This is a genomic window from Brevibacillus sp. 1238 (assembly GCF_029892995.1).
GTDB classification, from domain to species: Bacteria; Bacillota; Bacilli; order Brevibacillales; family Brevibacillaceae; genus Brevibacillus; species Brevibacillus parabrevis.
Map to the genome: position 1 here is coordinate 1 of NZ_JARXWC010000021.1, position 57,671 is coordinate 57,671.

52 protein-coding genes, 1 CRISPR repeat array, 2 riboswitches and 1 other annotated feature (1 of these 56 running past the window's edge) are annotated in these 57,671 nt (G+C 50.1%); of the genes, 29 read left to right on the forward strand and 23 right to left on the reverse strand.

The genetic code is table 11. From position 1 onward, the window contains the following. Nucleotides 1-733: 733 nt before the first annotated feature. The 3 genes from cas12b to M2298_RS27020 all read left to right on the forward strand — a co-directional run bounded on the left by cas12b (nt 734) and on the right by M2298_RS27020 (nt 6,048). Nucleotides 734-4,060, forward strand: a complete 3,327-nt coding sequence (gene cas12b, locus M2298_RS27010; RefSeq protein ID WP_280649316.1) for a type V CRISPR-associated protein Cas12b — start codon at nt 734-736, stop codon at nt 4,058-4,060. Between the two features lie 45 nt (nt 4,061-4,105). Beyond that, complete coding sequence (cas4g/cas1g, locus tag M2298_RS27015; RefSeq protein ID WP_280649326.1) at nt 4,106-5,752, forward strand: CRISPR-associated endonuclease Cas4g/Cas1g; 1,647 nt, start codon at nt 4,106-4,108, stop codon at nt 5,750-5,752. Between the two features lie 71 nt (nt 5,753-5,823). Beyond that, a complete protein-coding gene (locus M2298_RS27020) occupies nt 5,824-6,048 on the forward strand; it encodes a CRISPR-associated endonuclease Cas2 (RefSeq protein WP_233454212.1) in 225 nt (74 codons plus the stop codon). 352 nt (nt 6,049-6,400) lie between these two features. After that, nucleotides 6,401-7,085: a CRISPR direct-repeat array (repeat unit 36 nt; unit sequence GTTCGAAAGCTTAGTGGAAAGCTTCGGGATTAGCAC). 158 nt (nt 7,086-7,243) lie between these two features. Here the strand turns inward: M2298_RS27020 and M2298_RS27025 are convergent. Both M2298_RS27025 and M2298_RS27030 read right to left on the reverse strand, forming a co-directional pair. Next, nucleotides 7,244-7,699: an ABC transporter substrate-binding protein gene (locus tag M2298_RS27025; RefSeq protein WP_254223217.1), complete on the reverse strand. Its 456-nt coding sequence runs from the start codon at nt 7,697-7,699 to the stop codon at nt 7,244-7,246. Next, entirely contained in the window at nt 7,662-8,957 is a 1,296-nt protein-coding gene (locus tag M2298_RS27030) for a helix-turn-helix domain-containing protein (RefSeq protein WP_217021840.1), read from the reverse strand. The genes M2298_RS27025 and M2298_RS27030 overlap by 38 nt, the downstream gene beginning before the upstream one ends. Before the next feature lie 432 nt (nt 8,958-9,389). Between M2298_RS27030 and M2298_RS27035 the strand changes: the two genes are divergently transcribed. Continuing rightward, nucleotides 9,390-10,079, forward strand: a complete 690-nt coding sequence (locus M2298_RS27035; RefSeq protein ID WP_173600155.1) for a response regulator — start codon at nt 9,390-9,392, stop codon at nt 10,077-10,079. 190 nt (nt 10,080-10,269) lie between these two features. On the opposite strand, the gene M2298_RS27040 is transcribed toward M2298_RS27035, so the two are convergent. From M2298_RS27040 to M2298_RS27060, 5 genes are all read right to left on the reverse strand, one after another. Further along, complete coding sequence (locus M2298_RS27040) at nt 10,270-11,466, reverse strand: MFS transporter (protein ID WP_122962686.1); 1,197 nt, start codon at nt 11,464-11,466, stop codon at nt 10,270-10,272. 61 nt (nt 11,467-11,527) lie between these two features. Next, on the reverse strand, nt 11,528-11,983 hold the full coding sequence (locus M2298_RS27045; RefSeq protein WP_173600154.1) for a MarR family winged helix-turn-helix transcriptional regulator: 456 nt from the start codon (nt 11,981-11,983) through the stop codon (nt 11,528-11,530). A gap of 245 nt (nt 11,984-12,228) precedes the next feature. After that, the gene (locus M2298_RS27050) at nt 12,229-13,848 is read right to left on the reverse strand and encodes a sensor domain-containing diguanylate cyclase (RefSeq protein ID WP_173598129.1); all 1,620 of its coding nucleotides are present in this window, start codon (nt 13,846-13,848) and stop codon (nt 12,229-12,231) included. 234 nt (nt 13,849-14,082) lie between these two features. Next, nucleotides 14,083-15,546 carry a methyl-accepting chemotaxis protein gene (locus M2298_RS27055; protein WP_122962689.1) on the reverse strand — a complete coding sequence of 488 codons (1,464 nt, stop codon included), beginning with the start codon at nt 15,544-15,546 and terminating at the stop codon, nt 14,083-14,085. Between the two features lies 1 nt (nt 15,547). Continuing rightward, complete coding sequence (locus M2298_RS27060; protein ID WP_217021972.1) at nt 15,548-16,096, reverse strand: GNAT family N-acetyltransferase; 549 nt, start codon at nt 16,094-16,096, stop codon at nt 15,548-15,550. A gap of 240 nt (nt 16,097-16,336) precedes the next feature. After that, nucleotides 16,337-16,420, reverse strand: a riboswitch (cyclic di-GMP riboswitch). A gap of 194 nt (nt 16,421-16,614) precedes the next feature. On the opposite strand from M2298_RS27060, the gene M2298_RS27065 reads away from it, so the two are divergent. The 11 genes from M2298_RS27065 (at nt 16,615) to M2298_RS27115 (ending at nt 24,427) form a co-directional block, all read left to right on the forward strand. Then, entirely contained in the window at nt 16,615-16,797 is a 183-nt protein-coding gene (locus M2298_RS27065) for a hypothetical protein (protein WP_122962691.1), read from the forward strand. Between the two features lie 105 nt (nt 16,798-16,902). Further along, the gene (locus tag M2298_RS27070; RefSeq protein ID WP_122962692.1) at nt 16,903-17,721 is read left to right on the forward strand and encodes a TrmB family transcriptional regulator; all 819 of its coding nucleotides are present in this window, start codon (nt 16,903-16,905) and stop codon (nt 17,719-17,721) included. An 81-nt stretch (nt 17,722-17,802) separates the two neighbouring features. Next, nucleotides 17,803-18,477, forward strand: coding sequence for an AzlC family ABC transporter permease (locus M2298_RS27075; RefSeq protein WP_173598138.1), 675 nt, complete (start codon nt 17,803-17,805; stop codon nt 18,475-18,477). Further along, on the forward strand, nt 18,468-18,803 hold the full coding sequence (locus tag M2298_RS27080) for an AzlD domain-containing protein (protein WP_122962693.1): 336 nt from the start codon (nt 18,468-18,470) through the stop codon (nt 18,801-18,803). The genes M2298_RS27075 and M2298_RS27080 overlap by 10 nt, the downstream gene beginning before the upstream one ends. 54 nt (nt 18,804-18,857) lie before the next feature. Continuing rightward, nucleotides 18,858-19,565 (forward strand): DNA alkylation repair protein, encoded by a 708-nt coding sequence (locus M2298_RS27085; RefSeq protein ID WP_122962694.1) that lies wholly within the window; start codon nt 18,858-18,860, stop codon nt 19,563-19,565. A 213-nt stretch (nt 19,566-19,778) separates the two neighbouring features. Continuing rightward, a complete protein-coding gene (locus M2298_RS27090) occupies nt 19,779-20,555 on the forward strand; it encodes an amino acid ABC transporter substrate-binding protein (protein ID WP_122962695.1) in 777 nt (258 codons plus the stop codon). Nucleotides 20,556-20,654: 99 nt separating this feature from the next. Continuing rightward, nucleotides 20,655-21,314: an amino acid ABC transporter permease gene (locus tag M2298_RS27095; protein ID WP_173598127.1), complete on the forward strand. Its 660-nt coding sequence runs from the start codon at nt 20,655-20,657 to the stop codon at nt 21,312-21,314. Nucleotides 21,315-21,328: 14 nt separating this feature from the next. Next, nucleotides 21,329-22,075: an amino acid ABC transporter ATP-binding protein gene (locus tag M2298_RS27100; protein WP_274874936.1), complete on the forward strand. Its 747-nt coding sequence runs from the start codon at nt 21,329-21,331 to the stop codon at nt 22,073-22,075. A gap of 245 nt (nt 22,076-22,320) precedes the next feature. Next, nucleotides 22,321-22,926 (forward strand): hypothetical protein, encoded by a 606-nt coding sequence (locus M2298_RS27105; RefSeq protein WP_280649317.1) that lies wholly within the window; start codon nt 22,321-22,323, stop codon nt 22,924-22,926. Between the two features lie 19 nt (nt 22,927-22,945). Next, nucleotides 22,946-23,551, forward strand: a complete 606-nt coding sequence (locus tag M2298_RS27110) for a hypothetical protein (RefSeq protein ID WP_280649318.1) — start codon at nt 22,946-22,948, stop codon at nt 23,549-23,551. A 117-nt stretch (nt 23,552-23,668) separates the two neighbouring features. Then, nucleotides 23,669-24,427 (forward strand): hypothetical protein, encoded by a 759-nt coding sequence (locus tag M2298_RS27115; RefSeq protein ID WP_122962700.1) that lies wholly within the window; start codon nt 23,669-23,671, stop codon nt 24,425-24,427. Between the two features lie 231 nt (nt 24,428-24,658). Here M2298_RS27115 and M2298_RS27120 read toward each other — a convergent pair whose 3' ends face one another. Further along, on the reverse strand, nt 24,659-24,925 hold the full coding sequence (locus M2298_RS27120; RefSeq protein ID WP_063229664.1) for a KTSC domain-containing protein: 267 nt from the start codon (nt 24,923-24,925) through the stop codon (nt 24,659-24,661). 491 nt (nt 24,926-25,416) lie between these two features. Here M2298_RS27120 and M2298_RS27125 point away from each other — a divergent pair, with 491 nt between their 5' ends. From M2298_RS27125 to M2298_RS27135, 3 genes are all read left to right on the forward strand, one after another. After that, nucleotides 25,417-25,743, forward strand: coding sequence for a PadR family transcriptional regulator (locus M2298_RS27125; protein ID WP_122962701.1), 327 nt, complete (start codon nt 25,417-25,419; stop codon nt 25,741-25,743). 4 nt (nt 25,744-25,747) lie between these two features. Further along, nucleotides 25,748-26,503, forward strand: coding sequence for a VanZ family protein (locus M2298_RS27130; protein ID WP_217021841.1), 756 nt, complete (start codon nt 25,748-25,750; stop codon nt 26,501-26,503). Nucleotides 26,504-26,626: 123 nt separating this feature from the next. Next, nucleotides 26,627-28,984 (forward strand): glycoside hydrolase, encoded by a 2,358-nt coding sequence (locus M2298_RS27135; RefSeq protein WP_280649319.1) that lies wholly within the window; start codon nt 26,627-26,629, stop codon nt 28,982-28,984. 87 nt (nt 28,985-29,071) lie between these two features. On the opposite strand, the gene M2298_RS27140 is transcribed toward M2298_RS27135, so the two are convergent. Beyond that, entirely contained in the window at nt 29,072-29,998 is a 927-nt protein-coding gene (locus M2298_RS27140; RefSeq protein WP_173598123.1) for a LysR family transcriptional regulator, read from the reverse strand. A gap of 227 nt (nt 29,999-30,225) precedes the next feature. Here M2298_RS27140 and M2298_RS27145 point away from each other — a divergent pair, with 227 nt between their 5' ends. From M2298_RS27145 to M2298_RS27160, 4 genes are all read left to right on the forward strand, one after another. Next, nucleotides 30,226-30,969, forward strand: coding sequence for an SDR family NAD(P)-dependent oxidoreductase (locus M2298_RS27145; protein ID WP_280649320.1), 744 nt, complete (start codon nt 30,226-30,228; stop codon nt 30,967-30,969). A 159-nt stretch (nt 30,970-31,128) separates the two neighbouring features. After that, nucleotides 31,129-31,422, forward strand: a complete 294-nt coding sequence (locus tag M2298_RS27150; RefSeq protein WP_173598122.1) for a spore germination protein — start codon at nt 31,129-31,131, stop codon at nt 31,420-31,422. 319 nt (nt 31,423-31,741) lie between these two features. After that, complete coding sequence (locus M2298_RS27155; RefSeq protein WP_371736969.1) at nt 31,742-33,856, forward strand: EAL domain-containing protein; 2,115 nt, start codon at nt 31,742-31,744, stop codon at nt 33,854-33,856. A gap of 269 nt (nt 33,857-34,125) precedes the next feature. Continuing rightward, a complete protein-coding gene (locus M2298_RS27160) occupies nt 34,126-34,806 on the forward strand; it encodes a hypothetical protein (RefSeq protein WP_280649321.1) in 681 nt (226 codons plus the stop codon). A gap of 166 nt (nt 34,807-34,972) precedes the next feature. Here the strand turns inward: M2298_RS27160 and nadD are convergent, their stop codons facing one another. The 5 genes from nadD to ppx all read right to left on the reverse strand — a co-directional run bounded on the left by nadD (nt 34,973) and on the right by ppx (nt 40,954). Next, nucleotides 34,973-35,611, reverse strand: a complete 639-nt coding sequence (nadD, locus tag M2298_RS27165) for a nicotinate-nucleotide adenylyltransferase (protein WP_063229672.1) — start codon at nt 35,609-35,611, stop codon at nt 34,973-34,975. Nucleotides 35,612-35,657: 46 nt separating this feature from the next. Next, a complete protein-coding gene (locus M2298_RS27170) occupies nt 35,658-36,203 on the reverse strand; it encodes a cysteine hydrolase family protein (RefSeq protein ID WP_173598120.1) in 546 nt (181 codons plus the stop codon). A 36-nt stretch (nt 36,204-36,239) separates the two neighbouring features. After that, complete coding sequence (locus M2298_RS27175; RefSeq protein WP_122962710.1) at nt 36,240-37,022, reverse strand: NUDIX hydrolase; 783 nt, start codon at nt 37,020-37,022, stop codon at nt 36,240-36,242. Between the two features lie 166 nt (nt 37,023-37,188). After that, nucleotides 37,189-39,339, reverse strand: a complete 2,151-nt coding sequence (locus tag M2298_RS27180) for an RNA degradosome polyphosphate kinase (protein ID WP_481752865.1) — start codon at nt 39,337-39,339, stop codon at nt 37,189-37,191. A gap of 94 nt (nt 39,340-39,433) precedes the next feature. After that, on the reverse strand, nt 39,434-40,954 hold the full coding sequence (gene ppx / locus M2298_RS27185; protein ID WP_280649323.1) for an exopolyphosphatase: 1,521 nt from the start codon (nt 40,952-40,954) through the stop codon (nt 39,434-39,436). 165 nt (nt 40,955-41,119) lie between these two features. Continuing rightward, nucleotides 41,120-41,363 (forward strand) — a binding site (T-box leader). Between the two features lie 76 nt (nt 41,364-41,439). On the opposite strand from ppx, the gene M2298_RS27190 reads away from it, so the two are divergent. Beyond that, entirely contained in the window at nt 41,440-41,940 is a 501-nt protein-coding gene (locus tag M2298_RS27190) for an Lrp/AsnC family transcriptional regulator (RefSeq protein ID WP_122962713.1), read from the forward strand. Next, nucleotides 41,937-43,118: an aminotransferase gene (locus M2298_RS27195; RefSeq protein WP_122962714.1), complete on the forward strand. Its 1,182-nt coding sequence runs from the start codon at nt 41,937-41,939 to the stop codon at nt 43,116-43,118. Before M2298_RS27190 ends, M2298_RS27195 begins: the two co-directional genes overlap by 4 nt. A gap of 84 nt (nt 43,119-43,202) precedes the next feature. Here the strand turns inward: M2298_RS27195 and M2298_RS27200 are convergent, their stop codons facing one another. Both M2298_RS27200 and M2298_RS27205 read right to left on the reverse strand, forming a co-directional pair. Further along, entirely contained in the window at nt 43,203-43,877 is a 675-nt protein-coding gene (locus M2298_RS27200; protein WP_122962715.1) for an LrgB family protein, read from the reverse strand. After that, entirely contained in the window at nt 43,874-44,245 is a 372-nt protein-coding gene (locus tag M2298_RS27205) for a CidA/LrgA family protein (protein ID WP_122962716.1), read from the reverse strand. Before M2298_RS27205 ends, M2298_RS27200 begins: the two co-directional genes overlap by 4 nt. Before the next feature lie 112 nt (nt 44,246-44,357). Here M2298_RS27205 and cidR point away from each other — a divergent pair, with 112 nt between their 5' ends. Continuing rightward, nucleotides 44,358-45,269 (forward strand): cidABC operon transcriptional activator CidR, encoded by a 912-nt coding sequence (gene cidR, locus M2298_RS27210; RefSeq protein ID WP_122962717.1) that lies wholly within the window; start codon nt 44,358-44,360, stop codon nt 45,267-45,269. Between the two features lie 157 nt (nt 45,270-45,426). On the opposite strand, the gene M2298_RS27215 is transcribed toward cidR, so the two are convergent. The 4 genes from M2298_RS27215 to M2298_RS27230 form a co-directional block, all read right to left on the reverse strand. Then, nucleotides 45,427-46,479, reverse strand: coding sequence for a TolC family protein (locus tag M2298_RS27215; protein WP_173600021.1), 1,053 nt, complete (start codon nt 46,477-46,479; stop codon nt 45,427-45,429). Nucleotides 46,480-46,827: 348 nt separating this feature from the next. After that, nucleotides 46,828-47,880 carry a TolC family protein gene (locus tag M2298_RS27220; protein ID WP_173600022.1) on the reverse strand — a complete coding sequence of 351 codons (1,053 nt, stop codon included), beginning with the start codon at nt 47,878-47,880 and terminating at the stop codon, nt 46,828-46,830. Nucleotides 47,881-48,077: 197 nt separating this feature from the next. Then, entirely contained in the window at nt 48,078-49,520 is a 1,443-nt protein-coding gene (locus tag M2298_RS27225; RefSeq protein ID WP_122963244.1) for an amino acid permease, read from the reverse strand. A 113-nt stretch (nt 49,521-49,633) separates the two neighbouring features. Beyond that, nucleotides 49,634-49,820: riboswitch (Lysine riboswitch) on the reverse strand. Between the two features lie 117 nt (nt 49,821-49,937). Continuing rightward, nucleotides 49,938-50,432 (reverse strand): DinB family protein, encoded by a 495-nt coding sequence (locus tag M2298_RS27230; protein WP_173598115.1) that lies wholly within the window; start codon nt 50,430-50,432, stop codon nt 49,938-49,940. 157 nt (nt 50,433-50,589) lie between these two features. On the opposite strand from M2298_RS27230, the gene M2298_RS27235 reads away from it, so the two are divergent. Further along, nucleotides 50,590-51,147: a CGNR zinc finger domain-containing protein gene (locus tag M2298_RS27235; protein ID WP_122962721.1), complete on the forward strand. Its 558-nt coding sequence runs from the start codon at nt 50,590-50,592 to the stop codon at nt 51,145-51,147. 240 nt (nt 51,148-51,387) lie between these two features. After that, entirely contained in the window at nt 51,388-52,182 is a 795-nt protein-coding gene (locus tag M2298_RS27240; protein ID WP_217021847.1) for an alpha/beta fold hydrolase, read from the forward strand. Here the strand turns inward: M2298_RS27240 and M2298_RS27245 are convergent. From M2298_RS27245 to M2298_RS27255, 3 genes are all read right to left on the reverse strand, one after another. After that, the gene (locus tag M2298_RS27245) at nt 52,111-52,515 is read right to left on the reverse strand and encodes a hypothetical protein (RefSeq protein WP_122962723.1); all 405 of its coding nucleotides are present in this window, start codon (nt 52,513-52,515) and stop codon (nt 52,111-52,113) included. The two genes, M2298_RS27240 and M2298_RS27245, sit on opposite strands and share 72 nt — an antisense overlap. A gap of 50 nt (nt 52,516-52,565) precedes the next feature. After that, nucleotides 52,566-53,090: an ImmA/IrrE family metallo-endopeptidase gene (locus M2298_RS27250; RefSeq protein WP_063231495.1), complete on the reverse strand. Its 525-nt coding sequence runs from the start codon at nt 53,088-53,090 to the stop codon at nt 52,566-52,568. Nucleotides 53,091-53,157: 67 nt separating this feature from the next. Then, on the reverse strand, nt 53,158-53,604 hold the full coding sequence (locus M2298_RS27255; protein WP_063231496.1) for a helix-turn-helix domain-containing protein: 447 nt from the start codon (nt 53,602-53,604) through the stop codon (nt 53,158-53,160). A 285-nt stretch (nt 53,605-53,889) separates the two neighbouring features. Here M2298_RS27255 and M2298_RS27260 point away from each other — a divergent pair, with 285 nt between their 5' ends. Together M2298_RS27260 and M2298_RS27265 are read left to right on the forward strand one after the other, a co-directional pair. Continuing rightward, nucleotides 53,890-55,836, forward strand: a complete 1,947-nt coding sequence (locus tag M2298_RS27260) for a hypothetical protein (protein ID WP_280649324.1) — start codon at nt 53,890-53,892, stop codon at nt 55,834-55,836. A gap of 13 nt (nt 55,837-55,849) precedes the next feature. After that, nucleotides 55,850-57,671 carry the 5' portion of an RHS repeat domain-containing protein gene (locus M2298_RS27265; protein WP_280649325.1) on the forward strand. The gene runs 3,671 nt beyond the window's last position, so 1,822 of the gene's 5,493 nt are visible here — the first part of the coding sequence; its start codon is at nt 55,850-55,852; its stop codon lies beyond the right edge, outside the window.

Genomic DNA, 57,671 nt, shown 5'->3' on the forward strand with positions numbered 1-57,671 from the left:
TTTGCCATTTTCATAAAGCTGAATCATCTGCTGTTTGAATTGATCTGTAAATGACCGACGCTCACGTTTCCCCATGACATTCTCTCCGTTCCATGCCGATTTGATTTCAATCTACTAGACCCTAAGAGAATTGTCCAATTCAGTGTAGCCGATCCAGAAAGCTTAGTGGAAAGCTTCGAGGTTAGCACTACTCACTGCCATACACACGGAGCAGGGCAGCCAAGTCACGTTCGAAAGCTTAGTGGAAAGCTTCGAGGTTAGCACTTGGCAATGACGTTACACTCATTCGATATGTTGGGCGTTCGAAAGCTTAGTGGAAAGCTTCGAGGTTAGCACACGCTCAATTATCTCGAATCAACAAGAGAATGCAAAGTTCGAAAGCTTAGTGGAAAGCTTCGAGATTAGCACAGCTTTCGGACTGACCACTCGTCGCCATCGACCATGTTCGAAAGCTCAGTAGAAAGCTTCAAGATTAGCACCACGGGGATGGATGAAGCCAGCACCAAACGGCCAGTCCATTCGAAAATTTTGAAACAAGCACGTGCATATCTAAATACATCTTGCGGCTCTTCGAATCCCCAGTAGAAAACTTCACGGTTCATCAGAACACAAGCCAATTCATCTAGAAACAGTGGAATTGGCTTTTTCCTATTACCCCAAAATATGAAAATGATTTACAATAAATAAAAATCATGCCCAACTCTTTTCAAAATCAAACCGGGAGGCACCAGCCATGGCAATCCGCAGTATAAAACTAAAGCTCAAAACCCGCACAGGCCCGGAAGCCCAAAACCTCCGAAAAGGAATATGGCGAACGCATCGGCTGTTAAACGAAGGCGTCGCTTATTATATGAAAATGCTCTTGCTCTTTCGTCAGGAGAGCACTGGCGGACAGACAAAAAAAGAACTGCAAGAAGAGCTGGTTCGTCATATTCGCGAACAGCAACAAAAAAATCGTGCAGATAAAAATACACAAGCGCTCCCATTGGACAAGGCGCTCGAAGCTCTGCGGCAACTATATGAACTGCTTGTTCCCTCCTCGATTGGGCAAAGTGGCGACGCCCAGATCATTAGCCGAAAATTCCTCAGCCCGCTAGTCGATCCGAACAGCGAAGGCGGCAAAGGTACCTCAAAGGCAGGCGCAAAGCCGACCTGGCAGAAGAAAAAAGAAGCCAACGACCCGACTTGGGAGCAGGATTATGAAAAGTGGAAAAAAAGACGCGAAGAAGATCCGACCGCTTCCGTAATTACCACCTTGGAAGAATACGGAATCAGGCCGATTTTTCCACTGTATACGAACACCGTAGCAGACATCGCATGGCTACCGCTTCAGTCCAATCAGTTTGTGCGCACCTGGGACAGGGACATGCTGCAACAGGCGATTGAAAGACTGCTCAGTTGGGAGAGCTGGAACAAGCGCGTTCAGGAGGAATATTCCAAGCTGCAAGAAAAAATGACCCAATTGAACGAGCAGTTGGAAGGTGGCCAGGAATGGATCAGCTTGCTGGAGCAATACGAAGAACAACGGGAGCAAGAGCTAATAGAAAACATGACCGCTGCTAACGACAAGTATCGGATTACCAAACGGCAAATGAAAGGCTGGAACGAACTGTACGAGCAATGGTCGACAGTTCTCCCCAATGCCAGTCACGAGCAATACAGAGAGGCGCTCAAACGTGTGCAGCAGCGGCTGAGGGGGCGATTTGGCGATGCCCATTTCTTTCAGTACCTGATGAAAGAGGAGCACCACCTGATCTGGAAAGGGAATCCGCAGCGCATCCATTATTTTGTTGCACGCAATGAGCTGAAGAAGCGTTTGGAAGAAGCCAAGCAGAACGCTACTATGACGTTGCCTGATGCCCGGAAGCATCCACTGTGGGTGCGCTTCGATGCGCGGGGAGGGAATTTGCAAGATTATTATTTGACGGCGGAAGCAGACAACCCCAGAAGCAGGCGTTTTGTGACGTTTAGTCAACTGATCTGGCCAAACGAATCCGGATGGATGGAAAAGCAGGACGTCGAGGTCGAGCTGGCTTTGTCCAAGCAGTTTTACCAACAGGTGACGTTGCAGAAAAACGACAAAGGCAAGCAAGAAATCGAGTTTAAGGATAAGGGTTCAGGATCGACGTTTAGCGGACATTTGGGGGGAGCCAAGCTACAGCTGGAAAGAGGCGATTTAGAAAAGGAAGAAAAAGACTTCGAGGGTGGGGAGATTGGCAGTGTCTATCTCAACATTGTCATCGATTTCGAACCTTTGCAAGAAGTGAAAAATGGCCGTTTGCAGTCGCCATATGGACAAGTGTTGCAACTCGTTCGCCGTCCCAATGAGTTTCCAAAGGTCACTACTTACAAGTCAGAGGAGCTTGTTGAATGGATGAAGGCTTCGCAGAACCACTCGTCCGGGGTGGAATCGCTGGAATCCGGGTTCCGTGTGATGAGTATAGACCTTGGGCTGCGAACTGCTGCGGCGACTTCCATTTTTTCTGTAGAAGAGAGCAACGATGCAAATGCGGCTGGTTTTTCCTATTGGATTGAAGGAACCCCGCTCGTTGCTGTCCATAAGCGGAGCTATATGTTGAAACTGCCTGGTGAGCAGGTAGAAAAACAGGTGAGGGAAAAACGGGACGAGAGGCAGGATCAGCAGAGACGAGTGAGGTTTCAGATCAGAATATTGTCCCAAGTCATACGCATGGCGAAGAAACAGAACAGAGAACGAGCGGATGAGCTTGATCATTTGAGTCAAGCGCTTGAGAAGCAAAAGTCGCTGCTCGATCAAACAGACCGGACTTTTTGGAACGGAATCGTCTGCGACCTGACAGATGCTTTACGTGAGAAGGAAGGCGGCTGGGAGCAAGCGGTGGTACAAATACACCGCAAAGCAGAGGAGCATGTAGGAAAAGTCGTTCAGGCATGGCGCAAACGCTTTGATGCTGACGAGCGAAAAGGCATCGCAGGTCTGAGCATGTGGAGCATAGAAGAATTGGACAGTCTGCGCAAGCTGTTGATTTCTTGGAGCCGCAGGACGAGAAATCCGCAGGAAATCAACAGCTTTGAACAAGGACATACCAGCCACCAGCGCCTGTTGACGCATATCCAAAATGTAAAAGAGGATCGGTTGAAGCAGTTAAGTCACGCCATCGTCATGACTGCTTTGGGATATGTATACGACGAAAAGAAATTGGAGTGGTTCGCCAAGTATCCGGCTTGTCAGGTCATCCTGTTTGAAAACCTGAGCCAGTACCGTTCAAACATGGATCGTTCGACAAAAGAAAACTCCACCTTGATGAAATGGGCACACCGCAGCATCCCCAAATACGTTCATATGCAGGCAGAGCCATATGGGATTCAAGTTGGCGATGTCCGTGCGGAATATTCCTCTCGTTTTCACGCCAAGACAGGAACGCCGGGCATTCGGTGCAAAATGGTGAGTGGCCATGATTTACAGGGCAGACGCTTTGAGAACTTACAGAAAAGATTAATCAGCGAGCAGTTTTTGACGGAAGAGCAAGTGAAACAGTTAAGACCTGGCGACATTGTTCCGGATGACAGTGGAGAATGGTTCGTGACCTTGACAAACGGAAGCGGAGACAAAGAGGTAGTATTACTCCAGGCAGATATCAATGCGGCGCAGAATCTGCAAAAGCGTTTTTGGCAGCGATACAATGAGCTGTTCAAGGTAAGCTGCCGTGTTCTCATCCGAGGCGAGGAAGAGTATCTCATTCCCAAGGCCAAATCGGTGCAAGCGAAGCTGGGAAAAGGTCTTTTTGTGAAAAAAACGGATACAGTCATGAAAGACGTATACGTTTGGGATAGCCAGGCCAAGCTGAAAGGTAAAACAACCTTTACAGAAGAGTCTGAGTCGCCCGAACAACTGGAAGACTTCCAGGAAATCATCGAGGAAGCGGAAGAGGCGAAAGGCACATACCGTACATTGTTCCGCGATCCTAGCGGAGTCTTTTTTCCTGAATTTGTCTGGAATACCCAAAAAGATTTTTGGAGTGAGGTAAAAAGACGTCTGTACGGAAAATTGCGGGAGAGGTTTTTGATGAAGACTCGGTAAAGGTGTTCAAGGAGAGTGTGTGGCTTGTCCTGGATACCTGTACGCATGTTAAATGAAATTCAGTATTGTGAGCGACTTTACCATATCATGCATGTGCAAGGACTGTTTGAAGAAAGCGTAGACACGATCGAAGGAGCTGCACAGCACAGGCGTGCGGAGACAAATTTGCGCAAAAACAAAATGGCTCCCGAAGAGTTGTGGGGAGAGGCACCATCCAGTCTGAATCTAGGCGATCCGGTGCTCGGCATTACCGGAAAGCTGGATGCAGTATGCGTCGAACAAGGCAACCAGTGGATTCCTGTTGAAGGCAAGCACTCGTCGGCACCAGATGGCGGGCATACGTTCTCTGTAGGTGAATATGAATTGGATGGCTCTGCCTGGCCCAATGACCAGATTCAATTATGTGCCCAAGGCTTGTTGCTGCGCTCAAATGGCTATGAATCGGACTATGGCTATTTGTACTATCGTGGGAACAAAAAGAAAGTGCAGATTGAATTTTCCCAGGACTTGATCAGCGTTACCCGACGTTTTATTGAAAAGGCGCAAGCACTTAAAGATGCAGACATGCCGCCGCCCTTGCAAGATTCGAAAAAATGCTTCCGCTGCTCGCTAAACTACGTTTGCATGCCTGATGAGACGAATTACTTGACAGGGGTCAGTGCAAATATCAGAAAAATTGTTCCCAGTCGTCCAGACGGTGGAATGTTGTATGTTGCAGAGCCAGGGGCTACGTTGGGAAGGTCCGGCGAGTGTCTGACGATTACGTTAAAAGGGGAAAAGCTTGACGAAATCCCGAGCAAGGATTTGGTACACGTGAGCTTGATGGGAAACGTCCAGTGTTCCACGCAACTTCTACACACCTTAATGAATTGTGGCATCCATGTCAGTTATTTGACGACACATGGTACATTAGCTGGAATTACTTCTCCGCCGCTCACCAAAAATATTCGGACGAGGGTCAAACAGTTCGGTGCTTTTCAAGAGCCGCCAGTTGCACTTGCACTTACCAGGCGAGTGATCTACGCCAAGATTTCCAATCAACGAACCATGTTAAGGCGAAACGGCAGTCCGGAAAAATCAGTTTTAAAAGAATTGAAAGAGCTGCGGGAGCGGGTGCTTGGCGCCGAATCGCTTGACATGGCGAGAGGAATTGAAGGACGAGCGGCGCAGTTGTATATGCAGTCTTTTCCCACGATGCTTGCGGAGCCAATGGTTGATGGCATCGCCATGATGAATGGACGCAATCGGCGTCCGCCGAAAGACCCGGTTAACGCTCTTTTGTCGCTAGGCTATACATTGCTCTCAAGAGATGTCTATACGGCTTGTGTCAATGTAGGACTCGATCCGCTGTTTGGTTTTTTCCATGCAATGGAAGCGGGGAGGCCAGCTTTGGCGCTTGATCTGATGGAACCGTATCGGGCATTGATCGCTGATAGCGTAGCGATTCGCGCCTTGAATACAAAAGAACTCACTCCGGATGATTTTTACTGGGGAAAAGATAGCTGTTACTTGAAAAAGGGCGGTCGCCAGAAATATTTTTCCGCTTACGAAAGACGGCTAAATAAAGCAATGACACATCCACAGTTCGGTTACAAGTTAAGCTATCGGAGGATGCTTGAGCTGGAAGCAAGATTTTTGGCCAGATACCTTGATGGCGAGTTGGCTGAATATACGCCGCTCATGACGAGGTAAAAATGAGACATTTTGTACTGGTGAGCTACGATATTTCAGATCAGAAGCGATGGCGAAAGGTTTTCAAGTTGATGAAAGGACAGGGGGAACATGTGCAATATTCCGTGTTCTTATGTCAGTTGACAGAGATTCAGCAAGTCAAATTGAAGGTCAGTCTGGCTGAGCTGATTCATCATGCAGAAGATCAGGTCATGTTTGTAAAAATCGGCCCGGTGACCAAGGACCAATTGGATAAGCGAATTGCCACGGTCGGAAGAGAGTTCCTCCCGCGAGACTTAACTAAATTTATCTACTAGGAAAGTGGATGTGTGTTGTTGAGGCAAGGCGAAAACAGTACAATGATGATAGTCGACGGTTAGAGGCCGTATGTCGATTTGCTTTAATTTCGTGCGTGTGCATTGTCGTCCTGCATTACAGGGCGGCTACCACGAATAGTCACGAAGTTCCACTGAGTATGTGCGTTTGATTTTCGAGCATCCCCGCAGCTCAAAAATCACTGGAGATGCTCGAAATCCTTGTGAGAGTAAGCTTTTTTGAACGATTGTGCATTGGAAATGAGTGCATAGACGGGGAAAGGGATACTGAAATTCCTGGCGCTCGAAAAAGCCCTGTTCAAGCCTTGTTGTTGTAGGTTTCGGCAAGGAAGGAGTTCGAAAGCTTAGTGGAAAGCTTCGGGATTAGCACACGGGCTCCCTGATAGGGGTCTATTTTTATTCCTCGTTCGAAAGCTTAGTGGAAAGCTTCGGGATTAGCACAAGCTCCTGCTCGTATTTAACCGCGACAATGGCTAAGGTTCGAAAGCTTAGTGGAAAGCTTCGGGATTAGCACAGGAAATTAATCCAGGTTACAATTGACGACACACAGTTCGAAAGCTTAGTGGAAAGCTTCGGGATTAGCACTTTCAAAAGGCTACTTGGTTCTTGCAGAACGAATCGTTCGAAAGCTTAGTGGAAAGCTTCGGGATTAGCACAAGGCATCCGCATGACTGCCACCATGATTGCAAAGCGTGTTCGAAAGCTTAGTGGAAAGCTTCGGGATTAGCACTTGATTGAAGACCCAGAAAGCGTTGCGGTAATTATGGTTCGAAAGCTTAGTGGAAAGCTTCGGGATTAGCACTAACAAACCCGTTAATAGGTAATCACCGACTGGAGTTGTTCGAAAGCTTAGTGGAAAGCTTCGGGATTAGCACGCTGGAGTGTCATTTGCACGCTTTTAAAGCAAGCCCCGTTCGAAAGCTTAGTGGAAAGCTTCGGGGTTAACACTCAATTACCGCAGCTTTTGAGCTTCACCGTTTTGCGTTCGAAAGCTTTGTGAAAAGCTTCAAGATCAGCACAACGTCACTGTTCCATTGACGTTATACTTGTTTTTGCCTGTCGAAAACTCAGTAAAAAATTCAATCCCCGCATAACAAACAATGCCCCTACTTCAACGTTAGGGGCATCTTTCTGTTCTTCAAGCCTACGGCAAAACTCCGAAACCTGCAAAACCACACTATCCCCGCTTAACACTAGCCCTTTCCCTCTCCTCCATCATATCGGCAATATCCTCTAGTTGCCCCATCACAGAAATCGGATCAGAGAAATAGAAGCGGTAACCGTCAATTTCGTACAGATGGTTTTGTTTGACGGCATCCAAGGTGTTCCAGATTGGATCATTCGCGTAATCAAATGACTCGGCTTTGGCATCGACAGCCATGAAAATATAATCGCTGGCGTATTTTCCAATGACTTCACTGGAAATTTGCAGCCAGCCTACTTTCGGGTCGATGTCGCGTTTTACATTTTCGTTCATTGGCAGACCCAACTCGCCATGGATTGTTCGTCCGGTAAAGGCGTTGCCGTAAAGGATAAGCGTTTTAACAGCGCCGCCGTCAAAAACAGTAACGGTCTTGTCTTTTCCTACAATGTGGTCAATACGCTTCTTGGTTGATTCGACTTGTTTGTCCAAGTCTTGCACCAATGAGTCCGCCTTGGCTTCTTTGTTCAGCATAATGCCCAACATCTGTTACGACCCGCTCCGGATGGGCTGGGATTTCCACATCGCCCATCGATGTGGAGACGATGCGGGTTGCAGGCTTGGTATCGTTCTCTGCTGTTGCAGCGGGTTGTGAAGCTGCCGTTGCGCTGCCGCCTTTGTTGCCAGTTGCCGACTCGGTCGGATTGCTGCCGCATGCGCCGAGCAGCAGACCAAATGCTAACAATAAGCTGGCGGGCACCATCATTTTGTTTATAAACATGTGACTTGACCCTCCGTCGTTATTTTGATAATAATTATCATTATCAAAATAACATGTCCCATCTGGAGCAACAATGTGATTTCTTCCTGCTGCGGATGTAAGATTTTCATTTGCAGCAAGCTGTTTTCGCAGCAGGCTGGGAGGCAAACCGAAATGTTTTTTGAAAGCATGGCTGAAATAGTACACATCCTGATAACCGACTGCCGTAGCAACCGTCTTTAGCGATATAGCGGTTTCTGCCAGCAGTTTGCGAGCTTTTTCCATCCGCAAGCGGATCAGGCAATCAATCGGGCCGCGGTTCAATACTTGCTTGAAGCGATTGGACAAATGCCCCTGGCTGCAATTCAACGCGGAAGCCAACGATTCGAGCGTCAATGGCTCGGCGTAATGGTCCAGCATGTATTCGAGAGCTTCTGTCACCAGTTCGACCGGGCTCGTCGTCCGGGGCGCAGGCGATTGTGAGTGGTATTGCTTCACGACCTGATAAATCCATTGATAAAATTGCGCTTTTAGTTGAAACTGTGCCATCGCATGCTGTTGGCGCGACAAGTCATGCATCTGTTCCAAGATGTCATACAACAGAGTCGGCTGGGCAGGAGTGAAGGAATAGGGCATGTGGAATGAATGCTTACGAGAATGTACAGGCGCTTCGAATTTGGCAGGAGCAGCACGGCTAACACTAGCTTCGTACAGCACCAGGCTGAAGTCCAGGCCATCTTTGCCAGCGTTCAGTTCAACCCAGCTTTTGGCGGCTGCATGAAACACCTGCATGCCATGTGCGGAGTAAATCTGGTTGTCGAAAAGCATCAGGGCGCTTCCTATGCTTGTGCAGAGAAAGCCGTTTGAGGGAAAAGAGAATGAAAAGGCTTTGGCGCCTGCCGCCAGTGTATGCCTTTGGATCGAAACCATTTGAATATCGGCATGTTGCCATAGTTGAATATGTTCATCCTGGTGCAAATCAAGAGGCAAGGGTTGTCACCTCATTTATAAACGGATTTATTGCGTGCCCATTATACAATTAGTTGGTTTCGCGGCGCAAAGAGAAATTGGGACGCGTCCTTTGAAAAGGGTGAGGAAAGCTAGTAGAGGTCGGCACATCGGATCAGAGCAGGAGCGAGGGCGACAAAAAACAGCGGAGCACACGCAATCCCCCTTTTTCGGTTTGGCCCTGCACGTAGCGGCATCAACCGGGACAGGTGCATCAGCAAGGGCACATTCAGGCAAATTCGCGAGAGGCATGAAGCTGTTGTTGGCTTTTATGTGAAGCTGCTGTTCGCTCTTTGTGAACTTTTTGCCATGGAATTGTCATCGCTTCTTAACGAAATATGACCCGATTGGGGCATTTCGGAGCAGTTCCGACAGGAGTAGGATTAAGAAAAAGCGGAGTGTGGTGAAACTAACATGACAGAGATGATTACGGTATTGATTGCAGACCACAACCGGGAGGCAAGAGAGCAGTTGCGGCGACTGCTTCAGTTGGATAGCGGGTTTCAGGTCGTGGCTGAAACCGATACGGCTGCGGAAGCGGCAGTGCTGGCCAACAAGTTTGCGCCAAAAGCAGTGCTGATTGATTTGAATTTGCAGGATCAGGATGAATGGCAGGCGATTGCGCGAATCAAGGAACAAAATCCTGGCAGCAAAGTTATCGTCCAGTCCGATTCGACGGATGTGCAATGCTTTTTTGAAGCGTTGAAATACGGTGCCCAAGGGTACTTGCTGAAGACGTTGCATCCCGCATCGCGGCACGAATATTTGCGCTCTGTGCTGATAGATGATGCGCCGATGCCGCGTGAGCTGGGTTATCATATTTTGCAGGAATTTATGGCAGACAAGCCGTGCCACTTCAACCGCCCTGGCTTGAATCCGACGGAGATGGCGCTGCTCGGCTGCCTGTGCAAAGGGTATAAAAACAGTGAGATTGCGGAAGAGTTGCTGCTTTCCGAGAACGAGGTCAGGAAGCAGTTCAAGGAGCTTTTGTTCAAGCTGCGGTTGAAAAATCGGACGCAGCTTGTTCGGTATGCTTACGAAAGAGGACTCTTTACGCCAAGCCTCCGACCGGGGAGACGAAAAAAGCAGGGGGCGAAGGAGTAGCGCCTGTAGCAGCGAGTGGGAGATCAGTTCTCAGCGAAAAGAAAAAACACCGCTGGAAACGAGCGGTGCCGTGTCTAGAAACAAGCAGTTCCATGTCCAGTAGTAACAAAGCGACAGCATGTTAAAACCAAGCCGTGCAATAACCGAGATAGCCCGACATCCGCTCGCTTCCGCAGCTGCGCAAGTGTTTTTACCCGTGCGCTGGCGCTCGCAGCTTGTTTTTCCAATAAACAAACAGCGCAAAGGCAGCGCAGAGCACGACAGCGGCGAACATGTACGGGAAGTTGATGTTCCAGTCGAACAAAATGCCACCGACTGCGGGACCAACAATAATTCCGAGGCTTGTATAGGTGGAGTTCATCCCGGCGACAAAGCCCTGGTCCTCGTCGGCCATCTTCGAAAGCAGCGTGGTTACAGCAGGGCGCAGCAAGTCGCAGGCAAAAAACACGATGCTGCTGACGACCATGATTCCCCAATAGCTGTTGATGAAGACCGTCGCAAAAATAAACAGCGCGGCTGTCACGAGCGTCGTTTGAATCATGTTTTTCTCGCCAAACTTGTCCACCAGCTTCTCAAAGAAAGCGATCTGGGCAACTACGCCGAAAACGGAGCCGACGGTAATGATGACGGCGATATCTTTGGCAGTGAAGCCGAATTTGGCATCAACAAACAGGCTGAACATCATCTCGTATGCGGCAAGGCCGAAAGAGAGCACAAACACAATCAACAGGGGCACAAAATAGATCGAGCGGAACGATTTTTTGATCTCACCGATGAAGCTGACGCTCACTTTTTGCGCTTTATTTTTTGCCATTTGTTCTTTCGTCAGCGACTCTTCCAGGACAAACAGCGAGATAACGGCGGCGATGCCGGCAAATCCGGCTGCGAAAAAGAATGGAGCGCGTATCCCCAGCTCTGCGATGAATCCGCCCAGTCCGGGACCGATGATGAAACCGCCGCTGATGGCGGCAGCCTGATAGCCCAGCACGCGAGCGCGGTCTTCCAGCGAAGTGCGATCGGCAATGTAAGAGATGACAGCTGGCATAATGAAAGCGTCGCTGATTCCGCCTAAAACTCGCGACAAAAACAAAATCCAGACCTGGTTGCCCAATCCGAACATAAGCTCCGAGAATGCGAACAAGAACAGGCCGAAGACAATCATTTTCTTTCTGCCAAACGTATCGACCCAGACGCCCGTAATCGGCGAGGCGAGAAGCTGGGCGAAGGCAAAGGCGGAAATCAAGTAGCCCACGACTTCTCCGCTCAGGTTCAACTCATGGGCAAAGGACGGCATGACCGGAACGACCAGGCCAATTCCGACGTACGCAATAAATAAATTAAACAAGACTAAACCTAAAGACCAGTTTTGGTTGTTGTTCCTTTTCATGGTTTTCCCCACTAACTCTCCAATGAATTTACAATCCGCTCACAGCCGTGGCTGCTTGCTTTTACCGGCTTTCTGTATCTGCTGATTCTTTTATGGCCCGGTTGACCTTTTTGATCGTTTCCAGCATTTGTTCGAGCACGCTCATGTCGATTTGGGAAAAGTATTGTTTCACAAACGCTTCGTCTGCTTCATCCATCAACTCCGCGTATGTTTGCCCCGCTTCTCCCAGCAGGATAAACGACTCCCGGCGATCTTCCGGATTGCTTTCCCGCCTGATAAACGTCCTGGATTCCAGATGAGACAACACTTGGCTGACTGCGCTTTTCGTAATGGAAAAAAAGGCGGCGATCTCGTTGACGGTCACCCGTTCATTGCGAATGATGTACTGCAACAAGTTTTCCTGCTGAAGCGTCAACTGAAACTCATCCAGCTTTTTCGCGACTTTATTGTAGTACATGTAATACTCGTAAAAGGCATCGTTCAACTCATGGACGATTTTTCGATATTCGGCAAGCATGGATTTCCTCCTCGTGAACAATAGTATTTGCGCGAAGTCCGAACAAAATGAGCCGGGAGAAGACAGAAGACAAGATCAGAAAGCTCTTGCAAAGTAATTTAGTTTAGTTAACTTAACTATAGTAACTATATATCCCGATGCTTATATTGTCAACGGGCGCATAAAAAAATCGCCTGAACGTCGAGGCGTCCAAGGCGATCTCTGCTATTCGCGAGTGACAGACAGGGGTTCACTCGCGCAAGTTTTTACGAATCAAGCCTGTTTTTTGGTTGCGCGGTTTGGGCTACTACCACCCGATTTCTGCCGGACTGCTTGGCCTGATACAACGCTTGGTCAGCAAGCTCAATCAAAGCGGGAACAGAGTGAAGCTGACGTGTGCTGCTGACGATCCCGATGGAAACCGTGATCGTCTGGCCAGTTGGTGTGACACTGTTTTCCATGCTGCATCTGATTTTCTCAGCGATGGAAAAGGCATCTTCGCTGGAGGCGCCGCCGAGCAGGGCAATAAATTCCTCTCCGCCAAACCGCCCGCAAACATCGCTTTTGCGGACAGAGGTTGTCATGATCTGGGCAAACAGCTTCAACACTTCGTCTCCCACAGGATGGCCGAAGGTGTCGTTTACATGCTTGAAGCGATCAATATCCAACAGCAGGATGGAAAAGCTTTTGTTCTCCCGCAACCATTGTTGCAGCAAATTTTCGACGGAGCGGCGGTTGGCAAGTCCCGTAAGCGCGTCGGTCGTTGCTTCATGCGTTAGCCGGTCTGTTTTCCGCTTGATTTTTTTGGCAGCATTGCGAAAAGCTTTGGTCAACAAATCCGCTTCCCGGTTCCAGTGATGCCGATTTTGGGGTAGCTCTACTTTTTCCGAGCCCATCTTGCTCATCAGGTCGGCAAGTTGAACAAAAGGTCTGGCAAGCGTGTGGGCCAGCTTGATGACAATCAGGAGCAAAAGCAGGGAAGGGGGCAGCAAATAAACCAGCATCAGTCTCACCTGACTATGCAGCTCGTTGTAGACAAACTCGATGGGAGAGGTGACCATGACGCCCCAGCCGTTTTCGGCAACGGGGGCATAGCCGGCCAGCAACTGCCCGCCCTGTATGCTCGCCATTTGTTCATGACCGCTTCGCCCAGCCATCAGCTTCCTTACGACAGGATTGGATTTGAGATCTTTTCCGATCAACTGTTCATCCGGATGGAACAGCAACTGCCCGTTGGAGCCGACGATGGAAAAAGAAGATCCGGTCGTATCCGTTGCCGCGCTGCCGAAAATCATGTTCATGATGTTGTGCTCCTGGAGGTAGATGGTTCCGCCGATGAAGCCGCGATATTTGCCCTCTTTGTCGTAGATCGGCTCGCTCATGAACAAAATATGGCGGTTGCTTCTCGCAGATATGTAGGGCAAGGAAATGTAGGGCTTTTTCAGTTCCAAGGCATAGTTGCCTTCCTTGGTGATAATGTGTTGGCCGACTGTGCCGATGGACGCCGGAGAAACGGTGCGGATAATCCCGTTTTCATCCACGACAGTTAGCGAATTGAAATAGTTGCTGCTTTTGCGAAGGATATCCAGATGTTCGTCGGCTTCTTTTTGCGTCTGCGAGGGGTGGTCGATTACGACTGAGGCGGAATAACGCAAGCTGCTTCGCATGGAGATGAACAAGGAATTGATCATTTGACTCATTTTGCTTGCGCTTGAATAGTTCAAAGTAAGCGTGGTATCGATCAGTGACTTCTTCTTGGACTGATAAGATGCGATGAGCAAAATTGTCACCGTCAACACGATGGACAAGGAAACCAGACCCGTCAGAAGGGCAGTCAGACCGATCTTTTTCCCCGGGCTCAGCTTGAAACGATGTATAACAGGCATATGGCTATGGCCTCTCTTTGCGTTGGATCGATCCATGATGGAAGGAAAGCAAACGGAAAAAATTCATGTGTATTATAAGCGATACCAGGAGGACATGCTATGCAGAAAAAATAATTTGATGGAAAAAAGTTGAGGTTCGTTCACAGTTGTAACAATTAGGTAACATTATTGCCATAAATGCAAAAAACTGCCCTCAAAAGAGGACAGTTTCAGTGGAATTTTTGCCAATGGTTTTTACGTGTTCAAGCCGCGAATTTGTTGCTCGATCTTTTCGAAGCCGCCAGATACTTTGACGATCTCTTCTTTTTGGTCAGAGACGAGCACGAGAACTTCTTCGAGGCTTTCCTTGTTCTTGTCGGTAATGTCTGCGTTGACTTCGACTTTTGCATTGACTTCCTGGATCATGCTGTGCACGTGGACGATGAACTCTTGCAGATTTTTGGTTTTTTCCGCGAAGTTGTGCATGTAGTTGTCCACGTTTGTAAACATTTCTTGGACCTCCATAATGCCTTCGCTGTTCTTTTCAAAAGACACCTGGGACTCGGAGATCATGTCGGAAACGAGCTTCATTTTTTCGCGAATCGTCATCAATAAGGTCGAGATCGATTCGGAGGATACTTTGGAAGACTCGGCCAGCTTGCGCACTTCATCCGCTACGACGGCAAAGCCACGGCCATGCTCACCGGCTCTGGACGCCTCGATGGTGGCATTGAGTGCGAGCAGGTTGGTCTGTGCCGAAATATCGGAGATCGTTTGGATGATTTTTTCAATCGATTCCGTTTCTTTGTTCAGCTCTTGAATCAGTCGGTTCGTATCCTGGATGTCCTTGATGAAGCGTTCAAAGTCGCTGCCGATGTTATTGATGCGCTTGCCGCTTTCATTGGTCGCTTCTTTCGTCGATTCTACGTAATCGTGCATCTCTGTGACAGAACGAGTCATGTCTTCTACCTGGAGATTGGTCGTGCCCATCTCGCGGCGCAGCTCGTTTGTGTTGTCGGTTTGCACAGAGAAGGAGCGCATGATTTCCTGAAGGGAAGCGACGGTTTCAACTGCCCGGACATTCACGCCATCCGTCACCTTGTTCAGATTCTCCTGGTATTCCTGCACAGAGCTGAGCGATTCGTTGATCTGATCCAAAATGCGTTGCAGCGATTCTTTGGAAGCGATCGCCTGTTGCTTCTGTTCTTCGCTTTCCTGTTGCAGTCTGTTGTTGAATATCGCGTGCATCATGCTTGTTGCCGATACGAAGCAGAAGGTAAGCAGGTAGTACATCAAATGAACCGGATTGGAGGTATAAAAAATCGCCTCGCCATTTGTCAGGAAGTAGTACGTGACGATCCCGAGCGCTGCCACGATCGTCAAAATGTTGATCAGCCTGTCCTGATAAATCCCCATGACGGCTACGAAGAACATGATGGTCATAATATTGACCAGCCAAGGATCAAGCCCGGTAATTATGAACATGAAGATGCCGATTACCGCGAAGTTGAAAAACTTCATGAATGGAGCCATTTTGTCGCGCCACGCCGGACGATTGGACAAATACGCGAACGGCGCCAGCACTCCGTACAAAATACCGAGCACAGTCAAGACGAAGGAAATCGGCACTCCCATGATGAGATTCACGATTTGCACCACGGTAATGATGCTTGCAAAAACAATGACGACCCAATTATTTCTTCTTTGTAAAAGTTCCATGTCAGCTAACCTCAACTTTTATTTGTTTGCAAAGCGTTTGATACCAGGAAAATGCGGGATGGTCCTTGCTTGTATAGGCTTCCTGCAGGTGAAAAATGGTCGGGATGGCGTTCGCCCCTTTGTAATAGACCATATCCTTCACTTGTGTCGCTTTGACGTTGTATTTTGTATTAATCAACTGAAAAAAAGCCGGGTCTGCTAAACCGACTGCATGCGTATAACCGTGTTTTTCAGCATAATCGATCATGAGGGCAACGCCCCAACGTCCCAGTTTTCCACGGTATTTCGGCAAGACAGCGAAACTGTCTACTTCCACCACTTTCATATCGGCGCTCAACACGTCCTGAAACAAATTGCGGAGAAAAGCAGAAGATTTTTCATGTGGCGTAAATTCAAAAGTACCGCCTGCTTCGTCATCTTCTGACAATAGCAAATAAGCATCGGAACCATTTTTGACGTATTCCATTTCAAAGCCCATGGAGGTCCAAACGCTCTCCTTGATTTGGTGAAAACTCGCCAAAGACTCTACTGAATCAACCAGTTTGTACATAATACTCCACTCCATTTTTATCTCTCTTTTGTTTTTTCATGTACAAGTTTACTGTTGATAGATGGACTGGCGCCTCCTTTCTATGAGATTGCACACAAAACGGCCATGACCGTTTTGTTGACCGCAAGCGGCCACATCCAATTTCTTGAAAAACGTCGAGACGTTTTTCACACAAAAAAGGCCATTCCACACACGGGAACAGCTTTCAGTCACCATCATCGCACAATTACGCACATGATGTATGGCAACCCGGCTGTCATGGTCGAAGACTTTAGACCCGTGGTTTTGCGTCGCCACCTTTCGATGACTTTGCCTTTGTCATTCAGTTTGCGAAAAATGTATAGTCATGTCGAATCATGCAAAATATAATCCAAAAGAAACAGTCTTGTCAAGTTTTGGTAGGGTAAAAATAACCAATTCTTTATAAAAATAGTCAGAATTAAGGTAACGGTAAGAGTAGCGTAACAAAATTTTACCATCCATCCGATAAAGATAGAGAGAAGAGGAGGGATGAGAGGATGGCAGAGACGAAAACAATCGAATTTCACTTTTCAGGGGGAGAAGTGATCCGCATTGAGACGACAGAACCGGAAGAGATCATCCAGATGGTCGCCAACCAGAAAGATGGATGGCTCCAGTACGACGATATCGTCATCAATGTGCGAAACGTTTCTTATATTAAAGTGAAAGAAATCGCTTAACAGCATGTGTGAAAAAAGCTCTCGAATGCCGAGGGCTTTTTTTGTTGCATGTTTGGCGGGAGAGGTATTATAGTGAGTATAAGACTAACGACTAAAGAGGACGATATGGACGACATTTACAAAGAGTTGCAAAAGCTCGGTTTTTCCCAATACGAGTGCAAGGCTTACATTGGCTTGTTGAAGCATTCTCCGATTACCGGATACGAAATCAGCAAGCGCTCCGGCGTACCGCGCTCGATGATTTACGAGGTCATAGGCAAGCTGCTGGAAAAAGGGGCGGTCTATACGGTGCCTTCAGAGCCTGTGACTTACGCGCCGCTTGCGGCCAGAGAGTTGATTCGCAGATTGCGTGGACAGTTCGAGCAGTCCTTCGACTATTTGGAAAAAAGCTTGTCCGCTTTGGAGTCTGAGCAAGAAGTCGATGTGATTCGCCGAATCAGCGGCGACGAACTGGTGCTGACGGAGATGCGGCAAATGATCAAGCAGGCGACAGGAGAAGTATGGCTGTCGATCTGGGAGCCGCAGGTGCCGGCTATCCAGGAAAGTGTAGATGCGTGCACAGAGGCAGGCATTTCTGTTTTTACCGTGCTGTTTGGGCAAGCACAGACGCGGGTGGGAACGACGTATCACCATGACTACATGGCGCCAGATGTCGCAGAAGAGCGCATGGGCGGGCATCTCACGATCGTGGCGCGAGATTTGGAGGAAGTCCTGATCGCCAATTTTGCGCCAAATACGGCTGCCTGGGCCGTCAAAACGAAGGACCCGGCTCTCGTTTTGGTGGCTGTCGAGTACATTCGCCACGACATTATGTTTGCAGAAGTGACAAAGGTGCTAGGACCGGAAAAAGTCGAGACGCTTTGGCGAAACAAACCGGATCTTTACCAGGTGGTTACGGGAAAAAGCTTTCTTAACCAGCAGTGAAAAAGAGAGAGAGGGAGAACAGTGGGGCGAGAGCAACTGCACGTAGAAACGTTGTCGAACGCAAGAGATCAGGGAAGCTTCATGCAGGGGGTCAAAGATTGCATTCCGACCTTGCTCGGTTATTTGAGCATCGGATTTGCGGCAGGTGTCCTGGAAAAGACGGCTGGGCTGAGCATCATGGAAATTGTTTTGATGAGCATTTTGCTGTACGCAGGCTCTGCACAGTTCATCGCGGCAGGCATGATCGCGGCGGGCAGCTCGGCTACGGGAATTATCATTACGATTTTGTTTGTGAATTTGCGCCATATTTTGCTGAGTGCGGCTCTCTCTCCTTATTTTCGCCATTTGTCAGCGTTCAAGAACATGCTGGTAGGCTCGCTGTTGACGGACGAAACATTCGGGGTTGCCATTAACGAAGCGGCGAAGAAAAAACAGATCGACGAAAAATGGATGCACGGTTTGAATGTGACGGCTTATTTGAACTGGATCGTCGCCAACCTGGCAGGCGCCTATTTTGGGCAATGGATTGCCAATCCGGAAGGGCTGGGGCTTGATTTCGCCTTGCCAGCCATGTTCATCGGGCTTTTGGTTCTGGCGATGATGAGCCGCTTGCAGATCAGGCGGGACGTTCTCGTGGCTGTGTGCGCCGTCGTGATCGCAGTCGGGGTATCAGTCGTGTATCCGGGCAACCTTGGCGTCATCGTTGCCACGCTTTGCGCATCGACAATCGGGATGGTGATCGAACGATGGAAGTGAGATGGGACGTCTTTCTTATCATTGCTGGCTGTGCCTTGGTCACGTTTTTGCCGCGGGTACTGCCGTTGATGGTGCTGTCTCGCATGCAGCTTCCCGAATGGGGTGTCCGCTGGCTGCATTATGTGCCGATTTCCGTCATGGCCGCGCTGGTCGGACAGGAGCTGTTTTTGCACGAAGGCAAGCTGGCTCCGCTGTTGACCAATGTCGAGCTGATGGCAGCAATCCCGACTTTTCTCGTGGCGATCTGGACGCGCAGCTTGCTGGGAACGGTGGTCGTGGGGATGGCTTCGATCATGGTCCTGCGCTACCTTTTTTCTATTCTATAAGGGCAAAAGCAATGCAGAAGTGGTTATGCTAGAGAAAAAGGGAGGGCGAAAGACATGACTGTGGAAGAAGTCTTGCAAAAGCTTGAAGCGCTGGGGAGCGAGCAGACAAAAAAGACCTTTTTGCGCCATGGCGCCAGAGAGCCGTTCTTCGGCGTGCGCATTGGCGATATGAAAAAGCTGGTGAAAGAGGTCAAGCGCGATCAAAAGCTGGTGCAGGCTCTGTACGAGACGGGCAATCATGATGCGATGTATTTGGCAGGGCTGGCCATCAATCCAAAAACGGTGACGAAGGAGCAGCTGCAAGGCTGGGTCAGACAGGCGTACTGGTATATGCTCGCGGAGTATACGGTAGCGGGAGTGGCGGCAGAAAGCCCTTTCGCACTGGAATTGGCCCGCGAGTGGATAGAAGCGGAAGAAGAAATGATCGCCGCATGCGGCTGGAGCACGTACGCGAACTACTTGTCAATCGCTCCTGACGAGCAGTTGGACTTGCCGGAGATCAGGGCATTGCTTGCGCGAGTCCAACAGACCGTGCACGAGGAGCGAAACCGGGTGCGGTACACGATGAATCATTTTGTCATCGCGGCAGGCGCCTATGTTCCTGCTCTGCATGCCGAAGCGGTGGAAGTTGCCGAGGCTATCGGGAAAGTACACGTCGACGTCGGCAATACGGCGTGCAAGGTGCCGCTTGCGACTGCGTATATCGAAAAAATCGTAGCGCGCGGAGCCATCGGCAAGAAGCGCAAGACGTGCATCTGCTAATTCGCATCCCGTGATTGAGCGGGAGAATCCGCATACAAACAAGCGCACGCTGGGAGAAATCCCGGCGTTATTTATTTGGAATCTTTTTCATATTCGCCTTTCTTTGCTAAAGTATCGACTCTTTTCTGATGATGTGCTATCATGATACCTTGTTAACGTATTACCACTTTATCAGAGTAAAATATAGAGATAGTCGGACTAGGGGGAATCATCATGAAAAAATTTGCTTTGCTATCCTTGCTGGTAGGAGCCGTATTTTCATTGGTAGTCGGCTGCGGCAGTCAAAAAACAGGCGCTGACGCGAACAAGCTGATCATCGGGATTGACGACAAGTTCGCGCCAATGGGTTTTCGCGATGAAAAAAATGAGCTGGTCGGTTTCGATATCGATTACGCCCGGGCTGCTGGCGAAAAAATGGGCAAGCAGGTGGAGTTTCAGCCAATCGACTGGGGTTCCAAAGAATCCGAATTGAACAGCGGCCGCATCGATTTGATCTGGAACGGATATACCATTACGGATGAGCGAAAAGAAAAAGTGCTGTTCACCAAGCCGTATTTGCAGAACGCACAAGTCGTCGTAACGCTGGCGAACTCGGACATGAAAAAGCTGGCGGATCTGAACGGCAAAGTGGTAGGGCTGCAAAAGATGTCGTCGGCAGCTGACGCGCTGAATGCAAGCGAATGGAAAGATCAAATCAAAACGATCACCGAGTTTCCTGACAACGTGCTGGCTCTCAGTGACTTGAAAATCGGCCGCATCGATGCCGTCGTGATTGACCAGGTGGTAGCGGACTATTACATGACCAAGGATCAAGGAACCTTCAAGTTCCTGGAGGAATCGCTGTCTCCCGAAGAGTACGGCGTCGGAGTCAAAAAAGGCAACGAAGCACTGCTGAACGAGCTGCAAAAGGCGCTTGACGCCATGAATCAGGATGGATCTGCCGCGAAAATCTCGGAAAAATGGTTTGGTGAGAATCGCGTCTTGAAATAGGAAAGAAACGTGGCTTCGCCAGGCAGATGGGCGAAGCCACGCTTTTGTCGCGATGAACAAGAGCAAACGCCTACCTTTTTCAAAATAGGAGCATGCACTATGAGTCTAGAATATATCGTTTCGATTACAAAGCCGATGCTGGAAGGGGCGCAAATGACGGTCCTGCTGTTTTTGATCGCGATTGTGCTGTCTATTCCGCTCGGTTTTCTCCTAACGTTGCTGGCCAAAAGCAACGTCAGACCGCTGGCTTGGCTGGCACACACGTACATTTACGTCATGCGCGGGACGCCTTTGCTGTTGCAGTTGTTGTTCATCTGCTTTGGGCTGCCGCTTTTGCCCGGGATTGGCGAATATTTGGTAATGGATCGCTTTGTCGCTGCCTGCTTGGGTTTTGTCCTGAATTACGCGGCTTACTTTGCGGAAATTTTCCGCGGCGGGCTGCTGTCCATCGATCGCGGACAGTATGAAGCGGCGCAAGTTCTCGGCTTCAGCAAATGGCAGACGACAGTCAAAATCATTTTGCCGCAAATGTTTCGCGTGGCGCTTCCGGCTGTCTCCAACGAGTCGATTACGCTGGTAAAAGATACGGCTTTGCTCTACGCTGTCGCTGTACCTGAGCTGCTGCATTTTGCCCAAACTGCCGTAAACAGGGATTTTACGATCGTTCCCTTTTTCATCGCAGGCATCATCTATTTGTTGATGACGCTCCTGTTGACGCTGTTTTTTAAATGGCTGGAGAGAAGATTCAAATTCGAATAAAGGACTGGCGTGAAATGGCAATCATTCAAGTAACCAATCTGAAAAAATCGTTTGGCGAGCTGGCCGTCTTGAAGGATGTCTCGTTTGAGATCAACAAGAATGATGTTGTCGCCGTGATCGGCCCGTCCGGTTCTGGAAAAAGCACGATGCTGCGCAGTCTGGTCTATCTGGAGCAAGTGAACGGCGGGAGCATCCGTGTGACGGACGACTTTTTGGTGCAGGACGGCGTCTATAGCCCCCAGCAGCAAATCAAGCGCATCACGGCGAAAATGGGGATGGTCTTCCAGCATTTCAATCTGTTTCCGCATCTGACTGTGCAAGAAAACTTGGAGATCGCCCCTAAGGTGGTCAAGGGAGAGGCAGACAGCGCCATTCGCGCACGCAGCGCGGAGCTGCTGGAGAAGGTCGGACTGGCGGACAAGGCGAAGGTGTACCCCGCCAAGCTGTCAGGCGGACAAAAGCAGCGTGTCGCCATCGCCAGGGCGCTGATGATGAACCCGGATATTTTGCTGTTCGACGAACCGACGTCAGCGCTCGATCCCGAGCTGACTGGCGAGGTACTTCAAGTCATCAAGCAGCTCGCTTCCGAGCATATGACGATGATGGTCGTCACGCACGAGATGGGGTTTGCCAGAGAAGTGGCGAATCGGATCATGTTTATGGACAACGGGGAAGTCGTAGAGTCGGGAACGCCGGAAGAGCTGTTCACGAATGCGCAATACGAGCGCACACGCGCCTTTTTGCAGCGTGCGCTAAAATAATAGCCTATGAAGATGATGACGCATAAAGCCCTCTGGAATGTATCCGGAGGGCTTTTTACAGTCCAGTTATCGCGCTTCTACATAACCTGGTAGTGCAAATAACGATGACTGATGAAGGCATGAAAATGATCAGTGAACGAATCAGCACTACATTTCGCTTAGATGTAACCCTTTTTTGTAGCAGATATTTTATATGCAAAATTTTCCTTATATGATTTAATTATCCTTGTAAAGGAGGGTGTATTATGAATAAAAGGAAAAATATAACTGCGTTGATGATTGCATTATCTATATCGTTGTGTTCTGTTGTCTCTGCATCGGGTCCGCTCACTGGAGCAAAAGCATTCTACTCTGGCGGGGGATTTAAAAATTTGTCAGTTACTCAAAATTTAAGATATATGATAGCCCCTAGCGCTAAAAGTTTGTTTTCAGAGGAGATCGATTGGGCGATTTCCGAATATTCCTCTATAGACGATGTTAATTTCGGCTTTGAAAAGGTGTCCTGGATCAGTGACCGTCCAGACTTGATGATTTTTAATTCAGATGACAATCCTCATCTAGGAGATTTGCCTGGGATTATGTTACCTTGCAACTACAATAGTAACGGTGCTTGCAAAGACACAAGCTATAACAGTCGGTGGGACGCATCGGTGGTGCTTTTATCTTATGATAATATGAAAGACCAAGATTTTAGCCCTACCAATCGAAAAAAGACAGTAATACATGAATTTGGGCACGTATATGCATTGGAGCATCAGCCTGCTAATACAGACTCAATAATGGTAGGCGGAAAAGGGACTCTTACTAGCCCTACAGATTTGGATGTCAGCAATCTACAATGGAAATATTAAGGGGTGTAAATCGAATATCATGAAAAAATGGATAATGACGGGATCGGTTGCTCTAGCCGCTGGGTTAGTACTATGGACATCGAATTTTTTAACTGTCGATGCGAGAAAAAGCGAAAAAATCATTTCTTATCATGGGCAAGTTATGCCGTTCAGTAATTTGAGTGAGCTGGAAGAAGATGCACCGATAATCGTTCACGCCACGTTTACTGGAGAGCGAGAAACGATACCTTCTAACTTAGTCGAAGGCAAAGTATTTCGTTCAGATTCCGTTGTAGAAATTAAAAAGGTATTCGAAGGAGATCTCCAGAAAAACGACAATATTATCGTATACGAACCTGCTATCGTGGATGAAAACGGCGCCTATTTTACTATTAATGGGTATAGTCTTATGGTCGAAAACGAAACATACACCTTGTTTTTAAAACCGGTAAAAAATAAAAAAGGCTATGCAATTGCTGGTTTGTATCAAGGTAAATATAATAACAGAATCCATGAGAATGGAAAAAACATACGAAAAAACTTTGAATATAATGATTTGAGCGAAGTTGATTATTTTGGAGATCAGATTGAACATTATAACCAGTTAAAAGAACAGGTAGTCAAAAAATACAAGTTAGTTGAGTAATAACATTAGATCCGATTGGAGAACATCCATTCGGATTTTTAATACATCGCGGAAATACGTAACAAATTGGTAATGGATGCGTCTTGGAATTTAGATCAAGGTAATGGAGGGCGTGCAATGAATCTTGCGTTAATCCCCCTGACGATAATGCTTTTGTTGAATGACACGACACATCTTCCCAGTAATCTCATGTCCACGCAAAAACCCATGATCAATAGCGATCAGCCGACTACGCAAAAATGCAAGATCATAGTCGATGAATATGATGCCCTTTTAATGTGGAACGACCTAAAGTATCTCCGCAATTACGAATCTGATACAAAAGGTTTGGAACGCGGCAAGAAAGTAGGCGAAGTTTCTTTCAAGGTAAACGGAAATGTTTGCTTGGGCTATCGCATAAAAAATGGGGACGCAACCTGGGCCGAAATTGGAACACCGATTTATCAAGTCAAAGGATACTCAGAAAAGTTCCGGCTGTTTGTGGGGAATGAACTCTATGAGGCAAAAGAAAATCCAGATGCGAAAAAAATAGGGGATCTTTTCGATATCTCAGGGAAAGTGAAGAAAGTCACCTTGGAATACATTGACAAAAACGATAAGGTGTATTCAGTTGATTTATCAGATGAGGATACTTCCCAATTTGCCGCCGAATTTTTATCACTGGATCATGTCCCATTCAAAAAAATTTACAAGCGTCTGCCACCCAAGCCCCAAGAATACACGGTAATCATCTATCTCCATGATGGCTCCAGTTTTCGCATTTTGTACTGGCCTAAAGAAAATGCGTTTACACGTGGTTACGGAAATGACAAGATTAAAAAAATCATTGTGGATTATGTCGATCAATTAGCGAAAAAAGCACAAAGTCATAAATGAACAGTCCAGATATTGCGCTCCGTTAAAGAACGGTGAGTTGCAAGCAGCACTCTGGACATCCTCTCTCTGCGTTGTTCTTTCGGAACTATCATCTGGTTGTAGAGCACAGAGAAATTTTGCAAATGAATCTGTAGGCTATGCAAACCGCTGTACAAAATAGTCTATAGATGACGCGCGCAAAGCCCTCTGGAATGTATCCGGAGGGCTTTTTACAGTCCAGTTATCGCGCTTCTACATAACCTGGTAGTGCAAATAACGATGACTGATGAAGGCATGAAAATGATCAGTGAACGAATCAGCATTCAGGAAGGCATTATAGGCATACGGGGAGACCTTGCAGTAGACAAATTCGCGGCCATCGTGAAACTGGATGTAGAGGTGATTGGCTTCCAGATCGTAGCGGGCTGCTTTGATCAAGTCAGAATCCAGCTGCTTGTACTTGGGCTCTTCTTCGGTCTTTGTTTGTCGGGAAAACATTTGGCGAAAAAATGATTTCACTGCGGTGCAAACTCCTTTTGCTTTTGCTTCTCTTGCTTCTCATATTGCATCTATGGCTTCTATTCCTTAGAGGCTTTTATTTTACTCAAAAACTTGTATTCGGCATATAGAAATAGCACACCGATAATAAAATGAGCCAAGAGAACCGTGTTAAGAGCGATGTTTGGAAGGGTAGCAAGCATGTTAATTCCTCCAGTTTGAGAGAATGAAGTCACAAAATGAACGTTGATCTGCAAGCAGTGCTCAGGACATCTTCCCTCCGCCCTGTTCTTTGGACCTATCATCTGGTTGTAGAGCAAGGAGGAATTTTCTGAATAAATCTGTCGACCTATGAAAAGTGTTGTCGAAAATAGTCTATATTACCTATTTTATTTTTGTCAATAATTACATAGAATCAAAAATATTTTGTTTGGATTTGCCTTTTTTAAGTACCTTGTATTGCGATGTATATTGTGCTACTCTCTATTCATGCTCGCGAAGGAGTTGTTACTGTGAACAAGGAGTTGTTAAAAGGGAGCATCGATCTGTTGCTGCTCTCGCTGATTGCCCAGAAGGATCAGTATGGCTACGAGTTGGCCAAAAAAATCCGGGAGAAAAGTGACGAGATGTACGAGATTGGCGAAGGGACGCTTTATCCGGCCTTGAAGCGGCTGGAGACGCAAAAAGCGGTGGAGTCGTACTGGGGAGAATCCAAGGAAGGCGGCCGCCGCAAGTATTACCGGATCACCCGGGAAGGGCAGAAGCTGCTTGCTGCCAAAATGAAAGATTGGCAGAGTCTGACGAGACTGGTTGCACTCTGCAACGAGGGAAGTGAGTAAAAACGTGAAACTGGAAGAATACGTCGACCAGGTCGTTCGGGATTTGCCGTGCTCGCGCAAAGAAAAGCAAGATATGAAAGACGAGCTGTTGGACCATCTGACGAGCATGCAGCAGGAGCTGATCGAAGAGGCGGGACATACGGAGCGGGACGCTGCTTCCTTGACGATCCAGCGCTTCGGGCCTGTGGACATCCTGAAAAGGCAGCTTGCGATGTCTATGCCGCTCATCGACAAGTACGTGAGGAAGTGGGTTCTTGGCTTGTTTGGACTGTATGTGGCGGTGAGCTGCTATTTGCTGCTGCTCTCCCCGGACAGATGGCACCGCAGGGCGTTTACACTGGACTGGAAAGCGCGGATGCTGCAATACGGTGCGGCTGAATATACGCATATTTTTCAGAACACGCTGCCAATGCGGACGCTTTTTGATTATGTGCTCCACTTTGAACATTACAGCGTGTATACGATCGCTTACAATCTGCTGGGGAACATCGCGCTGTTTGTGCCGCTCGGATTGCTGTTGCCGCTGTTGTTTTTATCGTTCCAAAGCATTCATCGCGTGTTTTTTACCGCTTTGTTTGCCAGCTTGGGCGTCGAGTTTTTGCAGTTTTTGCTTGCTTTGGGCAGCTTTGATGTGGACGATCTGCTGCTGAATGTGCTTGGCGGGCTGTGCGGCTACGGATTGTTTCGCGCAGGCGCGGCTTTTGTGTACAAACAACGGGGCAAAGCAGGGACGGACAAGCCGTTTTCCACATTTTCCTGATGAAAAAGCAGGTGCGTCAGCGCAGGAAATAGCAGGGGGAAAGGTCGTTCTTTTTCTCCACGCTTCCTGCGGTCATAAACATCGTAATACGATGTATGTAGTCATTCGATAATGGAGGGAACCATGAAAAGACATATTCCGCGACTAATCGTTCTCGCCTTGCTGCTGCAAATGGCAAGCGGGTGTGAGAGTACCGCGCAAGTTCAGCAAACATCCGAGCAGACAGGCGCTGCAACAGCGGGGCAACCCGGAGGACAAAAACAGCTTGCCAAGCAGCCGGAGCAAGCGCTGCCGTTTTCTTTTGAGGTGAAGCCGGAGACGTTTGAGCTTTTTGTCGAAAGCGGCGGTAGCCGGGAGCGGGCGTCAGAGCCTTTGCCAGCGCGCCGGGTCGAGAATTTGCACAAGAGTGAACAGGAAGTGAGCTGGAACTACCCGGACGACAAGCTGCAAGTCAAGATCGCGAAAGAGGCAGACCATCTGCAAATTTCCTTGACTTCGACGGGAGCGGAGAGCTTTTCCTGGCCGCAAGTAAAGGCTCAGAGCTATATGCTGCCGCTCGGGGAAGGCAAATGGATTCCGGCGGTAGACAAAGCCTGGCAGTCGTTTTTGCGGGAGGAGAGCCTGTCGTTTAGCGAGTCGTTTTCCATGCGCTTTTTCGCCTTGAACCAGGAAAAGTTCGCCATCTTTTACATGGTGGACAACATGTTCAACAACACGCTCGATTTTGCCACCGACCCGGCTATCTCGATGCAGTTCACGCATGAGTTTCCTTCGATAAATCCTGACAAGTCGTACAGCTTCCGCCTGTACGTGACCGACAATGACCCGGTGCAGATTGCCGGACTGTACAAGCAAATCATCCAAAATCAGGGCGAGTTCACGACTCTCGCACAAAAGGCGGCCGTCAATCCGAACGTGGAAAAGCTGTACGGAGCACCGCATTTCTACATATGGAACAAAACGTTTTTGGCGGAGGACGACGTCAAGTGGGCGATGCTCGCTAAAAAGCTGGGCAAAGACTTCACGAACTGGCTCGTCAAGCTTTTGGCCGACAACAAGGAGGACGGGCAGGAGAGCATTGCGCAGCTAAGCGAGATCATGAAGCAAGATTACGTCGCTGCCTATCAAAGGAAGGCGATTTTGAACGGCTTCAACTACGCGCTGCGCTCCCGCGACTTTTACAATCCGCAGCTGTTTGCAGGTGTCGCGGACAGCAAGGCAAAAGCGCTGATCGCAAAAGGAGTGGGGCAGCTCAATGAAGTCGAGTTGTACGAACTGAACAAGCGATTGCTGAAAAGCGTCTTGCAGGATGCCGTTCCCGCTGTGGAGCAATGGGGGGATACCGATTCCCTCAAGCTGCTGCAAAAAATGCAACAGGCAGGCATTGCGCGCGCCTGGATCGGTCTGCCAGACTGGACGGCTGCCTACATGAAGCCTGCGTTCATCGGGCAAGCGAACGATGCCGGCTATTTGATCGCGACCTACGATTCCTACCATTCGATTCATAAAGAAGAGAATCCGGATTGGAACACAGCGGTTTTCGCGGACAAAAGCTTGTATGAGAACGCGACGATTGCGAAGAAAAACGGGGAGAAAAAAGGCGGGTTTTTGCAGCGGGGCAGATTGTTGAATCCGACTTTGTCGTTGCCCAGCGTGAAGCAGAGAATGAGTGAGATCATGGGGACTGGCGTGCGGTTTAACTCGTGGTTTATCGACGTGGACGCCGCCGGGGAGTTCCACGACGATTATTCTGCCGAGCATGCGACTACGCAAAAGCAGGATATGCAGGCGAAGCTTGCGCGGATGAACTACATCCGCGACGAATGGGACATGGTGATCGGATCGGAGACGGGCAATGACTTTGCCAGCGGCAGCATCGCTTACGCCCACGGGATTGAGACTCCGGTCATTCGCTGGTCAGACCCGGATATGCGCCAAAACAAGACCAGTCCGTACTATGTAGGCGGCTACTGGTCGCCAGCGGGCGAAATCCCTGAACGTTATGCCAAACAGGTTCCGCTCAAGGACGAATACCGGCATGTCTACCTTGATCCTGCGTACTCGCTGCCTTTGTTCAAACTCGTGTACAACGAGTCGGTCATTACCAGCCATCATTGGGAATGGGACAGCTTGAAAATCAAAGGCGAGGTCGGCACACGCATGCTTGGCGAGCTTTTGTACAACGTGCCGCCGCTCTACCATCTGGACAACCGCGTCTGGGAGTCCAACAAAGAGACGATCATGCGGCATTTGCAAGTCTGGACGCCGTTCCATCAAAAAGCCGTGCAACGCCCGATGACTGATTTTGCTGTATTGACCAAGGACCGACTGGTGCAAACGGCCGTCTACGGACAAGACCTGCAAGTCATCGCCAACTATTCCAGCAAGGATTTTACGTATGAGAACAAGCTGGTCAAGGCAAAATCTGCGCTGATCATCGAAGGTTCCATTACCCAGACTTTTCAGGCGGGAGTGGAATAGGAAGACGAGATGAAAGCAGGCGAAAAGGCTGTCCGTCCGTGTACGGCGGCCTTTTTGGCGCTGGACGGCACAGGCTGTCGTCTGTCTTCAGGACAGCGGCCCGAATTTTTTCTTTTTCAAATCTGCCAGAAGACGGTCCGTGAAGCCTTTTGCCAGGCGGGAAAAATGCCGTTCCGAGGATCGGACCCAGCTGAGGTGAACGGGTTGCTGTTCGGGAATGTCGAGATCGAGAGTGCGCATGTCCAGCGTTTGCAAATGCGGGTCGTGCATGAAGGAATAGTCCAGTCCGATCGTGACGGCGAGATTTTCCCGCACGGCATTGCGGATGGCATCCGTGTTGTTTGTCGTGAACAAAATATCGACAGGGCCGTATTTGGCGGCAAAGTCTGCGACAAACCATTTGACGTAGTCGTCGTTGTAGAGCACGAAAGCATGCCGCCGCAGCTCTTCGGGGCTGACAGACTCCTGGAAGGCGAGCGGCGAGCTTTTGCTGATGCCCACGACCATTTTGCCTTCCAGCACAGGCTCGAAGCTCAGCCTTTGCCCGGCGCTTTTTTTCAGCAAACCTTCGTACATAATAATCAGGCCGATATCGAGCTTGTCCTGCCCGATGTCCTCCAAAATTTCCTGCGAACCTTTTTCGGCGATCTCGATGCGGATTTGCGGGTAGTCCTTTTTAAAGCTGGACACGGCGTTCACCAACAAGTCCATCGGGCCGGGAATGGTCGCCAATCTCAGTTCGCCGCTGAGCGTATTGGCACTGCTTTGCGCTTCTTCCTGAATTTCCTCGATCTTGCTCAGCACCTCGAAAGCTTTTTTGATAATGACTCGACCTTCGGATGTAGGAACAGCTCCGAGACGGGAACGAGTGAACAGGGCGATGCCCAGCTCCGCTTCCAGACTGGAGAGGGATTGGCTGATGGCGGACAGCGTGACATGCTTGTTTTGCGCTGCTTTGGTCAAAGAGCCTGCCTTGGCGATTTCCACGATGTATTCAAGCTGTTCCAGGTGCATGGGATTCCTCCATCCTTTAGCTATACTTAATCTGCACTAAGTATGTTTGCATATGATTGAATATAAAGCAGGTCTATAATAGAAGCAAGGCAAGCCAATATGGTGCTTTTCCTCGCTTCTGACGAGTCTGCCCACGTAACCGGGGCGGGATTCGTCAGCGATGGCGGAGGAACAGCGCGTTCATCTCCTGTGCGTTAGCATCCATTTGAAAACGGAGGGAAACAATCATGAAACTGGCAAATAAAGTGGCAATCGTGACAGGCGGAGCAAGCGGGATCGGGGAAACGACGGTGCGTCTGTTCGCGCAGGAAGGGGCAAAGGTCGTCATTGCCGACTTTTCCCCGCGTGGCGACGAGCTGGCGAAAGAGTTGAATGAAGCTGGCTTCGAAGCGTTGTTTGTGAAGACAGACGTGACGAAAGAAGCGGAAGTGAAGTACATGGTGGACGCTACCGTGGAGCGGTTCGGCCAGGTAGACATTTTGTTCGCCAACGCCGGGATCGCCAAGGACGCTCCTGCGCATCTGCTCAGCACCGACGATTGGCAAAGAACGATCGACATCAATCTGACGGGTGTGTTTCTGTGCGATAAATACGTCATCGAGCAAATGCTGGCGCAAGGAACGGGCGGAGCGATTGTCAACTGCGGCTCGATTCACAGCCATGCCGGAAAAGCGGGAGTTACCGCTTACTCTTCGGCAAAAGGCGGCGTGAAGCTGCTCAGCCAGACGTTGGGCATTACGTATGCGAAACAAGGCATCCGCGTGAATGCCGTGTGCCCAGGCTATATCGATACGCCGCTCATTGCCGGACGCAATGAAGCAATGAACGAGCATCTGGTTTCCTTGCATCCGATGGGACGGCTCGGCAAGCCGGAGGAAGTCGCGAAGGCAGTCTTGTTCCTCGCCAGTGACGATGCGTCTTTTGTGACAGGGACAAGCCTTTTGGTAGACGGCGGATACACCGCGCAATAAAAGCAGAGCGAATAAAAGGGGAAAATTCGAGTCTTCCGTGTGGCAGTTGTCATGCGGGAGACTTTTTTTGTGGAACTTATCAACCATCGTCCAATCAGGCGAGTTTTGCCGAACATACTGTATAAGTAGTCCAAAAGCACAAGGGCAGGAGGGAGAGGAGTGCCGACATATGTGGGAAATGTACAGATTACCAACAATTCGGGTACTGTCAATTTTGGCGATACGGCGAACAACTCTCCTAAAAGCGTCAGCAAATCCTTTTCCGGTTCAGGCGGCGGAAACAGCGGGAATGTTGTGAATGTCATCAACAAGCAAAGCGAGACGAATACATGGGGCGTGGGGGAGAGTCGGGGGAGTTTGCGGCTCAAGAGACGGAATAGACGGACGAGACAGGCGGGACGGGTTAGACCGACAAGACGGGCCAGGCGGGCGAAACGGCGGAAACGGAGCTAACGTTTTTGCAAGTTGCCTGCGGCTTTAAACCGGACAAGCTGCAAAACGTCAGTCTGGTTACGGAAGTTTGCAAAACTGTCGCTTCTGACGCATGCGTGGATGTTGATCTTTAAGCAATACATGGTAAAATGAAGCAAACTTGTCGCCAACATATTCAGATCCTTTGAAAGAGGGTCATTTTTTTTGAGAATCTAGGAATTTGTCAGTGCGAAAGTTACTCCTTTTGTTTTTGCTTTGACGGCAAACAAAATTTGGTAAAATTATCGGCGTCGTGCACGGTGCATGAGCGCAAGCAGGTGATAGGATGAGAAGCAAATTGATGGAAGCCTTGACCCCACAAGAATGGGAAGAATTGCTACAGGAAAAGGACGGGGAATTGAAAGTGGTCTTGCGAGAGCTTGCTGACGTAAAGTATGCACTAGATCAGTCGACGATCCTGGCGATCACAGACCATCGCGGGATTATTCTCCGGGCAAACGAGCAATTTTGCCGGATATCCAAATACAGTCGCAGTGAGCTGATCGGGCAAGATCATCGCCTGCTCAACTCCGGGCACCATCCCAAGTCATTTTTCAAGCAAATGTGGAAGTGCATTGGCTCGGGGCAAGTGTGGCGGGGAGAAATATGCAATCGGGCGAAAGACGGCAGTCTGTATTGGGTTGATACTACCATTGTGCCTTTTGTGGATACAAAGGGGAAAATCTATCAATACGTTTCCATTCGCAACGACATCACGGCGCGCAAACATATGGAAGAGGAAGTCAGAAAAAGCGAGGAATTGTACCGACTCATCGCTGAAAATACATCCGACATCATCAGTATCGTCAATGCCGAAGGAGATTTTTTGTACTTGTCTCCGGCTCACAAGGCCGTTTTTGACCACGATGTTCCGGACGAGCGTTTTCACAATCTTTTCGAGTGGATTGTCGAGGATGACCGGGATATTATGGCTTTTGCGATTCAACATACGTATTCCACGCGAAAAGAGTACACGGTGGAATGCCGCATTCAGACGAGCAGAAAAGAAACGATCTGGACCGAAAGCAAGATCAATCCGATTGTGGACGAGCTGGGCAATGTGAGCAAGCTGCTGTTTGTCACTCGCGATATTACAGACCGCAAACAGTCGGAGGAACTGATTCATCATCTGGCCTATCACGATGCCTTGACCGATCTCCCGAACAGGCGCATGTACACCCAGCACCTGAGCAGGGAAATCATGCAAGCCAAACGTTTTCAGTCCAATCTGGCCGTCTTGTTCCTCGATCTGGACCGCTTCAAGGACGTCAACGATTCGTTCGGTCACGATGTAGGGGATTTGTTGCTGGTGGAAGCAGCCAATCGCCTGAAGGCGTGTCTGCGGCCCACCGATGTGGTCGCGAGGCTGGGCGGAGATGAATTTACCGTATTGCTCAGCCAATTGGCGGATCGCGAAGAAGCCGCCGCGCTGGCCAATCAGATCATGGAAGCTTTGCAACGACCGTTTATCCTTCAAGACCACTCGTTCAACGTGTCGTGCAGCATCGGCATTGCGCTGTACCCGCAGGATGGAGATAACGCCGACGATTTGCTCAAACGGGCGGACACCGCACTGTACACCGTCAAATCGCGCGGGAAAAACGGATACGACTTTTTCGATCCGACGATGGAAGCCAAGTCGCTGGAGCGCATCCTGATGGAAAACGAGCTGCGCAAAGCGATCGAGCAAGAGCAGTTCCAAATTTACTACCAACCGAAAATAGACATCGCGACAGATACGCTGACGGGGATGGAAGCGCTCGTGCGCTGGGTTCACCCGGAGCTTGGGGTCATACCGCCGAATCGGTTTATCCCGATTGCCGAAGAGACGGGGATGATTATTGCTCTCGGAGAATGGATTTTGCGGCAAGCATGTCGCCAAAACAAAATTTGGCACGATCAAGGCTACTTGCTGAAAGTGTCGGTGAATTTGTCGGCGAGGCAAATTTATCAAAAAGACCTTGTCGAGATGATCAAGCAGATTTTAGCGGAGACAGAGCTGGCTGCGGAGTGGCTGGAGCTGGAAATTACAGAAAGCATCTTTGTGAAGATGGAGGAAGCTACGGCCGTTTTGCAGCAAATTCGCGATATCGGCATCCACATTTCCATCGATGACTTCGGGACAGGCTACAGCTCGTTTAGCTATATTAAAAGCTTGCCGGTGGACACGATCAAAATTGATGCCTCGTTCATCCGCGATATTCACCATAACCAGGAAAGCCAAGCGATCGTAAAAGCCATCGTGACCATAGCGCAAAGCTTGAACATGAACGTAATTGCCGAAGGCATCGAACTGAACGACCAGGCGGCCGCCCTGCAGCAAAACGGCTGTGATCACGGCCAAGGCTACTTGTTCAGCCGACCGTTGGCAACCGATGATTTCGAGCGTTATTTGCGCAAAGATCAAGTGTCGTGATGGTAGTTTGAAGAATACGAGATGAAGCAAAAGCAAGGGAAGTCCGACGATTTAACGAATCGGGCTTCTCTTTTTTCTTTTTTGCCAAACGGCTGTTCAACCTGCTTCGGGAGTGCTTTATGCAAGAGAGTAATGGTGATAAGTAAAGTAAGAATGTTCATATTGAGTCTCGAAAATGGTAATATTTTACTTGTAAAAGAGGAAGAGTGATTCTCGGGTTAGGTAAGTTTTTTCTAAAGACTTTTACTTTAAGAAATAGGAGAGATTGAATGAACAGAGTAAATATCGCTTCCAAAAGCTTGCTTGTTATTGCTTGCCTTGTTTTGGGTGTAACAGGTTGTGCTTCTAATAACACAATTGCCGATAATCAAGGCGTGGAAAAAAAGGAGTTTACTGCTAGTGCCAATGTCAACACGACTACACAAGAAAGCACGAAAGATATATTGACACAAGCAAACGCTGAGTTGCTTGTTTCTCTCCTGGAAGACTACGCTCCTTCTGAGTTGGATGACAGTGTATTAGCCTCAAAAGAACCAGTTTATATTTGGGACTGGTTTAGGAAACTGCAAGTCTGGACAGACGATTTGACTCGTCTAGCAAATGGAAAGCCGAAAGCAGAGGGCGCTGTAAAAGATGTTATTACTTCAAGACTAAATAAATATTTTACACCAGAAGCATCTGAAAAAATATTTGACTCCTTCTTTAGAGCGGCTACTGATGGTTCGTATGAGACCTTTGAAAGAGAGCGATTTGAAAAAGGCCTGGAAGCGATTGACGAAAATTTAAAAGTGGACATTCAGAAAAACGATCAGGACATAAACGTTACATTTACCGGAATTGAGTATGATTATTTCAACCCAGGTGCTAAGCAAAAGTATGATGTCAATGTACAATTTAAACTGGTAAAAGACGGAACCAAGTATTTGATTGACGATATTGAACATGATTAAGTTTTTAGTAAACGGACAGGATTCTCTTGCTGTAATGAGCGTGACAGTATTCGCAGACGACAAAAAACGGAAATAGCTGACGCCAGGTGGATACTGACGTCAGCTTGTCGTTTGGCGTTTTCATTGTCCACAAAATGAAAGATTTACCTTTCTTGCTCGCCCTGTCTTACACCCGCTGCTCACGGTAAATCCCTTGCTCGTAAATGTACGCGAGGCACGCATCTGGCAGCAGGAAGCTCGGGTCGCCGCCTTTGCGGATTTCATCGCGGATGTAAGTCGAGCTGATGCCCATGTTGATGCCTTTGCTCATGATCAGAAAATGCTCGTCGTGGTTGCGCAGAAGCGCGTCTTCGGCAATCAGGTCGGCGGTCGGATACCCTTCCCGCGACATGACGATGAACTGAAACTGCGAGACCAGCTTTTCGGCATTGCCCCAGTTCGACAGTCCTACCAGCAGGTCCGAGCCCATGATGAAAAACAGCTCGTCGTTCGGATATTTCTTTTGCAGATGGACCATCGTGTCGTACGTGTATGTTTCGCCAGGCAGGGCATCCATCTCCACCGTGGAAATTTCAAACAGCGGCTGCCCGAATTGGTTCGTCTTATGCTCGCAGGTGGCCAGCGCCAACTTCAACATGTGCAGGCGATGGACATCCTCCGTCTGCATTTTTTTGTCATGGCGTTTGGAGGAGCAAGGGACAAAAATGACTTTGTCCAGGCGTCTTCTGTGCGCGACAGTAGCTGCCGTAAACAGATGGCTGTAAGTAATCGGATCAAAGCTGCTTCCGTATATGCCGATTCGCATGATCGTAACCTCCCGCATGCATCTGGGTGTCCATGCCTGCCAGATGTTATTTTTTCACAACGGCTATGCCCAGTTGATGTTGAAAATGTCCCAAAGCCCACTCGTGTCCTACCGGATTGAAGCTGGCGACGGCGTCCTCGTGAATGACGACGCGAAAACCGTGGTAGAAACCTTCGATTGCCGTGTGCAAGACACAAATGTCAGTGCAGACGCCAACCAGATGAATTTCGCTAATGCCCCGCGCCCGCAGCTGCAAGGCCAGATCAGTGCCCTGGAAGGCGCTGTAGCGCGTTTTGTCCATCCAGTAGATGGTGTCCTCAAATTCCTCGTAGATGCCTTGGATGCTCCCGTACAAGTTCCTGCCGGACGTGCCGATGATGTTGTGCGGCGGATACAGCCCGGTTTCCGGATGGTACGGGTCCTGCTCCTTGTGAGCGTCCACCGCCATCACGACAAAATCACCTTCTGCGAGAAAATCGCGGATCAATTCGCCGATGCGTCCTTCAATAGCTTGCCCTGGTTCTTTGCAGGTCAGGGCACCGTCTGGCGCGACAAAGTCGTTGGTATAGTCGATCACAATCAAGGATTTCATGGCAAAAACCTCCTGAAGTGAATGTGGGTAAGCCTGTCAGTAAATCATGGCAGTCGGGATGAAGTCGGAAAAGCGGTACAGCTTGGCGGGAGAGTTGGAATACTCGGTCGAGTAAACAGGCTGGCCCGAATCATCTACTGCTGCTTCCAGAATGCCTTGCCGTCTCGTAGTGGCGAGCAGGCGGCGTTCAAAATTGCCCCGATCGTTCACTTTGAAGCTGGGCACGACTGTTTCGATGACCTGCAACAGCTCGCTCAGCGTAAACCGCTCAGGCAGGAACGCTTTGGCGATGTTCGTTTGCAGCATTTTTTCCCGCACGCGCTGCAAAGCGTCCGTCAAAATCTCGCGGTGATCGAATGCCAGGTTGAGAGCGAAAGCTTCTTCGATGGGAAATAATTGCGCATCGGAAGCGTCGTCGGCAGCCTGCGCATGTTTGAGCAAATCTTCGTGAACGAGGGAAACGTACGCGACGCTCGGAATCCAGCCGCGCGGGTCGCGACCTGGCTTGTAGTATGTTTTCAGCTGCTCAATGTGGACGTCGCGGTCGATGTTCGTCTCTTCCTTCAACTCGCGGTAGGCGCACTCATCCAGCGTCTCGCTTTCCTTGGAAAAGCCGCCGGGCAAAGCCCACTGCTCCCCGTAGGTGTCGCTTTTGCGCTTGATCAAAAGAACAGCCAGCTGCTTGTGCGGCAACGATTTGGTTTTGGTTGCACGCGGAACGGACAGGATGGTAAAGAGACAAATATCGGTCGGAAGCCCGTCTGGCGAGCGATGCTTCTTGGTGCGAAAAAAGAGGCGTTTGGCTGACAGGCGATGCATGCTCACGATCGCATCCTTTCTGTAATGTGCTGGTTGATCCTGTTATGTTTATATTATAATGTTGTTTTAACAATGTCAATATGACAATATAATATTTTTCCAATAACTGACGCTGGAACGAACGAACGCAAAAAACGCCTGAGCTGCTCATGCTCAGGCGCTTCGTTTATGAAAAAGGCGAGACGGTTTCCAACGGGGCGGTAATCGGTTTGAGTCGCTGTTGAAGCGACGGAGCGGACTGGCACGGCTGGCTGGACTGAACAGCTTCTTCCCAGAAAAACAGCTGGCTGTTCAGAGGCGAGAGGTTTTTTGGCTGCACGCGCACATACGTGCCGTCTGGCATGAGCACGTTGGCCTTGGCGTCATCCTGCAACATCGTAGCCAGGACGTGCATGATCCGCTCCTTCAGATCACGCTGCACCACGGGAAACAAAATCTCGACGCGGGCGATCATATTGCGAGTCATCCAGTCCGCGCTGGACAGGAACACTTTTGGATCGCCGCCATTGCAAAAGGCGTAAATGCGACTATGCTCCAAATATCTGCCGACGATGCTCGTGACCCGGATGTTTTCGCTGACGCCGGGAATGCCTGGACGCAGGCAGCAAATGCCGCGGACGATCAGATTGATTTTCACCCCGGCGCACGAGGCGCGGTACAGCGCTTCGATGATTTCCTTGTCGGTCAAAGCATTCATCTTGGCGGTGATGTAAGCAGGCTTGTCCGCCAGGCAATTTTGAATTTCGCCTTCGATCAGATCGAGGAACGCTTCGCGCAATCCGACAGGAGCGGTGGCGATTTCCTCCCATTTTGGCGGGTGGGAATAGCCGGACAGATGGTTGAAAAAGTGGGTGGCATCTGCCCCGACCTGTTCACGCGAAGTAAACATGCCCATGTCCGTGTACACGCCTGCGGTTTTGTCGTTGTAATTGCCCGTGCCAAGGTGCACATATCGGCGCAGGCTATCGCCCTCGGAGCGGACGACCAGCGTGATTTTGCTGTGAGTCTTTAGCCCTGCCAAGCCGTAGATGACGTGGCATCCGGCGTTCTCCAGTTTTTTGGCCCAGACGATGTTGTTTTCCTCGTCGAAACGCGCTTTCAGCTCCAGCAGGACAGTGACTTGCTTGCCGTTGTCCGCAGCCTGGAGGAGAGCATTGACGATCGGGGAATCGCCGCTGACCCGGTACAGCGTCTGCTTGATTGCGAGCACCTTGGGGTCGTTCGCGGCTTGTTGGACAAATCGGATGACCGGCTCAAAAGATTCGTAAGGATGGTGCAGCAGCACGTCCCTTTTTTGGATGACCGCAAATAAATCCTCGTCCTGCTTCGCCAAATCAAGCGGCTGCTGCGGATCGAGCGGTTCAAAGCGCAAATGGTCGTAGCCTGCCAGCGCATGGAAGCGGAAGAAAAACGCAGGATCGAGCGGACCATCGAGGCAGTACACTTCTTTGTCAGTGAGATCGAGCCAGTCTTGCAGAGTGGCTTGCAAGTATGCGCTCATGGACGAAGAGACGGCCAGGCAGGAAGGCTCGCCCATCTTGCGTTTTTTTAGCGTTTGTTCGATCGCTTCCAGCAAGTCATCGGCTTCGTCCTCGTCAAAAGTCAAGTCGGCGTTGCGTGTAATGCGAAACGGACTGACCTCGACGATGTTGTAACCGTGGAACAGGCTGTCCATATGCTCCGCGATGACGTCTTCCAACAAGATAAAATGATCCTCGCCATCGAGGGAAGGCAGCTCCAGAAAACGCGGCAAGACAGACGGCACCTGCACAACAGCAAACAGCGGGCCTTCGCTTTCTTCCTCCGTGTCTTCCAGCAAGACAGCCAGATTCAAACTTTTGTTCAACAGCATGGGAAACGGATGGCTGGCGTCTACGGCCATCGGAGTCAGCACCGGATACAGGTGATGATGGAAAAAGGCGCGCACGAATACGGCTTGCTCTTCGCTCAGCTGATTTGCCTGCAAAAAGCGGATTCCCGCCTTGTTCAGCTCCGGCGTAATCTGGTGTTTGAGGATCGAGTACATCCGTTCCATCACCAGATGAGTGCGATCCCACACAGCGAGCAACTGTTCGTTTGCCGTCATCCCGGATTTGTTGTCCGGCTTGGTGAAGCCGGCTTTGACCTGGTCCTTTAGACCTGCCACCCTGACCATGAAAAATTCGTCAAAATTGCTGCTGGCAATCGCGATGAACTTGAGCCGCTCCAAAAGCGGATTGTCTGGATTGGAAGCTTCAAAAAGCACGCGCTCGTTGAAAGCGATCCAGCTTAATTCCCGGTTGATATAATAATCTGGAATACTAAAATCCTTCATCATGAACCAACCTTTTTCGCATAGTAAAAGATAGATCATAACTGGCAAGGAATAGTATAGCAGTCTACTGTTAAGCGATTGTTAAGTTTTGTCGGGGCTACGCGTCCACGACGACTTTCAGCGGGATTTTCCAAGCTTTCGAGAGCTTGGACAGCGGCTCATCGAGCAAGGAATACTCCAGCAAATCCGGCTGTTTTCCCGTGCAGGACAAAACGAACTCGCCGCCTGTTGAAGCAAGGTGGACGGCGCTGATCGCCTGGGTCATCGAGCGATCCAGCACTCTGGCAAAAAGCAGCAAATGGCCCAGCTTCTCTACGAGACTTTTGTCCTGCTTGCCGAGCAAATCCGGGTGACGGGCAATCTGGCTCTGCGCCAGCTTGTTTGTTTTATAGGACGCAATCATGGCGAGCAGCAGCCGTTCCCGATGGGTATAGCCTGCCATCAGCACGTTGGACAGCAGGTAAAAAGTATGCTCGGAAGCTTCGTAGACGTTGATCGTGCGTCCGGTGTCATGCAGGAGAGCGGCGTTTTCCAAAAGCTGTCGCTCGAACCCGCTGAACGAATGGAGCGCATGCTGTTGCAACTGGTCAAACAGCGACAAAGCCAGGTCGCGCACATGGCGCGAATGCGGCTGGTCAACCTGGTAGCGGTTCATGAACTGCAAGGCGCTGCGCTCCCGGACGATGGCGGTCGAGGCAGGCGGCTGTTCACCCCAGACGGTTTCGTACAACACCCCGTCACGCAGCCCTTTGTTGCTTACGAGCAGGCAATCACTTTGCGCGTAGTGAAGCAAGCTTTCAAAAGCCGCCATGCCCGCGAGAATGACATCGGCGCGGTCTTTGGATACGCCAGGGATTTGTCGGCGTTCTTCCAGCGGCAGCCTGCGCAGGGCGTTCAAAATGTTCGTTACCGCATCTGCCTGGATGGGGTAATGGTGCAGGCTGTCCATGCTGTAGTGAACCTGGCGCTGGTGAATTTTGCCCAGATTGCGCGCTGTGCCGCCGATGGCGATGGCGGGACAGTGGCGGTCGGCAAGCCAGGGACAAGTGGCAAGCGAATCGGCCAAAAAGGTGCGCAGCTGCGCAAATTCTTCCTCACTCGGAACCTCTTCGCGGAAAAATTGACTGGTCAATGTCACGATGCCGAATGGAAAGCTGTGGCTTTCGATCAGCTGGCGGTCGCGGAAGTAAGTAACCTCTGTGCTGCCGCCGCCGATGTCGATGGTGATTCCTTCGTCCACAGGCATGCTGTTCAAGACGGCGAGATAGCCGTATCGCGCCTCTTCCTTGCCGCTTAATACACGCATGGAAATGCCGCTTTCCCGCTCGATCGCCGCTGTCAGCTCCCGGCCGTTTTCCGCCTGGCGAACTGCTGCGGTGGCAACTCCGATGGCTTGGGTGACTTTTCGCGCGTCCAGCAGTTTCTTGAACTGGCGCATCGCTGTCAACGTTTTGGCAACGCCTTCCTCGTCCAGTCTGCCCGCACGCAGGTGGTTGCTCAATCGCAAGCTGTATTTGATATTGTCTATCTCTGCTACCATTCCCGAATCGTCTTGCTCGTAAATGACCAATCTGGCTGTATTGGAGCCGAGATCGATGACGCCGATGCTTTTTTTCATGTGATTCCCCACTTACAATAGGCTTGGATTCTCGCCAAAATTTTCATGTTTGTTCTCATTATGCCATAGAAATCGGACTTTCCACCCATGAAGTTGTCAGTTGACAATAACGAAAAACCTTTTTATAATCTGAGACATTCAAGCAAACAACAATACGCACACAAATACATGGCTGTGAAAAGGAAAGTAAAAAAGGGATTTGACGACCAGAGAGCTGCCTGATTGCTGGGAGGGCGGCCGCGAACTCTTTTTGAAAGCCACCTTGGAGCCCTGCTTTTGAACGGTTCAGTAGAAAGCAGCGTTTTCCCCGCGTTACGGGGCGCATGTCTTTTTGACAAGACTGCACGAGTTTGCTTTTTGCGAGAAAGGCAAAAAAGCTGAGTGGTACCGCGATACCTTCGCCTCAGCAACCCGATTCATGAAAGCATGGATCAGGTTGCTGGGGCTTTTTGATTTTGGCCAAAAAGAGATAGGAGTGGTGGGGAATGGATCGCTTGAAGCAAAGGGAGCTGTTGCACCTTTTGGAAGAGGATAGCCGCATGAGCGCCGAGCAAATCGGCAAAATGCTGGCAGAGCCTACGGAGGTAATCGAACAGGCGATTGCTGAGCTGGAGGCAGAAAAGGTGATCGTGAAATATCCGGCGCTGGTCAACTGGGAGCGCGTGGAGGATCATCCTTACGTCAACGCCATGATCGACGTCAAAGTGACGCCCAAGCGCGATGTCGGATTTGACGAGGTAGCCGAACGCATTTGCCGCTTCCCTGAAGTGAAGGCCGTCTACTTGATGTCTGGCGCCAGCTACGATTTGTCGATCATTTTGGAAGGCAAGACGATGAAAGAGGTCGCTACCTTCGTATCGCAAAAGCTGTCAACGCTCGATTCTGTCGTATCGACAGCGACGCATTTTATTTTGAAACGCTACAAGCACGATGGCATTGAGCTGGAAGATCGTGACGAAGATCGCAGGATGGTGGTTACGCCGTGAGTACACAATTGACAGTCAAAAAAAATCGCTTGTCGTCTACAGTCGCATCTTTGAAGCCATCGGGCATCCGCCGCTTTTTCGATCTGGCGGCATCGATGGAAGGGGTCATCTCGCTCGGGGTTGGGGAGCCGGATTTCGTCACGCCTTGGCGCATGCGCGAAGCTTCTATCTCCTCGCTGGAGCGCGGACACACTGCCTATACTTCCAATGCGGGCATGCTCCCGCTGCGCGTCGAGATTCAAAAGTATTTGGAGGAGCGCTTTTCGGTCAGCTATCATCCGGAGACGGAGATTCTCGTAACCGTAGGAGCGAGCGAAGCGATTGATATCGCCTTGCGTGCCATTCTCGATCCGGGTGATGAAGTGCTGGTAGTAGAACCGTGCTACGTCTCCTACGAGCCTGTCATCCGGCTGGCTGGCGGCGTGCCGAAGTTTTTGAAAACGACGATGGAAAACCAGTTCAAGCTGACGCCGCAAGAGCTGGAAGCGAATATTTCAGAGCGCACGAAAGCGATCATCTTCTGCTACCCGAACAACCCGACAGGGGGCACGATGACAGCAGAGGAGTGGAAGACGCTTCTGCCGATTATTGAAAAGCACGACCTGCTGGTGATTTCCGACGAGATTTATGCAGAGCTGACGTACGGACGCATGCATGACAGCATCGCGGCTCTGCCGGGAATGAAAGAGCGGACGATCCTGATTTCCGGCTTTTCCAAAGCGTTTGCCATGACAGGCTGGCGGCTCGGCTACGTGTGTGCCACACCTGATCTGCTCGCGGGCATGCTGAAAATTCACCAGTACACGATGCTGTGTGCGCCGACGATGGCCCAGATGGCTGCGCTCGAAGCGTTGCGCCATGGCCGCGCGGATATGGAGCGAATGATCGAGAGCTACCGCCAGCGCCGCAATTACGTAGTCGATGGCTTCCGCCAGATCGGACTTACGTGCCATGAACCGGATGGAGCGTTTTACGCCTTCCCGTCTGTGACGGCAACAGGACTTAGTTCCGCCGAGTTTGCCGAAAAGCTGCTCATGGAGGAGAAAGTGGCAGTCGTGCCGGGAGACGTGTTTGGCGAGAGCGGACAAGGCCACATTCGCTGCTCGTATGCGACGTCCATGGAGCAGTTGAAAAAGGCGCTGGATCGGATGGAGCGCCTGATGGGACGATTGCAGTAGGGCAGGCGAGGAAAACAGCAAAGAGGACAGTGCCAGTAGCGCTGTCCTCTTTTTTATGCAGCAGCATTGCTTTTTCGGATAAATTTATGACGACATGACGATCGTGGCGACGAGCTGTGTGACAAGCGCAGCTACGATCATGGAAATACTGGAGACAGTGCCTGAGATCGGACTGATTTCAAACGCCTTGGACGTCCCTGCGCCGTGCGCACTTGTGCCCAGCAGGACACCGCGCGCGATATCATCGGAAATCCGCAAGTAAGCAATAATGTACGGCCCGATGATGGAACCGAGCACTCCGGTCATCAAGACGAGCACGGCGGTAATCGAAGGAACGCCCCCGATCATTTGCGATACGTTCATGGCGATTGGCGTCGTGATGGAACGCGGCAAAAGGCTGTAGAGCACTTGCTGATCGGTATGCAAAAGCAAAGCGAGCACAGCGGAGGAGATGACGGCCACCGCCGAGCCGGACACGACACTGATCATGATTTGTGCCGCGTGTTTCTTCAATAAAGGATAGTGCTTGTAGAGTGGCACAGCAAAGGCGATAGTCGCAGGCTGGAGCATGTACGCCAGCCATTTTCCCCCTTCGTTGTAATCAGCGTAAGGGATTTGGGCGCACAGCAGCAGGACAACCAGCAGAAGCGGTGTGAACAAGATAGGCGAAAAGAGCATAATCGGTCTATAGCGATAAAGCCGTTTGGCCGTCAAATAAATGACGATAGTCAGCAAAAAGCCAATCAGTCCGGTCATCATGAGCGTGTATGCCCCTTCCGCTTCGAGATGCTTTGGGCGATCAAGCCGCTGCAGACCATGACGAACGCAGTGCCGATCACGATAATCAGAACAATTTGCAGCCCTTCATGCAGCATCAGGCTTTGGTACGAGACAATGCCGACAGACGGCGGAATAAAAAACAACAGCAGCTCTGCCAAAAGCCATGCGGCTCCGGTTTCAATCCATTCCAGCCGCAAAATTTTGGCCTGGAGCAAGAAAAACACAACAAACATCCCCAGGATGCTGCCGGGGATTTTCCAGCCGAGCGCAGAAACAAGCAGGTTCATCAAAACAGACATGAGAATGAAAAATGCTACTTGCCCCGCGATGATAATCAGTCTTTTCATGATGGTCCTCTCCCTTTGGGAAAAGTGTACATCAGCTTTTTTCATAGGTAAAATGCATATATAGAATGAGTAACATTCATCTTATCTATAGAAGAAACGGAGCGAAGAGCGGATGGACATTCGCCATTTGCAATACTTTTTGGAGGTAGCGCGGCATAGCAGCTTCACCAAGGCGGCAGAGTCGCTGTATATTACCCAGCCGACGATCAGCAAGATGGTGCGCAATCTGGAGGAGGAAATTGGCGTAGAGCTGTTTGAGCGGGTCGGAAAGCGCATCACGTTGACCGATGCGGGATGGGTTTTGTTCTCCCAGGCGGAAGTCATGGTGAAATCGTTCGAGAATATGAAAATCAGGTTGGCAGATTTGATGGAGCTAAAGCGCGGAAAAATTCGCATCGGGCTGCCGCCGATGGTAGGAGCGAGCTTTTTTCCAAAAGTCATCGGGAAGTTTTGCGAGCAGTATCCGGGGATCGAGTTGGAGCTGCTGGAAGTCGGTTCGAAAAAAGTGGAGGCAGATGTCGCATCGGGGATGCTGGACAGCGGTGTCGTTTTGCTGCCGACAGATGAAGCGCTTTTTGAGTCGTACTCGTTCGTCAACGAGCAGATTCGCGTCGTGGTTCACCCGACTCATCCATTGGCCGAGCAGCAGGAGGTATCGCTGATCGAGCTTGCGCAGGAGCGCTTTTTGCTGTTTCACGAAGACTTTTCCTTGCACAACCGGATTATTGACGAGTGCGTGCGAGTCGGCTTTCACCCTGCGGTCATGTACAAAAGCTCTCAGTGGGACTTTCTCTCGGAAATGGTGGCAGCCAATGTCGGGATTACCTTGCTGCCCCAAACGATCTGCCGGGAGCTGGACCCGCGCCGTTTTCACAGTCTTGCGCTGGTCAATCCGACGATCCGATGGCACCTCGGGATGATTTGGCGCAAAAACGCCTATCTCTCGTATGCGACGCGCGAATGGATTCGCTTCACGAAAGAAAGCTTGCCCCATATGAAAAGCAAGGCTTCATCTTCTGAATGAAGCCTTGCTCGTATGGGAGTGGCCGCAGTTGGCTGCGACCGAAAATGGTATGCATGTATATGGTAGAAAAGGCGGCTGGTTGATAGGAGCAGCCTGTTACAACAATGGGAATGGTCGTATAGGAAAAAATGAAATTATTATTTCGTATTGCGAAGTTTTAGAAACCAACAGATTGATTCAAGGCGCTTACAGCCAGATTGTATTGATAAAGAGCGTCGGCAGCTTTGGTTTCGGATTCGAATAATTCTGCTTCTTTGTCGATCAGGTCATTCAAAGAGCCTTTTTTATTGTTGGCGTAATCGTAAAGAGTTTGTTCGTATTGTTTGGCAGCTTCTTCTTTGGCAGCGTTGCTTGCTGTCAGTGCAGCTTTGGCAGCTGCCGCTTTTTCGTAGGAATCGCTGACTTCCAGACTCACTTTTTGTTTGAGGCTTTGCAGCAGCAGCTCTTCTTTGCGCAGGTCGTTGCGCGCGATTCTTCCTTTATATGTGCTTCCCGCGGAGTATTCTGCCGTAAAATCGGCTTTGATTTGGGCGTACTCTCTTTTCGCTTCGGCTTCGATCATGTCAGGGCGTTTTTGGTAGGCCAGAGCAAGAGCTTCTTCCACTGTATTCAGCGGGGCAGAGGTCAGTGCGCTCGTTTGCAGCAACCACTCTTTGTCCTGTTTTTCATTCAGCAAGCCGTTGAGCTTGGCCAATGCTTCCTTGTAGCTGCTTTCCAGAGCGGACAGCTTGTCTTTGGCGTCATTGTCATCGGCCCAGTATTGGCGCTGGATGCTTTTCTTTTGCACCTTGATTTTTTCTTCCAGGGCGCGAACTTCAAAATATGCTTTTTGGACATCGAGGCGCAGAGCGTTTTGCTTGGTGGCAAAGGAAGCTTCACCGACGAGCAAATCTTTTTTCGCTTCAGCTTCATCTCCGTACTTGTCAGAAGCTTCACTCAGCGAATTGACGTCATCCTTTTTGATTGCCGCTGTGTCTCGAAGGGTCAGGAGAGACTCATAGCGAGTGGTTTCGTAATCGAGTCTCGCCAGTTCCAGGTCAACACTGTTTTTCAATGCTTGCTCAACAGCGTGATCGAGAGAGAGGGGAGCTACTGCTGTTTGTTCCACCGCCGCTGCGAGAGGGGCTGCCAGAGCCAGGTGCGAGCTGCCGACAAAAAGAGCAGTGACCAGTGTGGTGCTGTAAAGATGTTTGGACAACCGGGACTTCATTTACAAAGCCTCCTTCATTTCACGAGTAATGAAAACGATAATCATTATCAATTTTCATGAACAGTATATATTTCCAACCTGATGTTCGTCAATACGAAATCGAGAGTTGGAATGATAGAAAACATCATTTATCAATCAAAGAGTTTAAATAATTTACAAATTTTGTGTAAAGGCAGCGTGCAGCAAGAAAGGCATCCAGATAGCGGACGCCTTTCTTGCTATGAGCTTGGTCAAAAGTAAAGAGGAGAGAGCCGCTGATCTATATAAAAGGCAGTCTGGAGCTTGCTGCCTAATTCATCAGATAAAAAGGAGGGAAAATGACGAAAAAATATTACGTGAAGCGAAATATTAGAAACCGATCGATTGATCCAATGTGCTGACAGCAAGGTTGTATTGATAGAGCGATTCAGATGCTTTGGTTTCTGCTGCAAACAGGCTTGCTTCTTTTTCGATCAAGTCTTTCAAGGCTGCTTTTTGACTCGTGTAATCCGACAAAGCTTGCTGGTATTGCTTGGCTGCTTCGTTTTTGGCAAGGACGCTCTCAGCCAATGCTTTTTTCGCCGCGGCGACCTTTTCGAAAGAGTCGGCTACTTCTTGATCGACTTTTTGCTTCAGTCGTTCCAGCACCAGGTCGGACTTGCGCAATTGCTTGACGGCTACTTTGCCTTTATAGGTGCTGATGGGCGTGTAATCTTTCGTGTAGTTAACTTTGACTTCGGCAAAATCTTTCTCGGCGACAGCTTTCATCATGTCAGGCCGCTTTTTGTAGGCTTGCGCTTTGGCTTCTTCCAGAGTGGCAACAAGCGGTGCGGACAGCTCGCGGGTTTCGAAGCGCCAGGACTTGTCCTTTTTTTCGTTCAGCAGATCGTTGAGTTTGGCCAATGCCTGCTTGTAGCTGGTTTCCAGAGCGGACAGCTTTTCTTTCGCTTCGTCGTTCTCCGACCAGTATTGGCGTTGGATGCTTTGCTTTTGCAGCTTGATCTTTTCTTCCAGAGAAGAGACTTCAAAATACGCTTTTTGCACTTGCAACTGCAAATTGTTTTTTGAGGTTTTCAAAGTGACTTCGCTAAGCGCCAGGTCTTTTCTCGCTTTGGCAGCGTCTTCGTATTTTTTCTTGGCATCATCGAGCGTATTGACGTTTTCGAGCTGGATGGCCGCTTTTTCTCGCAGCGTATAGAGCGTTTCATATTCCGTAACATCGTAATCTATTTGCAGCAGCTCAAGGTCGATGCTGGTTTTCAATGCTTGCTCGATCGCACCGTGAAGAGACAGAGGAGCGGTCTGGGTTTGTTCTGCGGCTGCAACGACTGCAGGAGCGGCCATAGCCAAATGAGTATTGCCTGCAAGAAGCGCGGCAACCAGTGTAGTGCTGTAGAGATGCTTCGATAACCTGGACTTCATTATGGGGCCTCCTTGGGAATAGGAAAAGAGTTTGTCGATAACGATTCTCATTATCAAATTTTCATGAACAGTATATATTTCCAGTCTACATTCGTCAATATGTAATCATAAGAAAGTTGATCGGAAAAATAAAATGAAACAATAAAAAAGCTCCCTCGACGTGAGGGAGCCTGCAATGACTTGTTTGGCAAAGCTATTTATTTTTCGTCCATGCTGAAATCTACTTTATGGAGCGGAACAAGCTTGCTCTTTTTCGTATACTTGTAGACAAGCCAGACGATCAAAAACAGCGGCAAGCCAACATAGGAGACGAACACGCCGTTCCAGTCAATCTCGCCGCCGATAAACGCCGAGTAGTTTTGGCCGACAATGACGACGCAGCAAATAATAAAGGCGAAAATCGGGCCAAACGGGAACAGCTTCGCCCGGTATGGCAGCTCACGCAGGTCGCGGCCTTGGGCCAGGTACGCTTTGCGGAAGCGGTAATGGCTGATGGCAATGCCGAGCCAAGCGATAAACCCGGACATGCCGGATGCGTTCAGAAGCCATACGTACACCTCGCCATCTCCAAACAGGGAAGACAGAAACGCCAGCGCACCGATGGCAGCCGTCATGATCAAGGAATTGATCGGGACGCCGTTGCGAGTGACTTTGGCAAACCATTTTGGCGCTTTTCCTTCCTTCGCCAGCACCCACAGCATGCGGGTGGATGCGTACATGCCGGAGTTCCCGGCAGACAGCACGGAGGTGAGGATGACCGCATTCATCACAGAGGCGGCGAAGGCAAAGCCGGCTTTTTCAAAGACGATCGTAAACGGGCTGATGGCAATATCGGTAATATCACCGCTGATCAGATTCGGATTGTCGTAAGGAACGAGCAACCCGATAATCAAGATTGCGAAAATGTAGAAGAGCAAGATGCGCCAAAAAATCTGGCGGATCGCTTTCGGGATATTGCGCGCAGGGTCTTCGCTCTCACCAGCGGCCACCCCTACAAGCTCGGTTCCCTGGAACGAGAACCCGGCAATCATGAAGACGCCGAGAAGCGCCATGAAGCCGCCATTGAACGGTGCATCGCCTTTGGTGAAGTTTTGGAAGCCGACTGCTTCGCCACCCATAATGCCGAAGATCATCAAAATACCAATGATGATAAAGACGACGACGGTGACTACTTTAATCAAGGCAAACCAGTATTCGGATTCGCCGTAGCCTTTGACAGACAACAGATTAAGAGCAAACATAAGGACGAGGAACAAGGCACTCCACAAAATGGCGGGAGTATCCGGGAACCAGTATTTCATAATGAGAGCTGCGGCTGACAGTTCGACCGCAATCGTAATTGCCCAGTTGTACCAGTAATTCCAGCCAAGCGCGAAGCCGAGTGACGGGTCGACGAATCTGGTGGCGTAGGTGGAAAAGGAGCCGGATACAGGCATGAAGGCGGCCATTTCCCCAAGACTGGTCATCAAAAAGTAAACCATGATACTGATAGCGATGTAGGCGACCAAAGCGCCCCCTGGTCCGGCTTCGTGAATCGAGCCTCCACTCGCCAGGAACAAGCCCGTACCGATGGAGCCGCCGATGGCGATCATCGTCAGGTGGCGGGCTTTCAAACCACGTTGCAGTTGATTCTGTGACATAAGATGCTTGCACGACCTTTCGAAGATTTTGAGAAGGTCGGTCGGAAACGAAAAAACCGCCAATAGCCAAAAAACGGCATAGGGCGGTATCATCCAATCCCCACCAAGCCTTCACTGAAGATAGCACACCACGTTTGCCCGGCAAGCAAACGTGACAGTTCTGTCCCTTTCGGGTACAGCCCCAGCCCACGCGCACAGAGATGCGATATGAGCTTCGGCGGCTTTTCCCTTTCCTGGAGTCATAGATTTCTTCTGAATCTCGTACAGGATGACATAAAAGCCGCGACCTCTACCCTCACCGTGAAAGATGAGGATAACATGTATGAAGTTGATTTATTTATCAACTATATAAGATTGATCGTTATTAATCAATGAAAAAAGTTGTGCTGCAAAATATTGCTAGAGTGGGAGCAAGGGCTATAAAAACGACCTGCGCGCAGGCCAGGAGCCTTGCAGCTTGCGGATTTGCACGATTTGTCCGGTATGAAAAGCGTCGTGCAAAATGATGCTCATCACGCTTTGCCCGATGGAGATGGTGGGCAGCGGCTGATCGAATGCATCGCCGGAAAGGGAGCGGAGCTTTTCTTGAATGCCGCGATGTACTTCTTCCATGCGCTGCACCGCCGCTTGCCAAGCTGCTTCGTCGTCTGGCGCTCCGGATGGTTGGAAGGTGTCATCGTTCGTCTCAGCCGTACCAGGAAAATCCGTACCGGATAGACGGTGCAGCAAACGCTCTTTGAAATAGAGCAGATGACTGAGATTTTCCCAGATCGTGTTCGCTGCCTCTCCTTCGGGACGCCAGCTGGCTTGGGCCACGGTCACGCCATCCAGGGCGTGCTTGAGCGGTGGATACCAATCTTCTTTGTCATACGTGCACTCCCATTCATGAACAAGCAATTCCATCCGATTCATGTGTTTCCTCCTCGTCTGTCAAACAGATTGGTGAAGCGCTATAATGGCAATAAGAAGAAGTTTGTAACGTTCAAAATGAATTTCGTTGGTTACAAAATGATCTTACCATATGTTGGTGTTACCTACAAGAAGCGAAAATAGATGGGGGAAGAGAAGTGTGCAATGGCTATGCATCGATTTTTTAAACAGCGATTGGCGTGACTGGCGCGGGACAGGCCGCAAGGAAAATCGCCTGGCAAAGCGTGAATGGCAGGAATGGTTTTTGCAAGAGCACCAATTGCAGGCACCGCTGCCGCTTGACGAGGAAACCGTCGCTGTTCTTGTGCAATTTCGCGAGTATATGCGAATGCTTTTGGAAAAGGTGGTCAGCGGGGAGGCATTGCTGCAAGAGGAGTTGGAGCAACTGAACGAGACGCTGGCAAAAGCTCCGTTTTACGTTCGCGTCGTGCCTGGTGAAGAGGAAGCAACTTATGCGCAGGAATGGCATAGCGCGATTGAAGGATGGCCACTGGTCATGGCGCGGATCGCCGGGTCTTTTGCCACGCTGTTGCTTCCGTCCCATCTGGAGCGGATCAAGATTTGCGACAACGAGGACTGCCGCTGGGTGTTCTACGATGAAAGCCGGAACCGGGTGCGGCGCTGGTGCGACGATAAAATGTGCGGCAATCTGATGAAGGTACGCCGTTTTCGGGAGCGGCAAAAGGAGAAAAAATGAGCGAAGGAAAAGGGGCAGAGAAACAGACTGCGCCTTTTTTCATGTCTGGGCAAAAGAGCAGGGAGAAGCCCACGATCTGCTGTCGCTGCCATCGCTGTAGCAAACGTTTCGCGGCATGGGAAGCGTCATGCTTTCAGTATGTGTAGCCCGCGAATCCGCAAATGCAAATGACGTACATGGAAAGGAAAATGGAGGCATAATAAGAAGCAGGTAACAAGGGACCGGAAGCGAGGTGGCGGGATGAGTCGCAAACGGAAAATATGGCGCAGGGCACTGGTTTTGCTTTTGCTTGTAGGAGCGTGTACGGCGATCTGGTATTTGCGTCCTTACCAGCACGATCAGGCTGCCAAAGATGCGATGCAGGGCGGGGAAGGCATCACCGTTATCGATACGGGGGACTGGATTGCTTTTGAAGGCGGGGAAGCCCGGGAGCCAGGGCTGATCCTGTATCCAGGTGCTTTGGTCAAATCGGAGAGCTATGCACCGCTGGCACGAGCTTTGGCTGGTTCCGGATATCGGGTATTCGTAGCGAGAATGCCGCTGAATTTGGCTATCAGCGATGTCGAGCGAGCCAATCAAGTGTTGAAAGCATATCCCAAGCAATCGTTTGTGATCGGCGGGCACTCTTTGGGCGGAGCCATGGCAGCCCGGTTTGCGGTCCAACACCTCGATCGGATCGATGGCGTCTTCTTTTTGGGAGCCTATCCGGACAAACGGGGAGATTTGCAAAAAGCGGAAATACCCGTCTTGTCCTTGCTCGGATCGCGGGATGGCGTGGTGAATCGGGAAAAGTTTGCGGCCAGCAAGGCATTTTTGCCGGAGAATGCGGTATTCATGACAATCGAGGGCGGCAATCACGCGCAGTTCGGCAGCTATGGCGCGCAGGAAGGCGACCAGCCTGCTGCCATCACTCCGCAAGAGCAGTGGCAGCAAACGGTAGCGGCGATCAAGGATTGGCTCCTGTCAGACGTCATTCCCCGAAAGAGAGATAATGCCGGAAACGACTCCGGTAATCCGGATGTTTTCGGAAGGTAACAGGAGCGGTTCGTCTGTCGGACGCGTGGTCGTAAACAAGCATTCTACCGGATTGACATCTGTTGCGATGCGGACGAGAAACTGGCCTTCCTGCCTGATCAGGACGGGCCTGTCTTTGATCGGTTCCATGGAGAAGTCGGAAATAAGCAAAGCGTCTCCGGGAAAAATGCCGAGGCCGGAAAGACCGTCATCTTGCATGATCAAAGCGAATCGCGCCACGTGATAGCTCGCCACTTCAATGGACGGACGCAGCGACAATTCCTCATCCTGGTCGAGTGGCAGCTCGAAAAAACGGCTGCTGTAAGCGTCTCCCGCTATAAAGATTCGTTTCACGAAAAATCGCCTCCGAAAAGATGGTCAAAAATGCCTGGACGGTCTATCAATCAATCGTAGACGGGAAAGCCTTTGGCGTACAGGCGGCTGAGAATCCGGTCAAAGCGGGTGCGCGCGAGAGCAAGCGGGACCTGAAAGCGGCTGGCCAACAGCACAGGTGCCTGGTAGCGGGAGCAATCCGCAAGCACAGAGCCCATCATGAAGAGCGGGAGCAAAAGGTGCTCGGCAAAATGATTCGCCTGCGATTCCTGCCAATCGATCATCCATTCGCTGGACTGCGGCTGTACTCCTTCATGCAGGAGCAGGTGCCCAAGCTCATGCGCGATTTTTACCCGCTGGGTCGCAGGGTCGAGACGTTCATCTACCGCGATGATGTAGCGATTCGGCAAGCTGGGATGGGCGTGGGCGCGGCTGCGGCCGTTGATGAAATGGATTTCGATGCCGTATGTTTCGCACAGTTGCGCGAGATTGATTTGTTCGGGCAGCTCCATGCCATGGTGGCGCAGCAAAAGATAGACGCGGCTTTCCAGCCAGGTTTGCGGTTTGCCGATTTCTTGTAAAAGGGAAAAGTGCATCAGGAACCTCCTGAAAAATTGGAACGTACGTTCTGTTTTGTCTCGAAAAGAAAACCCCTCTGTGGGGTTATTTTTTTTTCAGCTCTTCCGTGATGTCAAACAGGGAAGGCGGGCGTGATTCGCGTACCTGGCGAGCTTTCCACTGCTTTTTCAGGTCGTACCAGTAGCGGCGGATTTCTTTCTTCTCTTCTTCAGAAGCTTCCAGATACCCATCGAGAAAATAGTAGTCGTCCGGGTCGTCGATTCTCTCCTGCAATAGCTCGTCCAGTGAACGCTGGCCTGTCTGCGCAGACGAAGAAGCCACATAAACAGCGCCGTCTTCGGTTCGTCCCAGAAGCCAGTCGGTCGTAACCTCCAAAATATCTGCCAGCTGCATCAGCATGTCATTGGGAGGGGTGCTGTGGTTATTTTCGTAGTTGCTGATCGTGCCCTTGGTCGTGCTGACACGTTCGGCCAGCTCTTCCTGAGTCAGACCTTTCGCTTTGCGAGCTGTGCGTAAGCGCTGAGATAGCATGAGCGCCAGTCCTTCCGTTACAGATGTACAACTATATTGTACTAAAAGACAAGAAAGAAAAAAAGTATGTATGAAAATATTGTATTTTTCATTTGACATACAAGTATTTTGTACATTAAGATGCTTATGTAACGAAGATGAGAACGTGTGTTCTGTTTGTGAAAGGAGGTGGACACGTTGAACGAAAAAGTGTCTGCGCCAGCGTACGAGCGCAGAGACGCAGCGCAGTGGGGGCAGAGAAACCACGAAAGCAAAACAAAAGCCAAAAGGAAGAGGTGAGGACACATGAAACAAAAATCGTTTGTGCTGCTGTTACTGCTGGCTGTAATCACAGTCGTTTGCCTTCCGGGAAGGGCGGTTACGGCAGCAGCAGATCCACTGGCTGACATCTACCAGCTGGATCAGGAGTTGTTGAAGCTTTCGCAGACGCTCGACTTTTTTCAGGAGGTCGCTACCAAGAAGAACAACGAGCCGCTTGCCAAGCAAATTGGCGAGGAAGCGTCCGTGTTGTTCGAGCAGGCCAAAGCGCTTCATCAAATTAAGGAAGCGCCTGGTCAAACGGAACGGGCTGCAAAGCAAGCGGCTGTAGAAAATCAGCTGTCGGTTCAAAAAACACCGCTTGCCGAATTGGTTGAGACGTACAACGAAAAGGCAGATGCCTACTGGGAGCAGCTCATGCCAGAGTTATCCGCTGCCAGGACGGGAAAAAACAGTGCGAAGCAGGCGAAATTGCATGCTGCTGCTGTCAATGCTACTGCTACTGCCGCCGCCGTCTTGGACCCGTTTGAGCCGAACGACGATGTTGGCAGTGCTTACCCGATTACGCGAGGAAATATGTACAATTCCAAGCTGTCGTGGAAGCAGGACACTGATATTTATCGCTACGATTCGGGAGCGCAAAGCGGACAGGCAACGGTTACCTTGTATGTTCCTGACGACGTGAACTACGACCTGGTTGTGATTGAAGCGCCAAACAAGGCGATCGGCACCAGCATGAAGCCGACACTGGGACAAGACGAGATCATCACATTCCAGATCGAGCCGAACAAGACGTATTATTTTTCCGTGTTCAGCATGGACCGTCACTTTAGCGAAACTGCGGAATACACGCTTTTGCTCAGCGATGTGAAGGCGGTGCTTGCGCTCAATCAGCCTGTCGATATCAGTTTGCCCGCCGGAGAAGTGCCGGCTTACCGCTTCACGGCTCCTGTAACAGGCAACTATCGGCTGTACACAAGTCCGTACGGCGGATTTGGGCCGCTGTTCGATACCGTTCTGCTCGTGTCTCGCGACGAAAAGCTGCAGCAAGTGGTGAGAATCAATGACGAGGCGACTCCGGGCGCGCTTTTTTCGGAAATCAACACACCGCTGGAAGCGGGAGTGACGTATTTTGTGTGGGTCTCTTCTTACGACAAGCAAAAAGGCGTTCACGCCCGATTGACAGCGTCGTTGGATACGAAGGCAACGGTGGCTTCGCCTGTGCTGCATGAAGCGGCTGCAAACGACGGCAGCCTCGCGGAACAACAGGTCGTCACGATCAGCAACGGAATTTTGACTTCGGACGCAGCGAGTGCCGTGTCTGTCAGCAACGTTCCGGCTGGACTTACGCCAGTTGTCACAAGGAACAGCAACTCGATGCTGACGATTCAGTTTGCGGGGAAAGCAGCCACGCACGAGAGCAAGCACAGCGTCCAGAACTTGTTCGTCACCATCCCGAAAGCCAAGGTAGCGGGGATGGATGCGGACGTGGTAGTAGGCCCGTTTGCCATTGAGTTTTCCGACACGGAACCGTTTTTCATGAATGCTCCCAAAGATCTCAATCTTGGGGCAGGCGCGAAAAAAATCGTGAAGTTTACACCGCCGTCCTCAGGCAGCTTCGAGCTGTATACGAGCTTTTACGGCGACAATCCGGCGGAAGGGACAAGCAATACGCAGCTCGCCATCTATGAGGATTACGCGGGCACGCGCCTGATTGCGGCCAATGACGACGGGGATCAGCCGCCATTTTCCAAGGTGCGACTGTCCATGCAAAAGGGACAAGATTATTACGTCGTTCTGTCAGCGGCAGGAAACGGCGCGGTGCATGCGCGACTCGCAGCCCGTTATTTGGGAGTGGAATACATCTACAACGCCAAAGGGCAGCTTGTACAAATCAAGCAAAACGGCAAGGTTTTGGCCGAGTATACGTATGACGGAAACGGAAATCTCACACGCAAACTCATTCATCAATAAGAGGAGGGATATGATGCGACATAATCGTTGGATCAAAAAGATAGCAAGCGTCGTGCTGACCAGTTCGCTGCTCATGCCGAACATTGCTGTTGCCGAGGCGAATCTTTTGCCGAAGCAGGCAGCTTCCCGTGCTGCGGATGAAAGCGCCACGACGAAGAAATGGCTTTCCGCTTATCAGGCAGCTTTGCAGGCCGGAGCGGGAGCAAAGGAAAAGCAGCCGGATGAGCAGCCGACCTACACAAAGGCAGAGGTCATGAAGCTGGAGTGGGGGCCGCTTTCAGCCGAAAGTGTCTGGCAGTTGTACCAGACTGGTGACAGAAAATTGCTGCAACTTGCGGCGTATGTGCACCCGCAGCTCGACCAGTTTTTGTCGCATAACGAGCAGGTCGACAAGTATCAATGGCTGGACGAGGCGTTCCAGAAGAAGATGGACGGCCTAACGGCAGCCGAGAAAAAGCAGTTGGCGGCGTATGCACCACAGGTTGTCGCTTTGCACGAAAAAGGCAAGGAGGTGGCTGCGGCGAAAAAAGCGCTCTCGCCAGCAGGCAAGGCGCAAGCGACAGAAAGCGCAGCGCCTGCCACACAAGCCGCGTCTGCACTGGCAAGCATCCCCGATGCCATGTTCGAAACGGAAGGCTTGACCTACAAATACCAGCGCACCAATACGGACAATCCGGTGGACGAGCTGTACCGGGCGGCAAACGTGCAGGAAGTGGATGTGCAGCTGGAAGGCAAGCACGGCATGGACTTGACGGTCGAGCGCCGCTACTCGTCGCTGGATGCGATGACGGAAAGGATTTACTTTTCCACATCAGGCAAAAACAAAACAGCTCCGCTGCAAGGAAACAACGATGGTTTGCCGGAAGGGTGGAGCTTTAATTTTCCGCAGTTTCAGGAAGTGTCCAAAGAAAACGCGAAGTGCACGTTCCGGTCGGATGATTCCAAATATACATGCGGTGCGGTCAGTGAGGGAAAGCGCTACATTTTTACGTTGGAAGACGGGACGATTCTTGAGTCTTCTTCTATCAAAGGGGAATGGGTGAATACGCCGTACAAGCCAAATGCCGGCATGGGGTCCTACCGCCAGCCTTCCGGGGAGTTTGGCGAGAAGCATATTGTGACGCTGTCCGTAGATGGCAACACGTATGAATTTGGCGAGGATCATAAATATCGCAATGATGAGCTGTATCGGATTTTCCTGGTCAAAAAGACGAATGCCTACGGAGATACCATCCGCTACCGCATTCCTGAGGACTACCAGGATTCGATTCGAATCACAGACAGCGTCGGCCGCCTGATCGTTATGGAGCGAGGCGGTGGTGCCGTTCTCAAAGTTTACCAGGATGACAGCGAGACAAAATTGCTGAAGTATCTCGAATACGATTCGGATTACGCTACCAACAAAGATCGGGTTGTCGAGCATAGCGTCACAGGGGGAGAAAGCAAGGTCATTGCCGAGTACAGCTATCTCGATCCGAAAACATACGGGAAAGCCGAGTTCGATCTGCATGCCGGATATAGCTTCCCTGCGCCGAATGGCGTGATTGACTTCAACGACGGCGGCCTGGAATCTACCGCGTATACGAATCTCGACAAGGAGAGAAGAAACACCGTCGAATACAAGCTGCTCAAGCAAGTCAACTATCCGGTCGAAGGCTTGTCCATGACCTATACGTACAGCTTGTACCAGCCGGATGCTCCAGGGTTCCTCGACCGGGGCGTTACACGGATTTATCACGACAAGGAAGCGCTGACGTACACCAGCTATTTGCCTGTCACAGCGGTCAATTTCCGTTTTGCGAAAACGCCGCATCCCGATCAGCCTGGCACAGAAT

Excerpts from the sequence above, each read along its gene's own strand:
- M2298_RS27200 (WP_122962715.1), bottom strand. The coding sequence starts at position 43,877 with ATGATGACCGGACTGATTGGCTTTTTGCTGACTATCGTCATTTATTTG.
- M2298_RS27175 (WP_122962710.1), bottom strand. The coding sequence starts at position 37,022 with ATGCATCGCCTGTCAGCCAAACGCCTCTTTTTTCGCACCAAGAAGCAT.
- M2298_RS27075 (WP_173598138.1), top strand. The coding sequence starts at position 17,803 with ATGCAGGGGGTCAAAGATTGCATTCCGACCTTGCTCGGTTATTTGAGC.
- M2298_RS27050 (WP_173598129.1), bottom strand. The coding sequence starts at position 13,848 with ATGCCTGTTATACATCGTTTCAAGCTGAGCCCGGGGAAAAAGATCGGT.
- M2298_RS27055 (WP_122962689.1), bottom strand. The coding sequence starts at position 15,546 with ATGGAACTTTTACAAAGAAGAAATAATTGGGTCGTCATTGTTTTTGCA.
- M2298_RS27215 (WP_173600021.1), bottom strand. The coding sequence starts at position 46,479 with ATGAAGTCCCGGTTGTCCAAACATCTTTACAGCACCACACTGGTCACT.
- M2298_RS27040 (WP_122962686.1), bottom strand. The coding sequence starts at position 11,466 with ATGAAAAGGAACAACAACCAAAACTGGTCTTTAGGTTTAGTCTTGTTT.
- M2298_RS27205 (WP_122962716.1), bottom strand. The coding sequence starts at position 44,245 with ATGAAAAGACTGATTATCATCGCGGGGCAAGTAGCATTTTTCATTCTC.
- M2298_RS27070 (WP_122962692.1), top strand. The coding sequence starts at position 16,903 with ATGGACGACATTTACAAAGAGTTGCAAAAGCTCGGTTTTTCCCAATAC.
- M2298_RS27135 (WP_280649319.1), top strand. The coding sequence starts at position 26,627 with ATGAAAAGACATATTCCGCGACTAATCGTTCTCGCCTTGCTGCTGCAA.
- M2298_RS27230 (WP_173598115.1), bottom strand. The coding sequence starts at position 50,432 with ATGAATCGGATGGAATTGCTTGTTCATGAATGGGAGTGCACGTATGAC.
- M2298_RS27085 (WP_122962694.1), top strand. The coding sequence starts at position 18,858 with ATGACTGTGGAAGAAGTCTTGCAAAAGCTTGAAGCGCTGGGGAGCGAG.
- M2298_RS27180 (WP_481752865.1), bottom strand. The coding sequence starts at position 39,339 with ATGATGAAGGATTTTAGTATTCCAGATTATTATATCAACCGGGAATTA.
- M2298_RS27220 (WP_173600022.1), bottom strand. The coding sequence starts at position 47,880 with ATGAAGTCCAGGTTATCGAAGCATCTCTACAGCACTACACTGGTTGCC.
- M2298_RS27240 (WP_217021847.1), top strand. The coding sequence starts at position 51,388 with ATGAGTCGCAAACGGAAAATATGGCGCAGGGCACTGGTTTTGCTTTTG.
- M2298_RS27090 (WP_122962695.1), top strand. The coding sequence starts at position 19,779 with ATGAAAAAATTTGCTTTGCTATCCTTGCTGGTAGGAGCCGTATTTTCA.
- M2298_RS27250 (WP_063231495.1), bottom strand. The coding sequence starts at position 53,090 with ATGCACTTTTCCCTTTTACAAGAAATCGGCAAACCGCAAACCTGGCTG.
- M2298_RS27255 (WP_063231496.1), bottom strand. The coding sequence starts at position 53,604 with ATGCTATCTCAGCGCTTACGCACAGCTCGCAAAGCGAAAGGTCTGACT.
- M2298_RS27065 (WP_122962691.1), top strand. The coding sequence starts at position 16,615 with ATGGCAGAGACGAAAACAATCGAATTTCACTTTTCAGGGGGAGAAGTG.
- M2298_RS27155 (WP_371736969.1), top strand. The coding sequence starts at position 31,742 with ATGGAAGCCTTGACCCCACAAGAATGGGAAGAATTGCTACAGGAAAAG.
- M2298_RS27095 (WP_173598127.1), top strand. The coding sequence starts at position 20,655 with ATGAGTCTAGAATATATCGTTTCGATTACAAAGCCGATGCTGGAAGGG.
- nadD (WP_063229672.1), bottom strand. The coding sequence starts at position 35,611 with ATGCGAATCGGCATATACGGAAGCAGCTTTGATCCGATTACTTACAGC.
- M2298_RS27140 (WP_173598123.1), bottom strand. The coding sequence starts at position 29,998 with ATGCACCTGGAACAGCTTGAATACATCGTGGAAATCGCCAAGGCAGGC.
- M2298_RS27225 (WP_122963244.1), bottom strand. The coding sequence starts at position 49,520 with ATGTCACAGAATCAACTGCAACGTGGTTTGAAAGCCCGCCACCTGACG.
- M2298_RS27145 (WP_280649320.1), top strand. The coding sequence starts at position 30,226 with ATGAAACTGGCAAATAAAGTGGCAATCGTGACAGGCGGAGCAAGCGGG.
- M2298_RS27100 (WP_274874936.1), top strand. The coding sequence starts at position 21,329 with ATGGCAATCATTCAAGTAACCAATCTGAAAAAATCGTTTGGCGAGCTG.
- M2298_RS27080 (WP_122962693.1), top strand. The coding sequence starts at position 18,468 with ATGGAAGTGAGATGGGACGTCTTTCTTATCATTGCTGGCTGTGCCTTG.
- M2298_RS27170 (WP_173598120.1), bottom strand. The coding sequence starts at position 36,203 with ATGAAATCCTTGATTGTGATCGACTATACCAACGACTTTGTCGCGCCA.
- cidR (WP_122962717.1), top strand. The coding sequence starts at position 44,358 with ATGGACATTCGCCATTTGCAATACTTTTTGGAGGTAGCGCGGCATAGC.
- ppx (WP_280649323.1), bottom strand. The coding sequence starts at position 40,954 with ATGAAAAAAAGCATCGGCGTCATCGATCTCGGCTCCAATACAGCCAGA.
- M2298_RS27115 (WP_122962700.1), top strand. The coding sequence starts at position 23,669 with ATGAATCTTGCGTTAATCCCCCTGACGATAATGCTTTTGTTGAATGAC.
- M2298_RS27035 (WP_173600155.1), top strand. The coding sequence starts at position 9,390 with ATGACAGAGATGATTACGGTATTGATTGCAGACCACAACCGGGAGGCA.
- M2298_RS27260 (WP_280649324.1), top strand. The coding sequence starts at position 53,890 with ATGAAACAAAAATCGTTTGTGCTGCTGTTACTGCTGGCTGTAATCACA.
- M2298_RS27160 (WP_280649321.1), top strand. The coding sequence starts at position 34,126 with ATGAACAGAGTAAATATCGCTTCCAAAAGCTTGCTTGTTATTGCTTGC.
- M2298_RS27020 (WP_233454212.1), top strand. The coding sequence starts at position 5,824 with ATGAAAGGACAGGGGGAACATGTGCAATATTCCGTGTTCTTATGTCAG.
- cas4g/cas1g (WP_280649326.1), top strand. The coding sequence starts at position 4,106 with ATGTTAAATGAAATTCAGTATTGTGAGCGACTTTACCATATCATGCAT.
- M2298_RS27110 (WP_280649318.1), top strand. The coding sequence starts at position 22,946 with ATGAAAAAATGGATAATGACGGGATCGGTTGCTCTAGCCGCTGGGTTA.
- cas12b (WP_280649316.1), top strand. The coding sequence starts at position 734 with ATGGCAATCCGCAGTATAAAACTAAAGCTCAAAACCCGCACAGGCCCG.
- M2298_RS27190 (WP_122962713.1), top strand. The coding sequence starts at position 41,440 with ATGGATCGCTTGAAGCAAAGGGAGCTGTTGCACCTTTTGGAAGAGGAT.
- M2298_RS27105 (WP_280649317.1), top strand. The coding sequence starts at position 22,321 with ATGAATAAAAGGAAAAATATAACTGCGTTGATGATTGCATTATCTATA.
- M2298_RS27045 (WP_173600154.1), bottom strand. The coding sequence starts at position 11,983 with ATGCTTGCCGAATATCGAAAAATCGTCCATGAGTTGAACGATGCCTTT.
- M2298_RS27060 (WP_217021972.1), bottom strand. The coding sequence starts at position 16,096 with ATGTACAAACTGGTTGATTCAGTAGAGTCTTTGGCGAGTTTTCACCAA.